Origin of the sequence: Burkholderia anthinoferrum (assembly GCF_002925705.1) — a bacterium.
Classification (GTDB): Bacteria; Pseudomonadota; Gammaproteobacteria; order Burkholderiales; family Burkholderiaceae; genus Burkholderia; species Burkholderia semiarida.
This window is the reverse complement of the sequence record NZ_LFZP01000051.1, coordinates 227941-284983: the sequence shown is the minus strand read 5'-3', so window position 1 is coordinate 284983 and position 57043 is coordinate 227941. Positions and strand designations below refer to the sequence as shown.

The window sequence follows — 57043 nt, the reverse complement described above, 5'->3', positions numbered from 1 at the left end:
AAACCGTGCGATCACGTCCGGCGCGATGTTCAGGTGCGCTTCGACGAGCTTCGGCGGCGTGTGCGCGAGCCAGTCGGACAGCGACACCTCCGCATAGCGGTCGGTCTTGAAGATCTCGAGGAATACGAGGTCGGTCTTGCCGGTGTTCTGCACGTAGTGCCCGAGGCTCTTCTTCACGTAGCCGACGTCGCCCGCGCGGAAGTCGGCCGTCTGCGCCTTCGGCCCCGTGTCGAACACGGTCATCCGCGCCTCGCCTTGCAGGTAGTACTGCCATTCGTCGGCGTTCGGGTGCCAGTGCAACTCGCGCATGCCGCCCGGGTGCACGGTGACGAGCGCCGCCGCGACGGTCGTGGATACGTTGAAGTTGGTGCTGTCCGCGATCCGCACCTCGCCGCCGCGCGTCTTCCTGACCGGTTTCATGTCGCCGAGCGAAAAGACGAACGGATGCGGCGGCGCGCCGGCCGACGCGGCCGACGCGCGCTGCGCGTCCGCAAGCGGGCCCGGTTCGTCGCCCTGGAAGATCCACAGGTTGTCGAGCGGCACGTTCCTGAACGCGTCGGACGGCACGCCGAAGTTCAGCGCAAGCACGTCGGGCGGCGTATGCGCGATCCAGTCGGTCAGCAACAGCGTGTTGAATTCCGATGCGCGGCCGTTATCGAATGCGAGCAGAAATTCGGCGCCGTCGCTGCCGATGCCCTGCAGCGAATGCGGCAGGCCGGGCGGGAAATACCAGAGGTCGCCGGTCTTGACGTCCTGCACCGACGGCCGCCCGAGTTCGTCCAGCACCGTGATCCGGCAGCGGCCGTCGAGCATGATCGCCCACTCGGCCTGCTGGTGCCAATGCATCTCGCGAATGCCGCCGCGCGTCAGGCGCATGTTGACGCCGGAAATGGTTTCGGAAATCGCGAAATCGTCCTGCGTGACTTCGCGCGCCCATCCGCCATTTTGAATGCGCTTATGCGCATTATTGAAAGACGCCCAGAATAACGGCATCCCGTTGATATCGGTGGCCGGCGGATCCTGAAAGGACGGGAATTGATTGGCGATGGCCGGATTTTTAGGCCCCGGATCGGTCAGGCTCTGGCGGTTGCGCGCATTCACCGCGCCTTCCGGCGGGCTGTCCGGATTACCGAACGAGGCGGCCTTGGCGGTTACCGCGATGCCCGCGGCGGCAATCGCGCCGGCCGTGCTCGTCAACATCTTGCGTCGAGAAAGATTCGTCATGATTTCCTCTTATTCGTGCAATCGAGAGAATTTCCATTACGGAATACTTGCCGCTTTTTCGAATTACCGAAAATCAAACATCCCGTGACGCAAGTTAAATACAAAACCATCTAAAAATTAAATGAATTATTAATCTTGATTGATGAGTTAAACTGATCGACTTTAATTTTGTAATTATTGCGATGCAGCAGACTGTAAATGGCGGCAAGCTGTGCTCGATATGCGCACCGCGCGATTGCCGCCCGATGCCATCGATTCGGGTTTCCTGGCGCGCAAACCGGAACGGAAAAATGCGGATGCGCCGGCTTTCACCGGCCCGGAGCGGAACCGGGGCGGGTCACTCCCGCGGCATGTCGGCGAGTCGTTGCGCGGCGAAGCGCAATCCGCCGAGAATGCGTTCGGCGATCCTCGCCGGAAATCCGGCCGGCAGCGCCGCGCCGACCGATTCGATCACCTGGGGCGTCATCGCGACGAGCCGGTCGACGATCGGTGTCGCGATATCGCCAAGCAGGCAATGCTCCGCCATCGCAGTGAAGTGCCGGCGCGTGATATCGCGCATCGCGTAGTGCTTGCGCTTGCCGTGCACCGCCATCGCGAGCTTCGCCTTGTGCCACGACCACTGGTTCGCGCCATCTCCCTCGACCGGCCAGATCGACATCACGTCGTAGAGCGGCGTCAGACGGAAGCGGCCGCCCGGCAGCAGGCGCAGACTGAAGTTCTTCGCATGCCCGTCCGGTGCGGCAAGCATCCAGAACGCCACCAACGCGGTGAACAACGTGTCGAGGTCGGCCTGCGCCGTTTCCGACCGGCGCAGGATGCCGGCCAGATCGGGCACCCCGGGGCCACCCTGCGATTCGTATTTCAGATGCGGCGGCACGCCGAGCGCCTGACAGAAATCTTCTTGCGGCAAGCGCAACAGCCAGCCGCCGTCACGATGCAGCGCGCGATCGAAGCGCGTGACCGACAGCACCTTGTGTGCGCCGAAACGCACGATGTCGGCCTCCGCCGTCGGCAGGCCGAACGCACGCAGGATCGCGAGGCACAGCCATTCGTTTTCGACGGATGTCGTCAGATCCGCACGCTTGTTGCCGACCAGCCCGAGCGGCAACTTCAGAATATGCGTCGTCGGGGTCGCGCCATGCGGACGCATCCATCGCCCGTCGTGAAACAGCAGCGCGGTCTTTTCCTGCGCGCCGGCCAGCGACAGGCGGAAATCGTCGTCGTCCTGCGCACCGCCCACCGCCCCGCTCGCCTGATCGAGCACGCGCGCCACCTCGTCGTCGGACAACGGCGTGCCGTCGATCCGGTCATGGCCTGCCGGGGTTTCATCCTCGCCGAGCAACTGCACCGCGCCGACGCAGTCCCGGCCGAGCGCGGCGAGCAGATCGAAAGGCTCGATCGTCGCCGTGCCGAACCGCGATGCAAGCCGCCGACGAATTGCATCGCTGTCCGGCAGCAGATTGTCGAAGTAGTGATTGACGCGCTCGCCGCGCAACGGCGCATCGCCGACGCCGAACGGCAGCGACAGCGACAACGGGCGGCCGGCGTCCGACTGTTTCCAGCCGGCGTCGTACAGCAGTTCCATGTCGCCGCGCGCGGGAATCCGCCAGATTCCCACCCGCACGCCGTTGGCCCAGATCGATAGCGCGCGGCCGTGCGATTTGCGTCCCATCGATTACCAGTCGACGTTGGCAGCGTCGCGCCCGTCCTTCGTGCAGATGCTGAGTTCGAGACCGTACAGCGCGGTCAATTCGAGCAACTGCCTGAGCGACAGGCTTTCGGTGCGAGTGGTTTCGAGCGACGACAGGCGCGACTGGCCGACGCCGATGCGCGCCGCCGCTTCGGCTTGCGTCAGCCCCTTGGCCTGACGTGCGGACGACAGGATTTCAGCCAGTTGCACGGGGGTATTGACGATGAGATTCACGGGGATGGGCTCGGTATACGATCCATGCAGTATATCTCTGTGAGAAATAAACGCAAATTATTCCCGTCAAACATAAACGCGCAATATGCCTGTCAGGAATAATCCGTCATGCGGGCCACCCGTCTCCGCTCATCGGGTGTTCCCCGCCCCTATCATCGTGAGCCAGCCATAGTTTTTATTCGCTGGCGCCAATGATTTTGGTTTTGTCAGATAGATGACATCGAATCATCAAATGACAACGATCTAACAGCCGATGACCTGCGCGTTCGCCCATACCGTCGAGTCCCGCTATGCCGAGCTGACGCCGACCGCCAAGCGCATCGCGAGCTACATGCTCGCGAACCTCGATCGGCTCGGCCTCGAGACCGCCGACCAGATCGCGCAGCAAGCCGGCACCAGCGGCATTTCGGTCGGGCGGTTCCTGCGCAGCGTCGGCTACCGCAATCTCGACGACCTGAAACGCGAACTGCGCGGCGGCGGCGATCGCCCGTGGATGATCACCGACCGGCTCGACGAGTACCGCCGCGCCAGCGCCACGCAAACGACCGCCGGCGAGCGCGACAGCAACAGCAATGGCAGCACGCTCGCGTCGTCGCTCGAGCGCGAGCTCGACGCGATCCGCCACGTGTACCGCCTGGCCGAAGGCCCGGTGTTCGCGCAGGTGGCAGACCGGATCGCGCATGCCGACGCCGTGTTCATCCTCGGCATCCAGTCGACGCGCGGCATCAGCAACGCATTCAGCAGCTACCTCGAATACCTGCGCCCGCGCGTGTTCTATTCCGACGGCCAGTCGGGTTCGTACGTCGATTCGCTGAATTCCGAGTTCGAACGGCCGTACTGCATCGTCACCGACACGCGCGCGTATTCGCGCAGCGCGCGCCGCTATTGCCAGGCGGCCGCCGAGCGCGGGCAGCCGTTCGCGCTGGTCACCGATCTGTATTGCCCGTGGGCGCGCGAATGGCCGGCGGATCTGCTGCAGGTGAAAACCGACGTCGGCCAGTTCTGGGATTCGCTCGCACCGCTCACCTGCCTGTTCAACCTGCTGATCACGGCCGTGGTCGACCGCCTCGGCCCCGCGATCGACCGGCGCGTCGCGCGCAACCGCGAACTGCAGCGCACGTTCGACCAATTCGAATCCTGAGCGAAGCCGCCCCGCCGATGAACGATCACCGCCTCGTCGAAATCACGCCCGCCACGCATCGCGTCGACATCGATCTCGTCTATGCGACCGACCGCAACCTGACCGGCAAGCCGATCTACCGCCGCGCGCACTGCCTGCTGCTGGCGCCGGCCGAAGCCGCATTGCGCCGCGCGGTCGACGTCGCCGCGCAGGCCGGCTTCACGCTGCGCATCTACGACGCCTACCGGCCGCCGCAGGCGCAGCAGGTGCTGTGGGACTTCCTGCCCGATCCGAATTTCATCGCCGATCTCGGGCGCGGCTCGAATCACAGCCGCGGCACCGCGCTCGACCTGACGCTCGTCGGCGCGAACGGCGAGCCGCTCGACATGGGCACGGGCTTCGACGAGATGGTCGCCGCGTCGGGTCATTTTCACGCGGGATTGCCCGAACACGTGCAATGCAACCGGCTGCTGCTGCTCGGCGTGATGCACGCGGCCGGCTTCGCGCACATCGACAGCGAATGGTGGCACTACGAACTGCCCGGCTCGCACGCGTTGCCGCAGATCGACAATGCGGCGAGCGGCCCGTGGCGCCTGATGTAGCGGCAGCGCACGCCCCCTTTTTCATGCACGTTCACGTTCAACGACTCAAACGACAGATGGAGAAGCGCCCATGAAATTCCCGACCTCCCGGCTCGTCGCGGCGCTGGCCGCCGCGTCCGTATTCGCCGCCGTTCCGCTTGCCGCCGCCCACGCGGAAACGCCGAAGGACATGTTCGTGATGGCCACGCTGCTCGACGAATTCACGACGCTCGACCCGGGCGAAATCTACGAACTGGTGCCGGAGGAATACGTCGCGAACACGTACGACCGGCTCGTGCGCGTCGACCTGCGCGATCCATCGAAATTCAACGGCGACGTCGCGCAATCGTGGACGGTGAGCCCCGACGGCCTGACCTACACGTTCAAGCTGCGTACCGGCCTGAAGTTCCACTCGGGCAACCCGCTGACGGCCGACGACGTCGCGTGGTCGATCCAGCGCGCGGTGCTGCTCGACAAGGGGCCGGCCGCCGTGCTGACCGGCATCGGCCTCACGAAGGCGAACGTCGTCGCGAACGTGAAGAAGCTCGACGACGCGACGGTGTCGGTCACGACCGACCGCAAGTACGCGCCGACCTTCGTGCTAAACGTGCTCGGCTCGTGGCCCGCGTCGGTGCTCGACAGGAAGCTGCTGCTGTCGCACCAGCAAGGCAACGACTTCGGCAACGCGTGGCTGAAGACCAACGAAGCCGGCTCCGGCGCATACAGGCTCGTCAAATGGACGGCCGGCGACAGCCTCGTGCTGCAACGCTTCGACGGCTACCGGCTGCCGCTCGCGATGAAGCGCATCGTGCTGCGCCACGTGCCCGAAGCGGCAAGCCAGCGCCTGCTGCTGGAAAACGGCGACGTCGACGCGGCGCGCGACCTGAGCCCCGACGATCTGGCGTCGGTCGTGAAGTCGGGCAAGGCGAAGGTGGCGGCATCGCCGCAGGCGACGCTGCTGTATCTCGGCCTGAACACGAAGAACCCGACGCTCGCGAAACCCGACGTGCAGGAAGCGCTGAAATGGCTCGTCGACTACGCGGGTATCCAGGGCAACGTCGTGAAGACGACCTACAAGGTGCACCAGACCTTCCTGCCCGAAGGCTTCCTCGGCACGCTGAACGCGAACCCGTACAAGCTCGACGTCGCGAAGGCGAAGGCGCTGCTCGCGAAGGCCGGCGTGCCGAACGGCTTTTCGGTGACGATGGACGTGCGCAACGACTATCCGTACACGGAGATCGCGCAGGCCGTGCAGGCGAATTTCGCGCAGGCCGGCATCAAGGTGCAACTGATCCCCGGCGACAACAAGCAGACGCTCGCGAAATACCGCGCGCGCCAGCACGACATCTACATCGGCGAATGGTCGGCCGACTACATCGATCCGCACAGCAACGCGCAGGGTTTCGCGTGGAATCCGGACAACGCCGACAAGTCGAGCTATAAAATGCTGGCCTGGCGCAACAGCTGGGACATCCCGCAACTGACGAAGCAAACCGACGCCGCGCTCGCCGAACCGGCCGCCGCGAAACGCGCGCAGCTTTACCAGACGATGCAGAAGGAAGTGCTCGCGCGCTCGCCGTTCGTGATCATGTTCGAGAAAGTCGCGCAGGTCGCGACGCGGCCCGGCGTGAGCGGGCTCGAAGTCGGGCCGATCAACGATCTCGTGTCGTACCGCAACCTGAAGAAGCAATAAGATTCGCCGCATGTCGACTCCCGCCTCCTCCCTCGAAGCGCTGCGCACGCTGCCCGCGCGGCGCCCGGCCGTACGCTGGGCGCTGCGCGTGCTGCGCTGGGCGATCACGCTCGCCGTCACGTTCGCGGGGCTGCTCGCGCTGACGTTCGTGATCGGCCGCAAGGTGCCGATCGACCCTGTGCTCGCGATCCTCGGCGATCGCGCGTCGGCCGAAGCGTACGCGGCCGAGCGCATCGCGCTCGGGCTCGACAAGCCGCTCGCCACGCAATTCCTGATCTACGCGCGCGACGTGCTGCACGGCAATCTCGGCGTGTCGCTGCTGACCGCGAACCCGGTGCTCGACGATATCCGGCGCGTGTTTCCGGCCACGCTCGAACTGGCGACGATCGCGACGCTGATCGGCATCGCGATCGGCGTGCCGCTCGGCGTCGCGGCCGCGGTGAAGCACAACCGGCCGATCGATCACGTCGCGCGCTTCGTCGGGCTGATCGGCAATTCCGTGCCGGTGTTCTGGCTCGGGTTGATGGGGCTGCTGCTGTTCTATGCGCGGCTGCACTGGGTCGGCGGCCCCGGCCGGCTCGACCCGGTGTACGACGGCATGGTCGATCCGCGCACCGGCAGCCTGCTGCTGGATGCGGCGCTCGCGGGCGAGTGGGACGTGTTCCGCAACGCGGTATCGCACATCGCGCTGCCGGCCGCGATCCTCGGCTACTACTCGGTCGCGTATCTGAGCCGCATGACGCGCTCGTTCATGCTCGACCAGCTGAGCCAGGAATACATCGTCACCGCGCGCGCGAAGGGCCTGTCCGAGCGCCGCGTGATCTGGCGGCATGCGTTCGGCAACATCATGGTGCCGTTGCTCACCGTGATCGCGCTCACGTACAGCAACCTGCTCGAAGGCTCGGTGCTGACCGAGATCGTGTTCGCGTGGCCGGGGCTCGGCTCGTACCTGACCGGCGCGCTGCTGAACGCCGACATGAACGCGGTGCTCGGCGCGACGCTCGTGATCGGCGCGATGTTCATCACCGTCAACCTGCTGACCGACGCGCTGTACCGCGTGTTCGATCCGCGTGCGCGCTAAAGGACTGCCCCGACATGACCGCTTCCCTCCTGCTTCTTTCATCGCCGATGCCGAAGGTCGTCCAACCATGAGCGCCGAGCGTCTGTCCCTGCGCGCGTGGCTGCTTTCCGATGCGCCCGCGTCGCGCTCGCAAGCCGCGTTCGGCCTCGCGTACCGGCGCTGGCGCCGGTTCGCCACGAATCCGCTCAACCTGTTCGGGCTGGCGATCCTGCTTGCGCTGATCGTCGTCGCGATCGTCGGCCCGCTGATCATGCCGCACGATCCGCTGCGCCAGGTGCTGTCCGACCGGCTGCTGCCGCCCGGCTCGCCGTCGCACTGGTTCGGCACCGACCAGCTCGGCCGCGACATCCTCTCGCGGCTGATCGCCGGGTCGCGCCTGACGCTCGGCATCGCGCTGCTCGTCGTCGCGATCGTCGTGCCGATCGGCCTCCTGATCGGCACGACGGCCGGCTATTGCGGCGGCTTCGTCGACAGCGTGCTGATGCGCATCACCGACATCGCGCTCGCGTTCCCGAAGATCGTGCTCGCGCTCGCGTTCGCGGCCGCGCTCGGCCCCGGCGTGATCAACGCCGTGGTCGCGATCTCGATCACCGCGTGGCCCGCGTATGCGCGGCTCGCGCGCGCGGAGACGATCCGCATCGCGCAAGCCGACTACATCCATGCCGCGCGGCTGCAAGGCGCGTCGGGCCCGCGCATCCTGCTGCGCTACATCATGCCGCTGTGCATGTCGTCGGTGATCGTGCGCGCGACGCTCGACATGGCCGGCATCATCCTGACCGTCGCGGGCCTCGGCTTTCTCGGCCTCGGCGCGCAGCCGCCGAGCCCCGAGTGGGGTTTCATGGTCGCGTCGGGCCGCAACGTGCTGCTCGACGCGTGGTGGGTCGCGACGCTGCCCGGCATCGCGATCCTGCTCGTGAGCCTCGCGTTCAACCTGCTCGGCGACGGGCTGCGCGACGTCTTCGATCCCCGTCATGGAGCGTGACATGCCGACGAATTCCACTACCGCGCCGGCGCCGCTCTGCGAGATCGACGGGCTGAAGATCGGCTTTCGCGGGCACGACGGCAGCGTGACCGACGCCGTGCGCGACCTGTCGCTGACCCTCGCGCCCGGCGAACGGCTCGGCATCGTCGGCGAATCGGGCTCCGGCAAGTCGCTGACGGGCCGCGCGCTGCTCGGCCTGCTGCCCGACGCCGCGCGCTTTTCGGCGCGCACGATGCGCTTCGCGGGGCACGACCTGCTCGCGATGTCGCCGCGCGAGCGCCGGCGGCTGTGCGGCAGCCAGATGGGGATGATCCTGCAGGACCCGAAATATTCGCTGAATCCGGTGATGACGGTCGCGAAGCAGATGGGCGAGGCGTTCCGCCTGCACGAGCCCGGCTTGCGCGGCCGCACGCTGCGCGAACGGATCGTCGAGGCGCTCGCGGCCGTGCAGATCCGCGACCCGGCGCGCGTCGCCGATGCGTATCCGCACGAGCTGTCGGGCGGCATGGGTCAGCGCGTGATGATCGCGATGATGGTGTCGACCGGCCCGCGCCTCTTGATCGCCGACGAGCCGACGTCCGCGCTCGACGTCGCGGTGTCGATGCAGGTGCTCGCGGTGCTCGACGCGATGATCGCGCGCCACGGCACGGGCCTGATGTTCATCAGTCACGACCTGCCGCTCGTGATGTCGTTCTGCGATCGCGTCGCGGTGATGTATGCGGGCCGCGTGGTCGAAACCTGCGCCGCGCGCGACCTGCGCGACGCTTCGCATCCCTATACGCGCGGCCTGCTCGCGGCCAACCCGCCGCTCGCGAACCCGCCCGACGAACTGCCGGTGCTGCGGCGCGATCCGGCATGGCTCGATTCCGCACCGCCCGCCTTCGCGCCCGCCAATCGACAGGAGCCCGCACGATGATCGACGTCGATCACGCATCGATCCGTTTCCCGACCCGCACGGGTCACGTCGACGCCGTGCGCGACGCGAGCTTCGCGGTGCGCGACGGCGAAGTGTTCGGGCTGGTCGGCGAATCGGGTTCCGGCAAGTCGACGCTGCTGCGTGCGCTGACGGGCCTCGTGCCGCTCGCGTCCGGCAGCCTGTCGATCGACGGCCGCCCGGTGGGCGGCACGCCCGATCGCGCGTTCCGCCGCCACGTGCAGATGGTGTTCCAGGATCCGTACGCGTCGCTGCATCCGCGCTTCACCGTCGATCAGACGCTGCGCGAGCCGCTGTCGATCCATGCGATCGACGACCCCGATGCGCGGATCGCCCGCGCGCTCGCCGAGGTCGGCCTCGGCCCCGCGTTCCGCTTCCGCTATCCGCACCAGTTGTCGGGCGGCCAGCGGCAGCGCGTGGCGATCGCGCGTGCGCTGATCGTCGAGCCGCGCGTGCTGCTGCTCGACGAGCCGACGTCCGCGCTCGACGTATCGGTGCAGGCCGAGATCCTCAACCTGCTGCGCCGCCTGCATCGCGAACGCAACCTGACGATGATCCTCGTCAGCCACAACCTCGCGGTGATCGGCTTCCTGTGCCAGCGCGTCGCGGTAATGCAGCACGGCGAGATCGTCGAGCAATTGCGGGTCGAGGACGTGCGCGCCGGGCAGGTCGCACGCGACTACACGCGCACGCTGCTGAACGCGACCGAAGGCTATCGACGGCTCGATCCGGCGGCCGGTGTGCCGACCGCCTGACATCCGCACGACGCGCCGGCATGCGATACTCGGCACGCCGCGCACGGGTTCGCCGTCGCAGGGAACCCCGGTGCGCCGGGCGAGTCCATTTCCTTTCGTCAACAACTCAACAGCAACAGGGGGCATCCATGCTGCAATTCATCGAAACCCTGGTCGTCGGGCTCATCGTCGGCCTCCTCGCCCGCGCGTTCAAGCCGGGCGACGACAAGATGGGTATCCTGATGACCATCGTGCTCGGCGTCGTGGGTTCGCTGGTCGCCGGCTACGTCGGCCGCGCGGCCGGCTGGTACGCGCCTGGCCAGGGCGCCGGCTGGATCGCGTCGATCATCGGCGCGATCGTGCTGCTCGTGGTCGTCGGCGCGATCCGCAAGCGCGCGGGCTGAACACCGCCCGCCGCGCGCCAGCGCAACACGGCCGCTCGCCCCGCGCGAGCGGCCGTTTTCTTTTGGCGAATCGCCATTCTCAGGATTGCCGATTCGTTGAGCCCTCAACGATTTACCTGCAAATCCCGCATCCATTGACGGGTATCCACCGAGCCTACGTCATCGGCAATACCCTGACTTGCGGCCGCACAATTTTGAGATAAATTGATTGAAGAAACACGGCGTCGTTTGCTCGTCGTCGTTATTTCCGGTTTCTCACTCAAGAGGTTCGATGAAATTGCCGTTTACGCATACAGCATCGCAGCGTTGACGGACTGCCATTCGAGCGGCCTCGCTGCGACGCGCTTCCTCTCTGGAGCCTGTCATGAAGCATCGCCTGTTCGCCGCCTCGTTCGCATTGGCTGCCTCGCTTCTGGCGCCTTCCTCGTCCTTTGCCGAAGGCGCATCCGGCATCATCCACTTCACCGGCATGATCGTCGAGCCGCCCTGCTCGTTCGCGCCCGACACGGCCAACGCCGCCCGCATACGCGCCGATTGCCCGCGGCCCGCGACCGGGCAGATCGCGTTCGTCGACGCGGCGAGCCAGCAGGCCGTCAAGACCACGACCTTTACCGAAGCTTCGGGCGCAATCGTTTTACCGAAGCGCGCGGGCAACAGTCGTGCACCGATGATCGCCGTCGTGACCTACCAGTAAAGCTCGCCGCGGCCGCGCGTCAGTCGCGATGGCGCGCGATCCAGTCGCTGAACGCGCGAATCTTCTGCTGGCCGCCGAGGTTCTCGGGATAGACGAAGAAGTAGCGCGCGCCCGTCTCGAGCACGATGTCGAACGGCCGTTCGAGCCGGCGCGCGCTGACGTCGTCGTCGACGAGCGTCACGTCGCCGATCGCGACGCCGAAGCCCTGCATCGCCGCGTTCGTCGCGAGATCGAGCGTGTCGAACGTCGGCCCGCGCGCGGGATCGACTCCACGCTCGCCCGCATGGTCGAGCCATGCGCGCCAGTCGCGGTGGTCGCGCGTCGGATGCAGCAGCGTATGGCGCGCGAGATCGCCGACCGCATCGAGCGGCGACGCTTGCCGCAACTCGGGCGCGCAAACGGGTGTCAGCCGCTCGTCGAACAGCGGCAGCGCGACGACGCCCGGGCCGGGCGAGGTCCCGTAGACGATCGCCGCATCGAACGGTTCGCTCGAGAAATCGACGACGTGCTGCCACGCGGTCGTGATCTGCACGTGGAGATCGGGATGTTCGCCCTGGAAACGCATGATGCGCGGCAGCATCCAGCGGATCACGCAGGTCGGCACCTTCAGCGCGAGATCGGTGCGCTGCCGCGTGAGCTTCATCGAGATGTCCTCGATCCGCGCGAAGCTCTCGTCGACCACCGGCAACAACTGCTCGCCCTCGGCCGTCAGCGTGAGGCCCTTCGCATGCCGCCTGAACAGCGGAAAACCGTAATGCGCCTCGAGCGTCTGGATCTGCCGGCTCACCGCGCCCTGCGTGATGCACAGCTGCTCGGCCGCGCGCGTGAAGCTGCGGTGGCGAGCCACCGTCGAGAAGATCTGCAGCGCGTGCAGGGGCGGAAGTCGGCGCATGGCGAACGGGAAACGGGAAACGGCGCGGATGGGCCGCGCGCCGACGCCGGCGCGCGCTGACCGACACGATAAGCCAAACGCCGGCTTTGCGCGAGACGCCGGATACTCAGGCCGTCGCGGTAAGCGCGCCCGCCGCGATGCGCGCCGCCGATGCGACGACGTCCGCGCGCGCCGCGGCAGTCGCCTCCGGCTGCGTGAACGACACGGCCATCACGATCGGCGCGTGCGACGGCGGCCACAGCACCGCGATGTCGGTCGTCGTGCCGTAGCCGCCGGTGCCGGCCTTGTCGGCGACGCGCCAGCCGGGCGGCACGCCAGCCGCGATGCCGGTCGCGCCGCGCGCGCCGCCGACCATCCATTCCGTCAGTTGCGCGCGCTGCGGTTCGCGCAGCGTGTCGCCGAGCAGCAGCCGCTGCAGCGTGTCGACCATCGCGACCGGCGTCGACGTGTCGCGCTCGTCGCCGGGCGCGGCCTTGTTCAGCTCGGGTTCCCAGTGATCGAGGCGGAAGGTGGTGTCGCCGCTTTCGCGCGCGAACGCCGTGACGGCCTGCGGGCCGCCGAGCACGCCCATCAGCAGGTTGCCCGCGCCCTTGTCGCCCGACTGCAGCATCGCCGCGCACAGCTGCGCGATCGTCATGCCGGTGTCGACGCGGCTTTCCGTAATCGGCGAGCCGGACACGATTTCATAGCGACGGTACAGGATGCGGCGCGGCAGCAGCGATGCGTCGAGCGCGCCGCGCGCGAGCATCGCGGCGGCCGCCATGACCGCATACGTGCCGCACAGCGGGAAGCGCTCGCGCGCGTGGTGCGCGATGCGCACGCCGTTCGACGTATCGAGCGCGGCGACGCCGAGCCGCCCGTTCGAGGCTTTTTCCAGCGCGGCGAGTTCGGCTTGTCCAGTATGGGCGCGCCCCTGGTCGGCGACCGGCGCCGACGTGCATGCGGCAACGAACGGCGCGGCAACGGCGGCAAGCAACAGCGAGCGGCGTGTCGGAGAATGTTCCATGGATGAGATCTGTTCTGTCGGAAACGGTGGCGCGAAGCAACGCGGCCGCGCATCGGCGACGCGCGACCGTTCACGCCGACGGCCGGCCCGCGACGGCATTCGCCGCGCATCCCCGAAAGACGCCCGTCGGCCCCGCGATGGCGGGATTCGCATGAACACCTAGCGTAGCAGCGACCGCCGCCGCGTTCCAGCGCGACGGCCGCGCTTCACCCTTGCGACGAAGGCAGGTACGGCATCGGGTTCACCGGCTTGCCGTCGCGTCGCACCTCGAACAGCAGCGCGACACGCGAGTTGTCGAGGTCGCCCATCTCGGCGATCGCATCGCCCTGATGCACGATGTCGCCCGTCTTCACGAGCAGCTTGCGGTTGTGTGCATAGGCGGTCAGGAAATCCGCGTTGTGCTGCACGATGATCAGGCTGCCGTAATCGTTCAGGCCGGTGCCCGCATACATCACCCGGCCGTCGGCCGCGGCGCGAACCGGGTCGCCCGGCCGGCCGGCGATCTGGATGCCGCGGTTCTGCCCGGGCCGGAACCCTTCGACGATCTTGCCGGTTGCGGGCCACTTCAGCGCGACGCCGCCCGCATGGCGCTTCGTTTCCTTGACGACCTGGCGGTCGCTCGCGGTCGACGCGGTGGCTTGCGGATTGGCCGGCGAAGCGGCCTGATTATCCGCCGCGCCATTGCCCGCCACAGCCTGCGTGCCAGCCGCGCCCGCGGGCGGCAGCGGCTGCTGCTTGACGATGCGCAGGACCTGCCCCAGGCGCAGCCTGCCGTTCGCGGCCAGCTTGTTCCAGGTGCGCAAGTCGGCCACGCTGCACTCGTTCGCGGATGCGATGCCCGTCAGCGTGTCGCCGCGCTTCACGACGTACTTTTTCGCGACGAGAATCGGCGCGGCCGGCTTAGGCGCGGCCGGCATAGGCGCGGCCGGCATCGGTCCGGCCGACGGCGCGGCAGGCCGGCTCGAATCGGAAGGCTGCCCCGCCAGCGTGTCGCTCGGCGCAACGGACTGCGTACTTGCACAACCGGCCATGACGAGCACGGCGGCCAGGCCCGACAGCCACGCCGCCTTGCGGTGAATCTCGCGCGTTTTCATGGACGATCCGACTCCGGTTTGACAATCCTTCAAGCATCTCAAAAACGGAACGGCCGACGTGTAACCGGATGCAAACAATGATGACAAACGATCACGGAGCGGATGCCGGCCGGCATGCGTTACCGGTAATACGGTCCGATCCGGAAAAACTTGATGGTCCTTTCGGAGAAAAACGGAAGAATTTTCGTCGCAAAAAACTATGGCAACTTCGTTTTCATAGACAAACGCGCGACGTTCATCTCAACCATGCGACGAATTGGGCCCCGGCCCACGCGACGCCGACGCACAGGAACAGCAGATGCAGCGCGATCTTGAACGACACGCCCCATGACGAATCGATCCGCATGACGGGCTCCCCGGTTGATGTGCGTTCATGATCGGCCATCGATCGCGCCCCGGGAATGCGGAAGCGGCGAACCGGGTCTCAGGCCAACCCTGAGACCGCCGCCGCGGTTCCTGCTAACTTATCGGCCATTCCCCCCATCGCCTTGCCATCATGCGCTTCGACCTGACCGACCTGCGGCTCTTCCTGAACATCTGCGAGGCCGGCACGATCACGAGCGGCGCCGAACGCACGCACATCACGCTGCAGGCGGCGAGCGAGCGCATTCGCGGGATGGAGGACGAACTGGGCGTGCCGCTGCTGCACCGGACCAAGTCGGGCGCGCAGGCGACCGATGCGGGCCGCGCGCTCGAACACCACGCGCGCACCGTGCTGCAGCAGATCGATCACATGCGCGGCGAACTGCAGCAATACGGCCAGGGGCTGCGCGGCCATATCCGGCTGCTGTGCAACACCGCATCGCTGAGCGAATACCTGCCCGACGCACTGGCCGATTACCTGCCGCGCCATCCGAAGCTGTCGATCAGCGTCGAGGAACGCTCGAGCCAGGAGATCGTGCATGCGATCCGCAACAAGACGGCCGAGATCGGCATCGTCGCCGATTCGGTCGGCCTCGGCGGGCTCGAACAAAAGCCGTTCCGCGAAGACTGGCTGATCGTCGTCGTGCCGGCCGCGCATCCGCTCGCGTCGCACGACAAGATCGCGTTCGACGACATCGCGGGCGAAGACTTCATCGGCCTCACCGACGGCAGCGCGCTGCAGGTGCATCTCGCCGACCAGGCGCGCGCGCTCGGCAAGCGGATCCGCTATCGCGTGCAATTGAAGAGCTTCGACGCGATCTGCCGCGTGATCGCGAGCGGCGTGGGCATCGGCATCGTGTCGCGGCATGCGGCCGAGCGCGCGATGCAGACGATGGACGTGCGGCTCGTCGAGCTGTCCGATCCGTGGAGCCATCGGAAACTGACGCTCTGCGCGCGGTCGTTCGACGCGCTGCCGAAGTACACGCGCGAGTTCGTCGCGTTTTTGTCGGGCGCCACGCCGCCGCGGTAACGCGCGCCACATTCGACTCACCCGATCGACATACGGAGACATGGCCATGACCGACACCGATCTCGCCACCCGCTATCGCGCGTATATCGACTGCCTGAACCGGCAGGACTGGCCGTCGCTCGGCGAATACGTATCCGACGACGTGATTCACAACGACCGGCCGCTCGGCCTCGCCGGTTATCGCGCGATGCTGGAACAGGACTTCCGCGACATCCCCGATCTGCGTTTCGAGATCCGGCTGCTCGCGTGCGAGCCGCCGCGCGTCGCGTGCCGCCTTCGCTTCACGTGTTCACCGAAAGGGACGTTCATGGGGCTCGCCATCGACGGCCGCAAGGTCACGTTCGCGGAGAACGTGTTCTACGAATTTCACGAAGGCAAGATCCGCCAGGTGTGGTCGGTGATCGACAAGGCGGCGATCGAAAAGCAGCTTTGACGTCGTCGGAACGGCAGGCCGTCGCGCGCGCCGGCCTGCGCTCGGCCTCGCACACCGATACGCCGAGCGGTGAACGGCACGACGAATCCGCTGTCGACGCTGCCGGTCGGGCAACTGCCTTCGAACGTCGCGTGCACGCCGAAGCCGGTCACACTCGGCGCGGGCGCGACTCGCACGGTCGGGTGGAAACTGAAGTAGCCGATCCGGCGTGAGGCGCGTGACCGGGATCCCGTGACGGCTCGCGAAACCGGCTTCGGGACCATTCGGCGCCCGGCTACACGTTCACCACCACCCTGCCCCCGCCATATACGCGCCCAGTACAACCAGCCCGACGAAGAAGCAACGCTTGAACATCTTCTCGCTCATCACGCGCCGCGCATATTGGCCGCCGGCCATTCCCGCCAGCGCGGGCACGAGCGCGAGCGCCGACACGCCGAGATCGACCGTCTGCAATGCGCCCGTCACACGCAACTGCAGGCCGAGCACGATCGTCGACGCGGTAAACGACAGCCCGAGCGCCTGGATCAGATCGTCCTTGGACAGCCGCAGCGCCTGCAGGTACGGCACGGCCGGTACGACGAACACGCCGGTCGCGGCCGTCACGACGCCCGTCAGGTAGCCGACCACGGCCGACAGCCATTTTTCGTGGCGCCCCGGCGCGGGCAACCGTGCGGCCGCCAGCCCCCATAGCCCGTAAAGCACCAGCACCACGCCGAGCGCCGCGTGCGTCCACGTGCTGCCGGCCGCAAGCGCCGGCAACCCGCCCGTCAGCGTGCCGACCGTCAGGCCGGCGAGCAGCGGCCACAGCCGGCGCAGCAGCGCGCCGAACGACGGGCCGAGCCACAGCTGCCACACGTTGGTGATGAACGACGGGACGAGCAGCAGACTTGCCGCGGCCGACGGCGGCATCGCGAGCGTCAGCAGCCCCATCGCGATCGTCGGCAGCCCGAGACCGATCATGCCCTTCACCGCGCCGGCCAGCAGGAAAACCAGCACGACGATCGTCAGCGTATGCATTTGCATGGAGGCATTCCGTCCGTTGAGTACGGCGCCGATGGTGCCCGCCTGCGATGCCGCCCGCCATCTGGTTTTGCCTGAGGCTGGCTCGGGCCCGCCGGACGGAGCGCTCAGGCGCGTCCATCCGGCCCCGTGAATCACCCCCGGCCCTGCTCGCTGTCGAGGTGCGCCATCTGCGCGGCCGGATAGCGCTCGCCGGCAGCCGCCCCGGCGGGGACCGCCGCTTCGATACGCGCGAGGTCGTTGACCGTTAGTTGCAATTCAGTCGCCAGCAAACCGTCCTGCAATTGCGTGCGTTTGCGGGCGCCGACCAGCGGCACGATGTCGGCGCCGCGCGACAGTACCCACGCGATCGCGACCTGCGCCGGATTGCTGCCCTTCTCGTCGGCGATCGCGCGCAGCGCGTCGACGAGCGCGAGGTTGTGCGCGAGATTCTCGCCCTGGAAGCGCGGGCTCGCCGCGCGGAAATCGCGCTCGCCCTGCCGCGCCGCCGTCCAGCGCCCGCCGAGCAGCCCGCGCGACAGCACGCCGTAGGCCGTCACGCCAATGCCGAGCGCGCGGCACACGGGCAGGATCTCGGCCTCGATCCCGCGCGACAGCAACGAGTACTCGATCTGCAGATCGGCGATCGGCGCGACGGCGGCCGCGCGGCGGATCGTGTCCGCGCCGGCTTCGGACAGCCCGATATGGCGCACGTACCCTGCCTTCACGAGATCGGCGATCGCGCCGACCGTTTCCTCGATCGGCACCGCCGGATCGACGCGGGCCGGGCGATAGATGTCGAGGTAATCGGTGCCGAGCCGCTTCAGCGAATACGCGACGAAGTTCCGGATCGCCGCGGGCCGCGCGTCGTAGCCGGCAAACCCGCCGGCCGGATCGCGCAGCGCGCCGAATTTCACGCTGATGCGCACCTGGTCGCGCGTACGGCCGCGCAGCGCGTCGCGAATCAGCATCTCGTTATCGCCCATCCCGTAGAAATCGCCGGTGTCGAGCATCGTGATGCCGTGGTCGAGCGCCGCGTGCAGCGTCGCGATGCTTTCGTCGCGATCGGCCGGCCCGTAGAAATCCGACATCCCCATGCAGCCGAGCGCGATCGCCGATACCTGCGGGCCCGTGCGGCCCAGTTGACGCATGTCCATGTCCGTTTCCTTCAAATGGTGAGTGGATGGAACGGATTCTGGCCGCGTGACGCCGCGCGATAAACGCGAAACGCTCCACCAAACCATTCGACGCTGATTAACAATGGAGCCTGTTCCTTTCCCGCCAAGGTTCTCGCCCGCATGGATCATCTGCAAGCAATGCGCATCTTCGCGCGCGTCGCCCATCTCGGCAGCTTCACGAAAGCGGCCGAGCAACTCCAGCTGCCGCGCCCGACGGTCAGCAACGCCGTCCAGTATCTGGAAAAGCACCTGAAGGTCCGGCTGCTGCAACGCACGACGCGGCGCGTCGCGCTGACCGCCGAGGGCGCGACCTACTACGAGCGCTGCGTGCGGTTGCTGGCCGATCTCGACGACGCGGAAACGCTGTTCGAGGACGCCGGCGCGTCGCCGCGCGGCGTGATCCGCGTCGACCTGCCCGAACGTTTCGCGCTGAATCACGTGATTCCGGCGCTGCCGGATTTCCACGCGCGCTACCCCGACCTGCGCATCGTGATCAGCACGACCGACCGCTTCGTCGATCTCGTCGCGGACGGCATCGACTGCGCGGTGCGGGTCGGCGTGCTGTCCGACACGTCGCTCGTCGCGCGGCGCGTCGGCGAGATGGCCCAGATCAACTGCGCGTCGCCCGCCTATCTCGCGCGCCACGGCACGCCGCGCTCGCCGGACGATCTGCCGGACCACGTCGCGGTCGGTTATTTTTCGAGCCGCACGGGCCGCGAACTGGACTGGGAATATGCGGACATGGATTCGGGCGAGATGCGCACCGTCAAAATGCACAGCGTCGTGTCGGTCAACAGCTCGCAGGCGTATCTCGCGTGCTGCGTCGCGGGCCTCGGGCTGATCCAGGCGCCGCGCGACGGGCTCGCGCCGCTGCTCGCCGACGGTTCGCTGGTCGAGGTGCTGCCGGAATGGAATGCGGCGCCGCTGCCCGTGGCGGTGGTGTTCCCGACCGGCCGGCACCTGGCGCCGCGCGTGCGGATCTTCGTCGACTGGCTCGCGGAAACGCTCGGCGGCACGCACCAAGCGGACTGACGGCGGCCGTGCCGGGGCATGCGCCCCGACGCCGGCGCACTCAGAACTTGTGGCGGATCGCGGCGCGCACCGAGAACTGGTTCGACGACGACGACGGGCCGTCCGTCCCGACGACGTAGCCGCCGTCGGCCGCCGTGCCCGTCTTGTCGCCAGCCACCTTCTGCCACGCGCCCTGCAGGTACACGTCGGTGCGCTTCGACAGGCTGTAGTCGGCCATCAGGCCGACCGTGTGGTACTTCGGCTTGAACGAGCCGGCCGCGGCGTCGTACTTGCCGTCCGTGTACACGTACTGCGCGCCGAGGTAGAAATCGGGCGTGAGCTGGTACTTGCCGTTGACTTCGAAGTTCTGGAACTTCGTCGCGGTCAGCCCGAGGCCGGCGAACGTCGACGCCGGCAGGTAGACCGTCGATACCGGGTTCTTCACGTCGGTCTTCGTATAGACGAAGCCGACCGTGGCCGGGCCGAACGTATAGTTGACGCCGCCGCCGAAGATGCGCAGCCGATCGGCGACGAAGTTCGCGTCGTCGGCCGCGATCGCGCCCGCGTTGCCGATGCCCGGATTGTTCGCCTGCAGGTACGCGGCGGCGACTTGCAGCCCGGCGAGCGAATACTGCGCGCCGATGCTGTACTGGCGGTTGTTCGAGAAGCCCGTGCTGTTGCTGAAGCTGTACGTGCCGCCCAGCGTCAGGCCGTTCCAGTCGGGGCTTGCGTACTTGACCGTGTTGTTGACGCGAAACGAGTTGTCCGTGTTGTCGTTGTCGAACGGGTGCGAGAACAGCGTGCCGCCCCAGTTGCCGTTCGCGGTCAGCGGCGCGAGATAGTCGACGACGGAATCGTACTGGCGGCCGAAAGTCAGCGTGCCGAAGCGCGACTCCGACAGCCCGACGAACGCCTGACGGCCGAACATGCGACCGCCCTGGCCGAGCCGGCCGTTATTCACGTCGAAACCGTTTTCCAGCGTGAAGATCGCCTTCAGCCCGCCGCCGAGATCCTCGCTGCCCTTCAGGCCCCACCGGCTGCCCTGCGCATAGCCGCTCGCGAGCTGGTAGTTGGTCTTTCCGACCCCATTGACGTTGACGTTGTTCGTGTAATTGAAGCCTTCGTCGATCAGGCCGTACAGCGTCACGCTGTTCTCGGCAAAGGCCGGCGCGGCGCAAGCGGCGAGCGCGGCGGCAAAAATGGCGTGCTTCTTCATGACGAATCTCCGGAGCCGGGGGCCGGGCGGGCCAAACGCCCGGCGCATGTTCGATCTGTTGTATGTGTGGCCCGCAGGGCGGACGACGCGGTGTGCGGCCGCGTGAGGACAAAATGGTGTCACGTCGGAAATCGTCCGTCCATCGGGTACCGGTCATCGCGCGCAAAGCGTTGCGCTCGTCCAACTGCCGGGTTGCGCGCACGGCCCGACCGCGCTTGTCGGCGGCGGCAGGCCGGCCCGCCATCCGCGTAAACCCGATGGGCGCCGCATCGGTGGCACAATGCGCATCCGTTCGCCATTTCTTCACGAAGTCATGCTTGACCCCGATTCATGCGCGGCGCGTGCCGGCCGTAACCGCGGCCCGCGCCGAAAGGCGCTCCGATGAGCGCGCCGGCCCGGGCCGGCCGCTACGCCGAGCTCGATTTCTTCCGCGGCCTCGTGCTGCTCGTCATCGTCGTCGACCACATCGGCGGCAGCATCCTGTCGCGCGTGACGCTGCACGCGTACGCGCTGTGCGACGCGGCCGAGGTGTTCGTGTTCCTCGGCGGCTTCGCGACCGCCATTGCGTACAACTCGCTCGCCGAGCGGCACGACGAAGCCGCCGCGCGCCAGCGCTTCATCCGGCGTGCGTTCGAGATCTACCGCGCGTTCCTCGTGACGGCCGGCCTGATGCTGCTGATCACCGCCGCGCTGAATGCGCTGGCGATCGACGGCCCGAACATGCCGACCAACGATCTCGACGGGCTGCTGCACAAGCCGCTCGCCGCGCTGCGCGACATCCTGCTGTTCCGCCGCCAGCCGTACCTCGCGTCGGTGCTGCCGATGTACGCGTTCTTTGCGCTGCTCGTCCCGCTCGCGCTGCCGCTCGCGCGCACGCAGCCGTGGCTGATGCTCGCGTTCAGCGGATCGCTGTGGTACGCGGCGCCGCACGTCGCGCGCTTCTTGCCGACCGTCGAAGGCGCACCGTGGGATTTCAACCCGTTCGCGTGGCAGTTCCTGTTCGTGCTCGGCGTGATCGCGCGCTGCCAGCCCGTCTACCAGACCCTCGCGCCCAGGCCGCAGGGCTGGCTGCTGACGGCCGCGTCGCTCGCGGTCGTCGCGGCGGGCGCATACTACCGGCTGCGCATCGAGCCGTTCCCGACCGATCCGTCGATCAAGCAGAACCTCGGCGCGCTGCGACTCGTGAACTTCCTCGCGATCGCGTGGCTCGCCGCCAAGCTCGTGCACCTCGGCTGGATGAAGAAGGTCGCGCACGCGATGCCGTGGATCGGCACGATCGGCCGGCAGGGACTGCTGTGCTTCGTCGCGGGCACCGGCATCTCGCTCGCGGTGGATTCGCTGCTCTACCAGGCGACCGAAGGCTATCTCGACGTGCCGCTCGGGCTGGCAGCCGACGCCGTCGCGATCGGGCTGCTGTATCTCGTCGCCAAGCTCTACGGGCCGCTCGTCGCGCGGCTGCCGTTCCGTTCGCGGCCATGACGCGCCGCGCCGTCATGCGCCGCTGCGACGATAGCCGGCGCCTCTCCTGAAACGATTCGCCATGCGCCGACTCGCCCTTCCGTTCGCCCTCGCCCTGATCGCCGGCGCCATCGCCACCGCCCATGCCACGCCGCCGGCGCCCGCGGCCGCGGTATCGCCCGCGCCGCCTGCCGTGCAGACCGCGACGACGCCGTCGGCCGCGCAGGAGCCGTCGGTCAATCCGGGCAGCAGCGTCGTGCTGCGCACGTTCCGCTCGGCGTCGCTGAAACGCGACTGGTCGTACACGGTCTACCTGCCGCCCGGCTACAACCCGGAAGGCGCGCGCTACCCGGTGATGTACCTGCTGCACGGCAACGCGGGCAACGCGAACGACTGGGTCACGCAGGGCCGGCTGCAGGCCACCGCCGACACGCTGATCGAACGCCACGACATCCCGCCCGTCGTGATCGTGATGCCGCAAGGCGGCACCGACTGGTACGTCGACCGCAAGGAGAAGATGCAGAGCGCGTTCCTCAACGACCTGCTGCCGGAAGTCGAAGCGCACTTCGCGGTGTCGAACCAGCGCGCGGGGCGCGCGATCGGCGGCGTGTCGATGGGCGGCTTCGGCGCGCTGCGCTTCTCGCTGCTAGAGCCGGGGCTGTTCTGCGGCGCGATGCTGCTGAGCCCCGCGATCTATGCGAACGAGCCGCCGCTCAATTCCGCCGCGCGCTACGTCGGCGTATTCGGCGACCGGCAGTTCGATCCGCGCGTGTGGCACGAGCTCAATTACCCGGCGCTGCTGCGCGGCTATTTCGCGCGCAACTGGCGCGTGCCGATGTTCATCGCGGCCGGCGACGACGACCTGACGATCCAGGCGGAATCGAGCGTGCTGTACACACAGCTGCGCCGGGCGCAGAACCCGGCCGAGCTGCGCATCGTCGACGGCGGGCATATGTGGGACGTGTGGCGCGGGTTGCTCGGGCCGGGGTTGAAGTATGCGCTGGAGTGTGTGAAGTGACGGCCGGCGGGGCGTTGCTCCGCCTTGCCGCTCGCTCGGCTCCGCGTTGAGCGAAAGCCACGGTATCCAGCGTGCGCTTCACGATGTCGCTTGAATCCGTACCCGCCGCATTTCGACTACATTGCCAAAGTGGCGATGCCATCGGTCGTCGCCTGCCTCCCCTACTCGACCCGCAGGAAATCAAGCCATGTCTGACTCGAAGAAATTCGCCGCCGTCACGGGCGCCGGCTCCGGCATCGGTCGCGCAGCGGCCGTCGCGCTCGCCCAGGCCGGTTTCACCGTCGCGCTGCTCGGGCGCACGGAGGCGTCGTTACGCGAAACCCGGGACGCCATCCGCACCGCCGGCGGCGACGCGCAGGTATTTCCCGCCGACGTGACCGACGAAGCATCGGTCGACCACGCGTTCGCGCAGATCGCACAGCAATTCGGCCGGCTCGACGTCCTGTTCAACAACGCCGGCCGCAACGCCCCGGTCGTTTCCCTCGGCGACTACGAACTCGACGTATGGAACAGCGTCGTCGCGACGAACCTGACCGGCGTCTTTCTGTGCGCGCGGGCCGCGTGGCGGCTGATGAAGGCGCAAACGCCGCAGGGTGGCCGAATCATCAACAACGGCTCGATCTCGGCGCACGCGCCGCGCCCCGACACGATCGCGTACACGGCGACCAAGCACGCGGTGACCGGGATCACCAGGTCGCTCGCGCTGGACGGTCGCCGGTACAACATCGCGTGCGGCCAGATCGACATCGGCAACGCGGCCACGTCGCTCACGGAACGGATGACGCAAGGCGTCCCGCAAGCGAACGGCAGCCTGGCGCCGGAAGCGCGGATGGACGTCGCGCATGTCGCGAACGCGATCGTCCAGATGGCGAATCTGCCGCTCGATACGAACATACTGAACATGACGATCATGGCGACCGCGATGCCGTTCGTCGGTCGCGGGTAACACGCGCCGCGGTCCGCGCCGGAAGGCAGCGTTCACGTACGGGCGGCGACCGCACCGCGCCGTCGCGACGGCGCTGAATGCGAGCCCGTCGCGACGCAGATTGGTTTCAGTGAGGCAGGCCGATCGCCTGCCGCTCGTCCTCGAGCAGTTGCGTCAACGAACCGTGCAACCGCTCAACGCTGTGCGGCGGTAGCGCGAAGCTTGCCCATCCGAGCCCGCTGTGACGCAGCAACAGCACCGCGCCGCCCTGCAGCGGATGGCGTTCGGCATACCAGCAGGGGTCCATTTCGGTCACGAATGGCTGCTCGTGCGGCGGACGTTCCGGCACGGCAGGCTGCATCGACGCGCGCAGCAGGCTCAAGTACTGGATGACTGCGTCCACGTCTTCCGGATCGAGCACTGCCGCGCCACGCTCGATCGACATCAGCACGACGAGCTTGCCATGCTCCTCGATCATCTTGATGCTCAACGGTTGTGCCATCTTCGTCGTCCTTGCCGCGGTTACGAGATCTCATTATCGACCTCGGTACAGGCTGGCCGCCTGAAGATTTGTGATCCATGCATGAATCTTTTTTTAGAAATCTTCAGAAAGCGCGTCGCGCTGTCGTCCATCCGACTCCACCGCTTTCTAAACGAAATTTCATCCGGCCAGCACCGTTTTTTTAGCGTCCCGCCCACGCGTGCCTTCCATAATGGATTCGCTGCCCGCCCCCGGCAGGCGCAGCGCGATGCGTCGACGCAGCCCGCCGAAGACGGACGCGCCGCCCCGTATTTCCGGCAAATCCACTCCTCGCCGATCATGAACCAACTGCAAGCGATGCGTGTCTTCACGCGTGTGGTCGAGTTGTCGAGCTTCAGTCTCGCCGCACGTCAGCTCGGCATGTCGGCCGCCGCGGTCACGCGCAGCGTCGGCATGCTCGAGGCCCATCTGAACATGCGCCTGTTGAACCGGACCACGCGCAGCCTGTCGCTCACCGAGCCGGGCCGCGAATACCTCGACGGCTGCCGCGCGATCATCGAGAAGCTCGACGAGATCGAATCGAACCTCGCGCAGGTCAATCGCGATCCGCACGGTACGCTGCGCATCGCCGCGTCGGCCACCTCGGTTGCGGCGGGGCTGTGCACGCTGCTGTCCACGTATCGCATCGCGCATCCGCGCGTGCGATTCGACGTGACGACGTTCGATATCCAGGTCGACATGGTGGAAGGCGGCTACGACGTGTGCTTCTGTGACGATCACCGCCTCGTCAACTCGACCTTCGTGTCGCGGACGTTGACGAGCGTGCGCGACGTGGTCGTCGCGTCCCCCAACTACCTCGCGCGGCACGGCACGCCTGTCGAGCCGGTCGAACTGAACACGCATAGCCTGCTGACCGTGTCGAACGGCGCCGCGCGCAACTGGGAGTTCTCGGCTACCGACGGCGCCTGCCGCATCTATACCGGCAATGCGCTGGCATCGACCAGCAACACGATGGTGCGGATCGCGGCACTCAATCACATGGGTATCGCGCAATTGCCGCATCCGCTCGTGGCCGACGATCTCGCACGCGGCACGTTGGTGCCGATTCTCGAACGCTACGAAGCGAACGGCGGCCCGCGCCGCCTCTCGATGCTCTACCCGAGCCGCAATTATCTGTCCACGAAAGTGCGCAGCTTCATCGACTACGTGGTCGACCACTATCGCACGCCCGGGCGCATCGCCATGCAGCTTGCCGCTGCGTGACTTCGCCGGGTCGCGCACGCCATGGCACATATCCTGACGATCGAAGACGATCCGCTGATCGCGGATCGCATCGCGCACACGCTGCGTGCCGAAGGCCACCAGATCGACGTCGCGCGCACCGGCCGCGACGGCATGGCCCGCGCGATGAGCGCGCACTACGACGTCGTGACGCTCGATCGCATGTTGCCCGACCTCGACGGGCTGACGATCCTCGCGACGATGCGCGGCGTCGGCCTCGATACGCCGGTGCTCGTGATGAGTGCGATGTCCGACGTCAATCAGCGTATCCAGGGGCTGCGCGCCGGCGGCGACGACTACCTCGTCAAGCCGTTCTCGCTCGAAGAAATGTGCGCGCGCATCGACGTGCTGATTCGCCGGCGGCCGCGCGGCACGCACGTCGACACGGTGCTGCGCGCCGGCGAGCTGGAGCTCGACCTGGTGCGGCGACGCGCGACGCTCGGCGCGCACGAGCTCGCGCTGCTGCCGACCGAGTCCCGCGTGCTCGAATTCATGATGCGCAACGCCGGCCGCGTGCTCACGCGCACGATGATCTTCGAAGCCGTGTGGGGGTGCCGTTTCGATCCCGGCACGAACCTGATCGACGTGCACGTCGGCCGCCTGCGCAAGAAGGTGAACCGGCCTGGCGCCGCGCCGCTGATCCGCACGATCCGCGGCTCGGGCTACCTGCTCGGTTGAGTCCGTCCGCCACTTAAAACTTGTTTCATCTTTTTAGCGACCCGCTGTTAGGGGCTGCTCCGCAGAATGCGGTCATCGGATGCGCATCGGTATTTTCCCGAAGACGCGCACGTCCGGCTCTTCTTCACGACGCTTTTGAACGGAGCAGCACCTCATGCTGAAAATTGTCCGGCTCGCGCTCACGCGGCCCTATACGTTCGTCGTACTGGCGCTGCTGATTCTGATCGCGGGCCCGCTCGCGGCGATCCGAACGCCCATCGACATCTTTCCGGACATCCGCATTCCGGTGATCAGCGTCGTGTGGAACTACGCCGGCCTGCAGCCGGACGACATGTCCGGACGCGTGATCACGTACTACGAGCGCACGCTCGGCACGACGGTGAACGACGTCCAGCATATCGAGTCGCAATCGTTCCGCGGCTACGGCATCGTGAAGATCTTCTTCCAGCCGACCGTCGATATCCGCACGGCGACCGCGCAGGTCACGTCGATCTCGCAGACCGTGCTCAAGCAGATGCCGCCCGGCACCACGCCGCCGCAGATCCTCAACTACAACGCATCGACCGTGCCCGTGCTGCAGATCGCGCTGACCAGCAACACGCTCGACGAACAGAAGCTGGGAGATTACGCGGTCAACTTCATTCGGCCGCAGTTGCTGTCGGTGCCCGGCGTCGCGATTCCGACGCCGTACGGCGGCAAGACACGCGAAGTACAGATCGACCTCGACCCGCAGGCGCTGCAGTCGAAAGGGCTGTCGGCGCAGGACGTCGCGCACGCGCTCGCGCAGCAGAATCAGATCATCCCGGCCGGCACGCAGAAGATCGGCCGCTTCGAATACAACATCAAGCTCAACAACAGCCCGCTCTCGCTCGACGCGTTGAACGACCTGCCGATCAAGTCGGTCGGCGGCACGACGATTTATATCCGCGACGTCGCCCATGTGCGCGACGGCTATCCGCCCCAAGGCAACATCGTGCGCGTGGACGGCCGCCGCGCGGTGCTGATGAGTATCCTGAAGAACGGCTCCGCATCGACGCTCGACATCATCGCCGGCGTGAAGGCGAAGCTGCCGCTGGTCGAACAGACGCTGCCGCCGGGCCTGAAGCTCGTCACGATGGGCGACCAGTCGACCTTCGTGAACGGCGCCGTGAGCGGCGTGGCGCGCGAAGGCATCATCGCCGCCGCGCTGACCTCGCTGATGATCCTGCTGTTCCTCGGCTCGTGGCGTTCGACGCTGATCATCGCCGCGTCGATCCCGCTGGCCGTGCTGTCGGCGATCGCGCTGCTCGCGGCCACCGGCGAGACGCTCAACGTGATGACGCTCGGCGGCCTTGCGCTCGCGGTCGGGATCCTCGTCGACGATGCGACGGTGACGATCGAGAACGTGAACTGGCACCTCGAACAGGGCAAGGACACGCGCACCGCGATCGTCGACGGCGCGAAACAGATCGTGATGCCGGCGCTCGTCTCGCTGCTGTGCATCTGCATCGTGTTCGTGCCGATGCTGATGCTCGACGGCATCTCGCGCTTTCTGTTCGTGCCGATGGCCAAGGCGGTGATCTTCTCGATGGTGTCGTCGTTCGTGCTGTCGCGCACCTTCGTGCCGATGCTCGCGCAATACCTGCTCAAGCCGCACGCATCGGCCGGCCACGCGTCGGGCGAACTGGCCGCGGTGATGGATCCGCACGCGGGCCATGCCGGCGCGCACGAGGTCCCGCCGTCGCGCAATCCGCTGGTGCGCTTCCAGCGCGCATTCGAGCGCCGCTTCGAAGCCGTGCGCGCGTCGTACCGGATCCTGCTGGGCCTCGCGCTCACGCGCCGCAAGCCGTTCGTCGTCGCCTTCCTCTGCATCGTGGCCGCGTCCTTCCTGCTCGCGCCGTCGCTCGGTCGCAACTTCTTCCCGACCATCGACTCCGGCGAGATCGCGCTGCACGTGCGCGCGCCGGTCGGCACGCGTGTCGAGGAAACCGCCGCCGAACTCGACCGCATCGAAAACACGATCCGCGGCGTGATTCCACCCGCGCAGTTGCGCGAAGTGATCGACAACATCGGCCTGCCGAACAGCGGGATCAACCTGACCTACAACAACAGCGGCACGCTCGGGCCGCAGGACGGCGACATCCTGATCTCGCTGTCGCGCGATCACGCGCCGACCGCCGACTACGTGCGCACGCTGCGCGAACGCCTGCCGCGCGCCTATCCGGGCACCACGTTCTCGTTCCTGCCCGCCGACATCGTCAGCCAGATCCTCAACTTCGGCGCACCGGCCCCGGTCGACCTGCAGGTGGCCGGCCCCAACCAGCAGGCCAACCTCGCCTATGCGCGCGAGCTGTACCGCAAGCTGCGCCTGATCGCGGGCGTCGCCGACCCGCGCATCCAGCAGGCCAGCACCTATCCGCAATTCACGGTGACGGTCGACCGCACGCGCGCCGACCAGCTCGGCATCACCGAGCAGGACGTGACGAACTCGGTGGTCGCGACGCTGGCCGGCACCAGCCAGGTCGACCCGACCTACTGGCTCAATCCGCGCAACGGCGTGTCCTATCCGATCGTCGCGCAAACGCCGCAGTACAGGATGACCACGCTGTCGGCGCTGCAGAACCTGCCGGTCACCAGCGCGAACGGCCAGTCCCAGCTGCTGGGCGGTCTGGCCACGATCACGCGCGGCGTCGGCAACGCGGTGGTGTCACACTACAACATCGAGCCGCTGTTCGACATCTACGCGACCACCCAGGGACGCGACCTCGGCGCGGTCGCGGCCGACATCGACGATATCGTCAAGGCCACCGCGAAGGACGTGCCCAAGGGCTCGACCGTCACGCTGCGCGGCCAGGTGCAGACCATGAACGGCGCGTTCGCCGGCCTGCTGCTCGGCCTCGTGGGCGCGATCGTGCTGATCTACCTGCTGATCGTCGTGAACTTCCACTCGTGGGCCGACGCATTCGTGATCGTCTCGGCGCTGCCGGCGGCGCTGGCCGGCATCGTCTGGATGCTGTTCACCACGCATACGCCGCTGTCGGTGCCGGCGCTGACCGGCGCGATCCTGTGCATGGGTGTCGCCACCGCCAACTCGATCCTCGTCGTCAGTTTCGCGCGCGAGCGCCTGGCCGAAACCGGCAACGCGCTGGCCTCCGCGCTCGAGGCCGGGTTCACGCGCTTCCGCCCGGTGCTGATGACCGCGCTCGCGATGATCATCGGCATGGCGCCGATGGCGCTCGGCCTCGGCGACGGCGGCGAGCAGAACGCGCCGCTCGGCCGCGCGGTGATCGGCGGCCTCGCATGCGCGACGATCGCGACGCTGTTCTTCGTTCCCGTCGTGTTCAGCCTCGTGCATCGGCGCGATGCGCTCAAGCACGACGGTTCCCGCGCTTCCTCCCCTTCCGCGTCCGGAGCTTCCCATGTCCACTGAGATCGATATCAAGTCGCCGAAACGGCTGCCCAACCTCAAGCTCGTCGCCACGCTCACCGCGCTGATCGCGGTCGGCATCGTGGCGACCGGCATCGTCGGCCGCGCGCACGCGAAACAGGAAATGACGACCTGGTCCGCCGAGCAAGCGGTGCCGACCGTGGTCGCGTACACGCCGTCGACCGGCGGCGACGGCGCCACGCTCGTGCTGCCCGGCCATTTGTCCGCATTCGAGAGCGCGCCGATCCATGCGCAGGTGTCGGGCTACCTGCATGCGTGGTACACCGATATCGGCGCGCACGTGAAGTCGGGGCAACTGCTCGGGCTGATCGATACGCCCGAGCTCGATCAGCAACTGCTGCAGGCGCGCGCCGATCTGCAGAGTTCGCTCGCCAACGAGAAGCTTGCCGCGTCCACGGCCGCGCGCTGGAAGAGGATGCTCGCGCAGGATTCGGTGTCGCAGCAGGAAACCGACGAGAAGACCAGCGACCTCGCGGCCAAGCAGGCGATCGTCGCCGCCAACGAGGCCAACGTGCGGCGCCTCGAGGCGCTGGAGGCGTTCAAGCGCATCGTCGCGCCGTTCGACGGCGTCGTCACCGCACGCAAGACCGACATCGGCCAGTTGATCTCGGCCGGCGGCGGCGCCGGCCCGGAGCTGTTTGCCGTGTCCGACGTGCACCGGATGCGCGTCTACGTGAGCGTGCCGCAGAACGAGGCCGCCGCGATCCGGCCCGGCATGACGGCCACACTGACCGTGCCGGAGCATCCGGGCGAGACCTTCCGGGCGACGCTCGCCGACACCGACGACTCGATCGCCGATTCGACCGGCACGCTGCTCGTGCAGTTGATGGTCGACAACCCCGACGGCAAGCTGATTCCCGGCGAATACACCGAGGTGCATTTCGCGCTGCCGGCCGGCAGCAGCCACGTGCTGACGATTCCGGCCAGTTCGTTGATCTTCCGGCAGGCCGGCCTGCAGGTCGCCGTGGTCGGCAAGGACGATCGCGCGGTATTCAAGCCCGTGACGATCGCGACCGACCTCGGCACGCACGTGCAGATCGCGACCGGCCTCGCGCCGGACGATCGCGTGATCGACAACCCGCCCGACTCGCTCGCTGCCGGCGATCCGGTCAGGCTCGCGGCGCCAGCTCGCACCGTCGCGTCGGCCGCGCGCGATACGGAGCGTGCGCATGGCTAACCGGCTTCGGCTTTGCGCGATGCTCGCCGGCGTCGCGTTCCTCTGCGCGTGCTCGTTCGCACCTGCCTATCATGCGCCGCACCCCGCGCTGCCGGCCAGCTTCAAGGAAGCGGGCGGCTGGCAGCCCGCGAAGCCGGCCGACCGCATCGCGCGCGACGGCTGGTGGAAGGCGTTCCGCGATCCCGTGCTCGACCGGCTCGAAGCACGGGTGGCCGCGGCCAACCCCGACGTGGCCGCGGCCGTGGCCCGACACGACGAGGCAACCGCGCTGTTCGATCAGGCGCGCTCGGGCCTGTTCCCGACCATCGGCCTCGGCGCGCAGGTCTCGAGCAACCGTCAGTCGGCCATGCGGCCGTTGCGCGGCTCGAACCAGCCGAACGTCTATGGCGACAACACGCTCGACGCCGGCTTCGACTACGACCTCGACCTGTGGGGCAAAGTCCGCAACGAAGTCGCGGCCGGGCGCGCCGACGCACAGGCCAGCGCCGACGATCTCGCGTCGGTCCGACTGAGCTTGCAGGCCAGCCTCGCGAGCGCGTACTTCAGCCTGCGCGGGCTCGATCAGCAGCAACAGTTGCTGGCCGATACGATCGACACGTATCAGCGCGCGCTGCGCCTGACGATGAGTCGGCACGCAGGCGGCATCGCGTCCGATCTCGACGTGTCGCGCGCGCGGACGCAGCTCGATTCGGCCCGTGCGTCGGCCGAGGACGTACGGGCGCGGCGCGCGCTCTACGAGCACGCGATCGCGACGCTCACGGGTGTACCGGCATCGTCGTTCTCGCTGGCGCCGGATTTGAACGCGGCTTATCTGCCGGCGATTCCGGCCGGCATTCCCGCGACGCTGCTGCAGCGGCGCCCCGACGTCGCGGCCGCCGAGCGCCGCATGGCTGCCGCCAACGCGAAGATCGGCGTGGTGCGCGCGGCGTTCTTCCCCGACGTCACGCTCGGGCTGGTCGGCGGGTATCAAAGCTCGGGCCTCGGCCATTGGCTCCGTGCGCCGAACGAGATCTGGTCGATCGGGCCGAGCCTCGCGCTGACGCTGTTCGACGGCGGCCGGCGCCAGGCGCTCACCGACCAGGCGCGCGCGCAGCTGGCCGAGAACGGCGCGAAATACCGCGCGGTGGTGCTCGACGCGTGCCAGCAGGTAGAAGACAACCTCGCCCTCACGCACCACCTGGGCGACGAAGCCGAGCGCGAGCAAGAAGCGCTCGACGCGGCCGAACGCACGTTGCAGCTGTCGATGTCGCGCTACCGGGACGGCGTCGTCAGCTATCTCGACGTGGTGACGGCGCAGACCACCGAACTCGATACGAAGGTTGCGATGCTGGAGCTGGACACGCGCCGGCAACTGGCGGCGGTGGGGTTGATCGCCGCGCTGGGCGGCGGTTGGTCGACCGATGAAGCCGCATCCGGCGCGCAAGTACCGGCCGCGACGTCGCCCCTTCAATGAACTGAATCCCTTGCGGCATGAACGAGGCGTGTCGCATTTCAAGGCACCCGTCGCGATGACGGGTGCCGTTTTTTACGTCGGCCCGACCGCTCAGAACTTGTGACGGATACCGGCCGCGACCACCGCCTGACGATCGTTGCCCGATGCCGCCAGGTTGAAGATCCCCGCGTGGCCGAGCACCGCGACGCCGTCCGCCCCCGCCACGCGCTGGTACACGCCTTCCAGATAAAGGTCGGTGCGGCGCGACAGCGCATAGTCGGCCTGCAGCATGAGCTGGTTCCACTTCGGCGCGATGCTGCGGCCCGCCTCGTCGAAGCGGCCTTGCGTGAACGTATAGGCGCCGCCCAGCGAGAAAGCCGGCGTGAGGCAATAGCGCGCATTCAGTTCGTAGTTGCTGAAGGTCAGCAACTGGCCGTTCACCGTGCCATACGAACCACCTTGCGACAGTTCTCGCGGGTCGTTCAGGATCGTTCTCGTATAGACCAGGCCGACCGTCGCATGGTCGAACGCATAGTGCGCACCAGCGCCGAACGTGCGCCAGCGGCCGCCGGCCAGCATCGCATCGCCATCCGCGCTGCTCAGCGAACCGCCGGTGTTCTGCGGCTTGTTCACGCCGCCCGGCTGGTCCGACTGCAGGTACGCGACGGCGACGGCGACCGGACCGTTCGCATACTGCGCGCCGACGCTGTACGCGTTGTCGTTGCTGAACCCGCCACCCTGATTGCTGAAGCCGTAAGCGCCGCCGAACGTGAAGCCGCCATAGTTCGCACTGCGGAACTTCACCGCGTTGTTCATGCGTGTGTCGTTGGCGAGGTTGTCGTTGTCGTACGGATGATCGGCGAGGTTGCCGCCGAATCCCGACCCGGTCGCCGACAGCGGCGCGACGAAGTCGACCAGGAAATCGTACTGGCGGCCGAGCGTCACCGTGCCCCACTGGCGGCTCGCGAGGCCGACCCACGCCTGGCGGCCGAACACGTCGCCGCCGTTGCCGAACTTGCCGTTCGCGACGTTGAAGCCGTTCTCGACGGTGAACACGGCCGCGAGGCCGCCGCCGAGATCCTCGTTGCCGCGCAGCCCCCAGCGCGACGTGCTGACGTTGCCGCTCTGCACGCCATAAGCGGGCCCCGCGCCCGCGGCCGATTTCTGGTTGCTGATGTAGTCCAGGCCCGCGTCGATCGTGCCGTACAGCGTCACGCTGCTCTGCGCATGCGCCGCGCTCGCAAGCAGGCATGCGACCGCCGCCGGAATTGCCAGATATGTCTTCATGATGGTTTCGTTGGAGTGGATCGGTCCGATCGCATCGCCGGCCCGGGCGGCGTGGCCGCTCGTGCGCGATGCGATGGCGCCCAATTTAGGCAGCGGGCATGACAGCGCCGTTATCGAAACCGCCCGCAAAATGAAACCCGCTTCATCTTCACGACATACCTGCTTCATGTCTGCGCGAATGCGCGCCGGTTCATGAATTTCTTTTCACGTTGTGCATGCCGATCCGCTAACGTCCCTCCTCTATGCTTGTCCTCAACCCGCGCGGCACCCGCACGCCGCGCCGGGGGATGAACCCAGTCAATCATCATGAGGACTCCCGACATGAAAACCGCCAACATCGTCGCCGCCGCCATGCTCGCCGCGATCGGCACGCTGTCCGCTCCCGCGTTTGCACTGACCGGCAGCCAGCCGATCCACATGTCCCCGGCCGCCACCAAGGACGGCGCGCCCGGCGCTCAGGCTGCCGGCCAGTGGGTGCCGCCTTACGGCCAGCCGATCCACGAGAAGACGCGCGCCGAAGTCCATGCCGAGCTCGTGCAGGCCGAACAGGACGGGCAGCTCAAGTACCTGAACTCCACGCTCTATGCGCATTGAGACGCGTGACGGTGCGGCCGGGCGCGGCGCCCCGCTCACGCGGCCCGCGTCACCAGCGGCGACGCCGCGCGTCCACCCGATTGCTCGCCATCCATGAAGCTTCGTTCGTTGTTCGCTCGTTCTGCCCGTCTCGCGCTCCTGGCGATGGCTGCCTGCGTCGTGTTGTCCGGCTGTGCGTCCGCGCGGCCCGACGGCCCCGGCGATTGCGTCGGCCCAGCCGATTTCTGCGTGCCGTTCTTCGGCTCGTAAACGAACGAGACGGGCGCGCTGCCGGTGGCAGGGCGCCCGTCACGTCATGTTCGTCGCGCGGCCGGAACCGCGCGCTCAGGCGTCCGGCAGCGTTACCTGATAGCCGTAGCGGCTTACCGTATCGATGCGGACGTCGGGCAGATGCCGCGCGAGCTTGCGGCGCAGCCGCGACACCACGAGATTGACGCTCGATGGATCGACATCCTCCTTGTCCTGCCAGACATACCGGATCAACTGGTCGCGTGGCACCGGCGCGTTCGGATGGCGCATCAGGCATTCGAGCAGCAGGAATTCCCGGCGCGTCACGGCGACGCGCAGCTTGCCGTTCTTGAGTTCGCGCGCCAGTGTCTCGACCGCGGACGCACGCGCGACCGGCCGGTCCGCATCGCGCGGCCCCGCGAGCCGCTGCAGCGCCTGCATGCGTTCGTGCAGCTCGATGAACGAATACGGTGCGCAGAAACACGCATCGGCGCCCGCGCGCAGCACATGAATGCGTTCGCGCGCCGACGCCTCGCCGATCAGCACCACGAGCGCGGCGCCGCCGCCGTCGGCAACGAAATGCGGCAGCATCGCGATCAGCGCGGCATCGCCGCCGGGCTCGAACGCGGTCGCGACGATCGCGTCGAACGCCTCCTGCGAGGCGAGGAACAGGCCGTCGCGCGGATCGTCGGCGCGCTGCACGCTGTGCCCGCTTTCCTGCAGCGCCTTGTGCAGCCACGACGCTTCCGGATGCGGCGAAGTCACGAGCAGGACACGCATCGTCAACCGGCCTCGCGGCGGAAATACGCAGGCACGTGCGGCCTCGTCCGGACGGCCGTCATCCCAGCGACCTCGGCCAGCATTCGATCGTCACGCGCGTGCCGGGCTCGGCATTGCCTATGCGCAACGTGAAATCGTGCACGTTGACGACCGTCGACACGATGCTCAGGCCGAGCCCGGCCCCGGCGAGATGCCCGGTACGGCGGCTGCGGTACCGATACCGCAGCACCGCCTCGCGCTCGTCGGCCGCGATGCCCGGGCCATTGTCGATCACGTCGATGCGCGGACCGCACGGCGTGTCGTGAAGTTCGAGGCGTACCGTATCGCCCGACGTCGTGTACTTGAGCGCGTTGTCGAGCAGATTGCTCAGTGCCTCGAACAAGAGGGCGCGATCGCCGTGTATCCGCACGACCGGTTCGACGGCCTGCACGAAGCGGATCGCGCGACTGTCCGCGAGCGGTTCGAACAACTGCCCGACGTCCAGCACCAGATCCTCCAGCGACAGCTCCGCGAACCCGCCTCGCCGCTGCAACGAGCCGATTTCGGCGATACGCAGCATCGCGCGGAAACGGCCGAGCAACACGTCGGTCTCGTTGCGCGCACGCGAAACGAGATTCGCCAGCACGGCATCGTCGAACCGCGCCGCACGCTGCGCCGCCTGCGCGAGCAGCGTGTGCACGTGCGCGAGCGGGGTTCGCAAGTCATGCGCGATGCCGTCGCAGACACCCTTGACCTCGTTCATCAGGCGCTCGATCTCCTCGAGCATGTGGTTGACGAGATGGGACAGCAGATCGATCTCGTCGTGTCCGCCGACCGGCAGCCGCTGGCCGAGGTCGCCCTGCGCAATGCCCTGCGTGATGCGCCGGACCTCCTTCAGACGCCGCATTTGCCGCACGCTGAGCATCAGGCCGCCCACGACGCCCGCGCCCAGGCAAAGCAGCCCGCCGCCGACCAGCGCCTGGATGATCGCCGCGCGGATCCGCAGGATATGCGTGAGGTCGCGACCGAGCACCAGCACGTCGCCGTTCGCACGCCGCTCGGCCATCGCGCGCACGACCGGCGGCACCTGGTCTCCCGAGATCGGCATCGTGTGATCGAGCGTCACGCCGTTGCGGGTCGGCCGCATGCCCGCGGGCAACGCCAGCACATCGCCGGCAATATGCCTGCCGTCCGCGGTAAAGAGTCCGTAGTAGTTGGTGTGCATTCGCTCGTGCTCGATCCGGTGCTGGATCGCGGCGGGAAGCTGGCCGTCCTGTATCGAATCGAAGTAGATCATCTGCCAGTCGATCACCGTATCGGTTTCCCGCTCCATGTCATGCGTGATCACCGATGCGATGAAACCGAGCAGCAGCATGACCGACACGGAGAACGTGACCGCATAGACCGACACGAGCCGAAACGTACTCGAATACCAGCGTCGCGCGGGTGCCGGGTGGACGTGATGCGCGACGGACGCCACGGGATCCGGCTCAGCCAAGGCGATACCCTGCACCGCGTACCGTCTGGATCATCTGCTTCGCATCGGGTGGATCGATCTTCCGGCGCAACCGGCCCATGTGCACTTCGATCAGGTTCGTGCCGGGATCGAAGTGATAGCCCCATACGGCCTCGAACAGCATCGTCCGCGTGATGGTTTGCCCGGCATTGCGCATCATGTATTCGAGCACGCGATATTCGGTCGGCAGCAACACGATTTCTTCGCCGTCGCGAAACACCTTGCGCGAGATCAGGTCGAGCTTGAGCGGACCGACGACCAGCGTCGTGTCGAGCGCGGCCGGCGCGGCGTGGCTGCGCCGCAGCAGCACCTCCAGGCGAGCGGCCATTTCCTCGGGATCGAACGGTTTGGTCAGGTAGTCGTCGCCGCCCGCGCGCAACCCGCGAACCCGCTCGTCGACATCGCCGAGCGCACTCAGCATCAGCACGGGGGTGCGCACGCCGACGCTGCGCATCGTGGTCAGGATCGTGAGGCCATCGACGACCGGGAGCATCCGATCGAGCGTGATCACGTCGAACTCGTTGCCGAGCGCGCGGACCATGCCGTCGCGCCCGTTCGCCACCCATTCGACCGTAAAGCCACGCCTCTCCAGCTCCCCGACTATTTCGTTCGCGGTGATTTCGTCGTCTTCGATCGCGAGTACGTGTGCGATGGCCGCTCGGCCCTCGGCCGGCTCGTCGGGCAGCGCGGGCTCGTTCACCGGGAAAGCTGATGATGCCATGTACGATTCTCGTCTTCGTCGAAAGGGAGTTGCGTGTCGATACCCAACGGTCGAACGCGCTCGAGTCGAGCTTATACGCGCACGCGTAAAGGATGCGCATCCGCTTCATGAAGAAAGTTTCATGTCCGGCAACATCGCGCGCCGGCCGTCGTGGACACGCGCCGTACGAAGCGCCGCAACGCGACATCAGCCCGGGTGCGATCGTGTGCCCGATTTGTCCGCGCGATGCGATGCGAGATCACGTGCGGCATCGCTCGCACGATCCCGCTGTTCGGCTTTCGCGTGCGCGAGCGTCACATCGGCGACCGCGAGCCCGGTGCCCTGCACCTTCGCGAACGCCGGTAGCGACGCACACGCCAGCGCGACGAGTCCAGCCATCATGACGATTGACTTCATTGCATTCCCTCCTTGTGCGCGGCATCGATCGATGGGTCGCTCGACGATACGCCGCTGTTCCTAACCATCCGGAAACACGCGCATGAAGGATTCTTTAACTTCCCGTGCATCCGGCAGCCCGTGCATGGCGCGATCCGGGCTTGCCTAAAACATGTTTCATCATCGCGCTGCGGTTTAGATAGCCCTGCCTCCGTAATCTTCGTCCTGCGGCCGACGCAGGCTCCCTGCCGTGCGGCCTCGACCCAACGCTATCCAGGAGCCGAAGATGAATCATCCCGTCCGTTACCTCGCTTGCGCCGCGATGCTCGCATTGAGCGTCTCCGCACATGCCGAGACGAAACTCACGTCGGCGCAATGCCACGACTATCCGTTCGTGCACGCGAAAGGCCCGGTCTCGCACCGGCAGCTCGTCAATGAACTGAACGAGCTGGAGTCGGTCGGCTACAACCCGTCGTCCGGCGACGAGAGCAGCTATCCCGACGATATCGATTCGGCACAGGCGCGCCTGATGCAGAAGTACCGGCAGGATTGCGTCGGGGCCGCCAATACCGTCGCATCGAGCGGTAACTGAATCCTCTCCGGCAACCGTTCTCCGAGTTTGCGCGCGAGCCTCGCGGCCGCGCGCTTTTTTTTGAATTGATCCGACTCGATCGTCGACGGTGATCGGCAGATCGCCACGTGGATCGACTTTTCCGACATGCCGACGTTTCACGCGAATAAAATCTCGATGTCAACCGGAGGAAAATTTAAAACAACACGTCGCCAAGCGTGTGAGCGCCATCGAGGCTTCAAGACACTCCATCTTTTCGCACGACATTTAGCGGTACATGACACTTTCGAATACTGAAAGATAGTCTTTCCGTGCACGTTGCGGCGACCGCTTTTCCTCTGCCTACACTGCCTCGTCCGCCGAAATCTCGGGACGACATCGACGTCAGCGCTATCCGGTGCCGACTATCCAACCACACCATCAGAGCAACTAAATGAAACGTCAATCGATGAAATTGCGCTGGCTCGCATTCGCGCCGGCACTCCTGCTCGCCGGTGCGGCGCACGCACAGCAGAGCGTCACGCTATACGGGCTGATAGACGAAGGCCTCAACTTCACGACCAACGCAGGCGGTCATCGCGCATGGCAGCTGTCGAGCGGAGACACCTTCGGCAGCCGCTGGGGCTTGAAAGGCAGTGAAGACCTCGGCGGCGGCGACAAGGCCATCTTTCAGCTCGAAAACGGCTTCAACGTGAACAGCGGCAAGCTGGGTCAGGATTCGAGCATGTTCGGCCGTCAGGCGTTCGTGGGCCTGTCGTCTTCACGCTATGGCACGCTCACACTCGGACGCCAGTACGACACCAGCGTCGACGCGCTCGGCTTCGGCGGTATCACGGCGGCCGGCAACTGGGCGGGCGACATCGCGACCCACCCGTTCGACAACGACAACACGGACTGGGATTTCCGCGTCGACAATGCCGTCAAGTATGTGACCCCGACATACCGTGGACTCACCGCGGAAGCGATGTACGGCTTCAGCAACCAGCCCGGCGGATTCTCGAACAATCGCGTGTGGGGCGCCACGCTGAACTACCAGAACGGCAACCTGACCGCGGCGGCGTCCTACCTGAAGCTCGACAATCCGGGGCTCGCGGCGGGTGGCGCGGTCACCGGTGGCGATCTCTTCAACGGGTCCTCGCAGCAGGACATCGGCGTAGCGGCTTCCTACCAGTTTACCCACCTACTCGTCGGCGCCGCTTGGTCCCATGTCGATGTCTACAACCCCGTCGGCAATGCATGGATCGACAATACCGCCCTGCGCAATGGCGCGACGTGGAATGCATGGAAATTCGACAACTTCGAACTCAACACGCAGTACTACTTCACGCATGCCATGTGGCTGGGAGCGGCCTACACGTTCACCATGGCGCATCTGTACACGTCCGACACGAAATATGTGCCCAAGTGGCACCAGATCGCCCTGATGCTCGACTATGACCTGAGCAAACGCACGTCGCTGTATCTGCAAGGTGCGTGGCAGCATGTCGTCAGCGCGCGTACCGGGACCAGCTTCGACGAGGCACAGATCGTGGATGCGTCGGCTGGCGCGTCGTCAGGGCCGAACCAGATGGTCTATCGCATGGGCATGTTGCATCGTTTCTAGCCGCCTGACGCCCGCATCGGAACTTGCGCAGCGCGGCGCCGGTGCGGGCGTCGGCGGGTCAATCGAAATTAATGCGAATCAGCATCCCGGCCAGGATATCAAGCAAGGTCGACCGGACTTGCCGCTGCCATGAAACACCGGCTTCCCGACTATCGCGTGGCACACGCATCGACGGGCGAACCCGAGACCGACACGCCCCATCGATGGCTTCATGATCGGCTTGTCAGTGCCGCCTTTCGACCGTCGATCGATTCGTACGCCATGGCGTCGTCAATCCGATCAAGGCTGAATTCCTGGCCGACGCGCGTCCTGAACACCGGGTCGCCGATCATGCCCTCGAGCGCACTCAGAGCAGCCACCAACCTGTCGTGCTCTCGCACCGTCCGGCTTTCGAAATTGCTGAAACGCCGCATCGACAGATCCTTCGTCATGAAAAGCGGCGCCGACACGGGAAACGGAACGGGGCCGGCCATCGTGCCGTAGAAATATATCGACGAGCGCATCGGCAAACAGGTTGCCATCTGGCCGGTCAGCACACCGCCCACGCCATCGAATACAGCCGTCGTTCCAAGCTCGGAGGACAGCTTTCCGAGCGTGTCGACAAAGTCTTCATCGGTGCGCACGACATGCTCGATACCGCGGCGTTGCAGCGCCTCCTGCGCCGCCCGCCCCCTCACCATGGAGATCGTCGGCATGTTCCTCCGACGGGCAAGTGCCGCGAGCGCCAGCCCGGTTGCCGAGTTCCCCGCCGTGGCGATCACGCCCCGGTGCCCGGCCTCGTCAATCGTTTCGAGAAACGCGTAGGCCGTCATCACGTTCACGAGCGACCCGCAGTAGTCGCGTGCGCTGACGTGTTCGGGCAAGATCAGGCAACTCGTGTACGGCACCTGCGCTTTTTCGCACCACAGCCCGATGTTGTACGCGCTACGGTTCAGCGAGCGATAGATGGCGACGCGTCTACCCATATAACGCGCGGGAACGCCGACACCCGTCGCCACCACCGTCCCGGCGCCGGAAGCGCCCCACACGCCGTACTGGCTCGCCGCGAGCGCGTTGCTACCCTCGGCACGCGCACGCAAAAACAACTTGTCGCCATGGTTGATCGCAGATGCCTCCATGTCGATCAGCAGATGGCCTGCTTCCGGCCGGCTCGGTGGCCGAATATCCTGTACTTCCAACGAGCGTTCAGCGGTAACGCAGATAGCTTTCATGACGCGTTTCTCCAGCGGCAAACAGTGATGGCGGTAACTGCACAGGCCGTAACTTAAACAAGTGCGCCTGTTGCCGAAACGCGGCCGCCCGGCATACCATCGATTCCAGTACAGAATGGATCGATACGAATACCCATGGATCGCCTGAATGCAATTCGCCTGTTCGTTCGACTGGTCGAATGCGGCAGTTTTTCCGCTGTAGGGCGAGAGGAAGGCATTGGACAACCGACCGTAAGCAAGCAGATTGCCGCGCTGGAGGAGTATCTCGGCGCTCAGTTGGTGTTGCGAACGTCGCGTCAGGTAGTGATCACCGCGGCAGGCCACGCGTTCTATGAATCGGCCAAGCCCTTGATGGAGGGCTTCGATTCGCTGGAATCATCGGTCGGGACGCGACAGCAATCTCCACAAGGCCTGGTTAAATTGACGACGGCGCCCGCCTACGGCCGCCTATGCGTGACGCCATTGCTTCCCGGTTTTTTTCGACAATATCCGCACGTTGCGCTCGAATTATCCGTATCCGAGCGACAGGTTGATCTGGTCGGCGAAGGATTGGACCTGGCGATCCGCCATGGGCCACTGATGGATTCCTCGCTGACAGCGAGAAAACTATCGGAGACGGAATCGCTGCTCGTCGCCAGTCCGGGCTATCTCGCGGCCAAAGGCAAGCCTACCCGGCTGGCCGATCTGGACGGACATACAGGCGTCGTCTTCGCTCGAAACCACGAGCGCCGCCCTTGGCGCTTCAAGGTCGGAAGGGAAACCGTTCATCGGGTTCCGCAGGGATCGTTTTTGACGGGCGACGCAGAGCAGGTGCGCGCAGCGGTCCTGCACGGGCTCGGCATTGCGCAGGCCCCACGATGGCTCTTCGGAGCCGAAATCGATGCCGGACAAGTCGAAGTCCTCCTGCCTGAATTTCAGCCGGAACGCATGGCAACCCACCTCGTCTATCCAGCCGGTCGACGCGTACCGGCGCGAGTCAGGGTGGTGATCGATTATTTGATGTCGACGCTCGGAACGTGACGGTGGTACTTGCAAGCGCAAGGCGTCAGCAATCGGGGACGACAAACCCCGCTTCATCCTCGTATCGAACCACGTCGGGCCGCACACGAAACGGCTTGTATACGATAGGGGTTACACGCCCTTGTACCGATCGCCGGAAACAAGACTACCCTTTCATACTTCGATCCCAAGGAGGCTCGTTGCCGAACGCTGCGGTCAGGTAGTCAACGAACCGTCGAACCTTGAGCGGTATGCGCCGCGCACTCGGGTAGACCGCCTGTATCGCCAACTCGGTCGCTCGGTAGTTCGGCAGCAGGGCGACGAGCTCGCCTCGCCGCAGATGCTCCCCGAAGACGAACGTGGGGCCGTACGCGACGCCAGCCCCCGCCAACGCGGCAGACATGAGCATTTGGGTGTTGTTGGCGGCGACTCGACAGGGCCCTTCGATCACATGCGCGCGGTTTTTCGCATCGAATAGCGTCCAATCTCCGGCCGAGACGGCTTCGCTGAAGACGAGCCGCTGTGCATGACGTAAATCACTTGGCCTACGCGGTGTTCCATGCCGCTCGATGTACGCGGGGGACGCGCACATAACCATTCGACATGGCGCGATGCGACTTGTAACGAGCCCGTTGCCCTGAAGCTTCCCGATCCGGATGGCGACGTCGATACCGGCCTCCAGGAGGTCGACATAACGGTCGCCGAGCAGCACTTCCACGTTGACCTGCGGGTGGTCCTCGAGATAGCGGGCAGTGACCTCGCCCAAGTGCATCGCACCGAACGTGACAGGCGCCGCGATTCGCAACACGCCGCGCGCCGTGCGTTGCGAATCGTGCGCTTCCCGGCCGGCGTATTCAAAGGCTTCCAGAATTTGCTTGCTGCGAACGTAGTATGTCTGACCGATATCGGTCAGACTCAAGCGCCGGGTGGTTCGTTGTAGAAGCCGCGCATTCAGTTGGGCTTCGATCGCACTCACATGTTTTCCCGCCATGGCCGGCGACAACCCGAAACGCCGCGCGGCCGCAGCCAGACTGCCCTCTTCGACCGCAGCGACGAACACGCCAAGGCTGGTCAATCGGTCCATTTTCGCATCAACCTGATTCGATCACGCCATTATCGACTGCCGCTATCCCGCGCGCAATTATCAAGTTGCAGGCTCGACGCTACGATTGCCTCACCCAACCGAGAAGAGGCAGCGCAAATGGAAATCGAAGTGAATGGCACGCGAATCCACGTCACCCAAGCCGGCCACGGCGATCCTGCCCTGGTGTTCCTGCATTACTACGGCGGCTCGTCGCGGACATGGCAACGTGTGACAGACCGGTTATCGAGCCGATATCGCACCGTTGCCACCGACCACCGGGGCTGGGGCAAATCCGCTGCACCAGCGGATGGCTATGGCATTGCCGATCTCGCGGCAGACGCCGAGGGCATCATCGAGACATTGGATTTGCAACGCTACGTACTCGTCGGTCATTCCATGGGCGGCAAGGTCGCGCAGTTCATCGCGTCGCGACGGCCGAACGGGCTTCAAGGCCTCGTGCTCGTCGCGCCATCCCCCCCGTCGCCGATGCTGCTTTCCGCTGACGAACGTGCGACGCTGACGGGCGCCTATCGATCGCGCGAGTCGGTCGAATTCGTCATCGACCACGTACTGACCGCCAAACCGCTCGACGCCGCCTGTCGTGAAATGATCATCGAGGATAGCCTGAACGCTGCGCCGCAAGCTAAAGCCGCTTGGCCGGAGGTGGCAATGCGCGAGGATATCCGTGCCGCGGTGGCTTTGATCGACGTTCCGACGATCGTCATCTCCGGCGAACTGGACCAGGTGGATCGCGTGGTCACGTTACGGACGGAACTGTTGCCGCGCATTCCGCAGGCGACCATGCACGTTCTTCCCGGTGTCGGCCATTTGGCGCCGCTAGAGGCACCGGCCGAAGTTGCGCGAATCATTGAAAACTTTCTTGCTGCATGATCTCGCCGCGATTGTCGATCAGCACGAGCGGGTTGTACGGTACCTCGCGTGGGGGCACTTCGTGGCGCTCGCCCGTGATCGAGAACACACCCGACACGTTGGCACGCCGCCGCGATCTCGGCATCGCCCCGCGCACGGTGAACAAGCATCTCGAACACCTGTTCCGCGAGTTGCATGTCGAGACCCGTGCGGGGGCGGCCGCCGCGGCGCTCAAGATGCTCGAGCGCACGTGAAAGGACCGGATCGCGGAATCGCCCCGTTCCCCAGCCCGGGCTGCTCGCCCAGACATGATTTTGTAGACTTGATCTTTTGCTCCGTTTCTGGATAATTGTTCATGCCTCGCGCGACATGCTCCTTTGCATCGCTCGCCACGAGACCCTAGCCCGCCAGCCCCTCCCGGCTGGCCTCCCCCGTTTCGGCGCCTGACCGACCGGTCCGCCGAAATACCGACACGATTCCATCCGGCAACGGCGGAATCGTTCGCCTGCAGCGCAGGCCGTGAAGCGCCAGAGGAGACACTGGCGCCTTGCTCCAAGTGCGGCTTCAGATCGTGCTCAACCAGAGGAATCGTCGCGCCCTCGACCCAAACCGGTTTGGATGGGCCGTGAGCGATTTCCCCACTCGGTGACCGACATGACCAGGCAATCACCCCCCGTACAAACCGGAAGTCCTTCTCATCGGCGCTTGCCATTTGCCCGACGCGGCGGCATGCCGTCCTGCGACGTCCACGCGCTCGCCTGAGCGTCCGTCCGCGCCGTCCCGCTGCGCGACTCGATCGAAGCGCCGCCGCACATGCGGTGGCGACTGTTGCCGCAGCGGACCCATGCCGTCACGTCACGCGTTCGTTCGCGCGTGCGACGAACCGCATCACAAGGAAAACCGTCATGGCTTCTGATTCCGCCCTTCCCGACACACCCGCGGCCCGCCCCCGGCCCACGCCGTCCGCCTACATGCGTACGGTCGCATCGATCGCGGCGATCGCCGGCGGGCTCTATGGATACGACACCGGCATCATTTCGGGCGCGCTGCCCCTCATCGCGCGAGACTTCGGCCTCGACTACCGCGCGCAGGAGCTCGTCGCCGCGGCGATCCTGCTCGGCGCGGTGATCGGCGCGCTGGCCGGCACCCGCATGTCGGCCGCGCTCGGACGCCGCAAGACCATCACGATCGTCTCGGCGATCTATGCGGCCGGCGTGCTGGCTGCCGCGCTCTCGCCCGACGTGTGGTCCCTTGCCGCTGCCCGGCTCGTGCTCGGATTCGCGGTCGGCGGCTCGACGCAGATCGTGCCGACCTACATCGCCGAACTCGCGGAGCCGGACAAGCGCGGCCGCCTGGTCACCTACTTCAACGTGTCGATCGGCATCGGCATCCTGCTCGCGGCATTGATCGGCGTCGCGGGTAACGACCTGTTTTCCTGGCGGGCGATGATCGGCATCGCGGTCGTCCCGTCAGTGATCCTGATGATCGGCATGACGCGGCTGCCGCGCAGCCCGCGCTGGCTCGTGGAGCAGGATCGCATCGCCGACGCGCATGGCGAGTTGTCGAAGGTACGGGAATCTCAAGCTGCCGTCCGGCACGAGATTGCCGATATTCGGGATGTGGTCGAGCGACAGCAGAACAGCGCGACATCGGGCTGGCGCACGATGCGCGAGCCCTGGGTGCGCCCCGCCCTCGTTGCGGGCCTCGGCGTCGCCGCGTTCACCCAGCTCAGCGGCATCGAGATGATGATCTATTACACGCCGACGTTCCTTCGCGACGCGGGGTTCGGCGCGTCGGCATCGCTCTGGGCCGCGCTCGGCGTCGCCATGACGTATCTCGTGATGACCTTCATCGGCAAGCTGATCGTCGACCATGTCGGCCGCCGCACGCTCAGCCTGGCGACGCTGCCCGTCGCGGCAGCCAGCCTCGTGCTGCTTGGCTGCCTGCTGCGCGGCGACGTCGCCTTGCCCATGCAGCAACTGTGGATCGTCATCTGCCTGATTGCGTTCATGGTGTTCAACGCCGGCGGTATCCAGGTCATCGGCTGGCTGACGGGCGCGGAAATCTACCCCGTCGCGATCCGCAACCAGGCCACCGGCGCGCACGCCGCGATGCTATGGGGCTCGAACCTGCTGCTGACCGGCACGGCGCTGACCGTGACCCAATGGCTCGGTGTCGGCGGGGCGATGTGGGCGTACGCGTGCCTCAACGCGCTCGCATGGGTGTTCATCTACTCGATGGTGCCGGAAACGCGCGGGCGCAGCCTCGAGGACATCGAACGCGCATTGAAGCGCGGAACGTTCGGGCCGCGCCATTCATGAGCGAACCGGTTCAAGCGAGCCGCGTCTTTCCCGCCTTCTCGTCACGGAAACCAACATGAACGAACGCATTGCCACGCGCCAACTTTCGGATCATGCGCTGATCAGCGATTGCGACGGCGTGCTCGTCGATAGCGAGGCCATCGCCGCACGCATCATCGTGACGCGCCTCGAGCATCTCTGGGGGCTCGCCGGCCTTCGCGACGTCGTGCGTCCCCTGCTCGGCATGCGAGCCGAGCAACTGCTGCGCACGGTCGCAACCATCGTCGATCGGCCGCTCGACGACGACACGGTCGACGCGATCCGCATGGACGTGCATGCAAACGCGGTGAATGCGCCGGCCATCGACGGCGTGCGCGACGCGTTCGCCGCCATCCCGCTCGTCAAGGCGTGCGCGAGCAACAGCGATCTTGCCTACGTGCGCAGCGTGGTTGACCGGATCGGCCTGGCCGACATGTTCGGCGAACGCCTGTTCACGGCCGACCAGGTGCCGTCGCCCAAGCCCGCACCCGACGTCTATCTGGCCGCCGCCCGTCGCATGCATGTCGCGCCCGAACGGTGCATCGTCGTCGAAGACAGCGCGACGGGGACGGCCGCCGCGATCGCCGCCGGCATGACCGTGCTCGGCTTCGTGGGCGCCGCGCACGCGGCACGAACGCAAACGGACAAGTTGCACGCCGCGGGTGCATACGTCGTCTTCGACGACATGGCCGCGCTGCCGTCGCTCGTCGAACGCTGGCTGCGGCGCATGCACGACACGACGCCCGCGTTGCGCGAACGCGCCTGACCTTCCTCATCGAGAAACACCTCGCGATCATGAACGACAACGCATCCCCTCCGGCGCGCGAAGACGGCCCGCTCCATCCGCTCTCCAACGCAACCCTCGGACGCGCGGCGCCGCACGTCGCCGTTCCTGCGTACGACCGTCGTCGCCTGACCGCAGGCATCGCGCATATCGGCGTCGGCAATTTCCATCGCGCCCATCAGGCGCGCTACATCGACCATGTGCTGCATCTGCCCGGTCACGCAAACTGGGCAATATGCGGAATCGGCCTCGGTAACGGCCCGGCCTCGGTCGCAAAGGCCGACGCGCTTCGCGCGCAGGATGGCCTCTATACGCTGACGGAATTCTCGAGCGACGGCGCGGCAGCCGTGCGCGTCATCGGTGCGATGATCGAGTATCTGCACGCACCGGCCGATCCGGAAGCCGTACTGACCCGGCTTGCCGATCCGGCGATCCGGATCGTATCGCTGACCATCACGGAAGGCGGTTACAACCTCGACGAGACGACCGGCGCATTTCGGTTCGATACGCCCGACGTCGCGCACGATCTTCTGGGAGGACCACCGCGTACCGCGTTCGGGTTCATCGTCGAAGCGCTCAGACGGCGCCGGGCCGCCAACGTGCTGCCGTTCACCGTGATGTCCTGCGACAATCTGCGCGGCAACGGCGATACCGCGCGACGCGCGGTGCTCGATTTCGCGCGGGCGGTCGACGTCGATCTCGCTGCCTGGATCGAGCGTTACGTCGCGTTCCCGAACAGCATGGTCGACCGGATCGCGCCGCAGGTGACGGACGCGGTCCGCCTGCACGTCAACCGGTTGTCAGGCATCGACGACACGGCGCCCGTCGTTGCCGAAGCATTCTCGCAATGGGTGGTCGAGGACAGTTTCAGCGCCGGACGCCCGGCCTTCGACGCGGCGGGCGTCGAATTGCGCGACGACGTCCATGCGTACGAAGCCATGAAGGGGCGCATGCTGAACGCTTCCCACATGTTGCTCGCTTACCCGGCGATTCTGCTGGGACATCGCTTCGTCCACGACGCCATGGCCGATCGCGATCTCGCCGCGCTGCTCGACACCTTCCTTGCCCGGGACGTCGCCCCGATCCTCACGCTGCCGCACGGCGTGTCCGCGGCCGCCTATGCGGGAAATACGCTCGCGCGCTTTCGCAACGCCGCACTGGGCGACCAGTTGCTGCGCGTCGCGCACGACGGCGCGTCGAAGATCCCGGTATTTCATGAAAAGACCATCGGGGCACTGCTCGCGCGCAACGGCGACATGCGCCGTGAAGCCCTGCTGCTGGCCTGCTTCCAGCATTACCTGCAGGGTGTCGACGATCTCGGCAACGCGTTCGTCGTCAGTGAACCGCAATTCGATGCAGCGGATCTCGAGCGCGTGCGAAGCGGCGACCCGCTCGCGATCCTCGACTCAAAGCCGTTCGCCGCACTCGGGCTCGATACCAACGCGGGATTCGTCGGGCTATTCCGCACGATGCAGACAGCCGTGGCAACACGCAGGACGCGCGATGCGATCCGGCTGGCGCTCGATTCTTCAGACGCCTGAACAACGTATCGCTTCCCGAACATCGGTGGCGCGAACGCTGCTGTCGGACCCATGCGGCCGTGCCTCTCCGGTATTTCGTCCGAACAGCGCGTCCTCGAATGCCCGGTTGAGTTCGCTCAACTTCGCGTCGAGCCGAGCCAGTTCCCGATGGGCCGGTAACGGAGGATCACCGGCTATCGCGCGCGTTGCGTGCCCGACGTTCGCATCCGCGTCGCGTCGCACCGGGCTGCTGCGATCCAGATCGCTCATCAACGTATCGATTCGCGTGGCGAGGGCGGCGCGCGCACGCCGCTCGACGGCGGCCACCGCGCCACCGGCTTCAACAGGCAGAAGCGTCGCCACGATTCGGCCATGAAGCCAGCAGACCAGCAGCGTGTCCGACAACCGTCGGGCATCGCCGGATACGCGGAGCATGCGCCACGCGGCCAGCGGCCTGATCGCCATGCGCACGTCGTGAAAACGGCGATCGGCCGCGCGCGTGTGCGCGGCCCCCGGCCGCGTGCCGTCGTCGTGTTCGTGCACGAGTTCGCGCAGCGCCGCCAACAGGCCGTGCGAGCGCGTCGCGATGTGGCGCGACGCCGCCAGCGGCATCACCAGCATCGCCGCCGCGAGCGAAACCGCGCAGCCGATCAACACCTCCCCGATCCGCAGTTCCGCCAGCGCGCCGATCTCGAACCCGAGTTGCGCATAGACGAGGCCGATCAGCACCGTGAGAAAGAAAACGCCGCGCCCATAGGCGTGCAGGATGTGGTACGCCCAGGCGAACACGCACACGCCCATGGCGACCGCCACGAGCGCATTCGCATGATGAACGGCGCCGACGACGAGTACGCTCGCGAGCGCGCCGGCGAGCGTGCCGGCGACGCGTTGCGCGCCGCGATAGATCGTGTCCGCGCACGAATACGTGCCAAAGAACACGACGAACGTGCTGAGCACCGCCCACATCCATCGCTCCGACGACAGCGTCTCGCCGATCAGCATGGCGGCACACGCAGCTGCAGCCGCGCGGAACGCCGGCAACCATGCAAGCGTGCGCCAGCCGGCGCTCCACCGCACCGCACGCGCGGGCCGCGGCATCGCGGGCGCAGGTGCGGCGGCCATGCGCGCCGCCACTGCGTCGGCGACGCAATCGAAGCGGACGATCGCGCCGCGTAGCGCCGCGGCGGCGGCATCGGTCCGATCGTGGTTCAGCACGCGCCGGGCCGACGCGATCTCCAATGCGACGAGCGCGGTGTGCAATGCATGCGCGTCGTGTTCATCGAGTGTCGATGCATGATGCTCGAGCGCGATGGCGGCTTCGTTCAGCGCCAGTAGATGGGCGATCGCATTCAGTGAGCCGGCGTGCGACACGTCGCTGCGTGCGATGCACGCCGCCTGCAGCGATACCGAGCGCGCGATGCGCCGGGGCGTGGGCGCCGCGTGCACCGGCAACAGCATCCGGCACACGAGCACGACGCTTGCGGGGCCCGCGATCGACATTGCCAGCATGCGGCTCGCCTGTAGCGTGGTCGGATGCAGATAAAGGCCGAGGTAGTACATCGCGATCGCGAGAAACGCACACCCGATCGCGCGCGGCCCGCGGGTCTGGCACAGCATCGAACAGAACAGCACGGTCACGAAACCCGCCTTGCCGACGGCGGGCCACGCGCTCACGACGGCGGCCGCGGCGAAACTCGTGCATGCGACGCCGTACTGCCACGCAAGCGATTCATACCAGTCCAGCCGATGAGCATCGCGCAGAAAGAGCGGCGCGATCATCGCGAAAAGTATGCCCACGGCGCCGGTGGTGATCGCCAAACCGAGGTGCAGCGCCGACGCAATGCCGAGCGCGCCGGCAAGCATGCTCGCCAGTGCGGCGCGCGCCCCGCCCAGCAGCCGATGAAGACCGGGATCGACGATAAGCAGGCGGTCAATGGCCCGCGACAACGAAACAACCGACATGATCGAAGCATTCCAGGAGGCAGCGCGGCGACTTCCGGCCGGGATACCGGCCGAGCTTTCATGGCGGCCATCGCGGGTCGCGCGGGCCGCCGTGCCGAATTCAAAACACGCGGTCCACCCAGCCGTGGCGATCGACTTCGCGCCCGTTCTGGATATCGAGCAGCGCCGCCTTCAGGCGCGATGTGACCGGTCCCGCGCCCCCTTCGCCGATCGTGAAGTCGTACGCGCGGCCCTTCACCCGGCCGATCGCCGTCACGACCGCCGCCGTGCCGCACGCGAACGCCTCGACCAGCCGACCGCTGCGCGCATCCGCCTGCCACTGCTCGATCGTGTAGCCTTCCTCCCGCACCGTGTAATTCAGTTCCCGGGCCAGCGTGATCAACGACGCGCGCGTGATGCCCGGCAGAATCGTCCCGTTCAGCGGCGGCGTCTGGATCGACCCGTCGTCGAACACGAAGAACACGTTCATCCCGCCCAGCTCCTCGATCCAGCGGCGTTCGACCGCATCGAGAAACACCACCTGCTCGCAGCCTTCGCGAATCGCCTCCGCCTGTGCGGCCAGGCTCGCCGCGTAGTTGCCGCCGCATTTCGCGTCGCCCGTTCCGCCCGGCGCCGCCCGCGTGTAGTGCTCGGACACCCACAGCGTCACGCCCGACGCGCCGCTCTTGAAGTACGCGCCGACCGGCGTCGCGATCACGCAGTACAGATACTCCGGCGACGGCTTCACGCCGAGCACCGCCTCCGTGGCGATCATGAACGGACGCAAATACAGCGCCGCGCCGTCGAACGCCGGAATCCAGTCGCGATCGGCCCGGACCAGCGCACGCACCGATTCGACGAACATCGCCTCCGGCAACGGCGTCATCGACAGCCGCTCGGCCGAATGGCGAAAGCGCCGTGCATTCGCATCGGGACGGAACAGCGCCGCGCCGCCGTCCGGCAGCCGATAGGCTTTCAAGCCCTCGAAGATTTCCTGCGCGTAGTGCAGCACGAGCGTCGCCGGATCGAATCGGAACGGTTCGCGCGGCCCGATTTTCGCTTGATGCCACCCTTGTTCCGCCGAATACCGGATCGTCACCATGTGATCCGTGAAGACCCGGCCGAAACCGGGATTGGCGAGCAGCGCGGCGCGCTCCGCCGCCGCGACAGGGTGAGGATTTTGTTCGAATTCGAAATGCTGGACGGAATCGGTGCTCATCGTTTGCCCCTTGATCGGCAGCGGGACCGTCCCGGCTGCTACGGGCAAAAATTTATCGCAGAAAAAATAATTTCAGGTTGCGTGTTCGACTTAAGATGGGCGCGATTTGGCAATTCCGTGCCTCAAGAAGCGAACATTCGGGCACCGCGTGCCTCAACCCAATCTGTCGGATCAATGGCGATGATCGAGCTGGACGAAATGGACCGCCGCATTCTGCGCGTGCTCCAGGAAGATGGGCGAATCCAGAACGTGGAACTGGCGCAGAAAGTGGGCTTGTCGCCGTCGCCGTGCCTGCGTCGCGTCAGGCAGCTGGAGCAGGCCGGCGTCATCGAGCGCTACGCGGCGCTGCTCGACGCATCGAAGATCGGCGCGGGGTTGACCGTCTTCGTCCGCATCTGGCTGACGAGCCAGGACGCGAAAACCGTCGACCGTTTCACGGAGGCGGTTCAACGTCTTCCGCAGGTTCTCGAGTGCCACCTGATGGCGGGCGATTGCGATTGCCTGCTGCGCGTCGTGACGGCCGACATCGACGCCTATCGGAAACTCCAGATCGACCACTTGACCCGGATCGACGGCGTGCAGAGCGTGAAGACCGAGATTCCGATGCAGAGGATCAAGCAGACTTCCGTGCTTCCGCTTTGATCGCGCATGCGGTGCAGCGCTCCGCGGATCGCGGGTATCGCCGACGACGGCGGGTCGGTCACCCGCCGCAGCGCGATCGATCGGTTCCTGTCGAACCGGAACGCGTGTCGGCGACCGAGCGGCATGTATCGAATCATCACGCGCGACCGGATGAATGCGCGTATCGTTCGCGAAGCCGCGCAGCTTACGCGAACGGCATGGGCGTCAGAAATGATGCAGCAGCGCGATACGCGCGACATATTGATTCGGGCCCGACGAAATGTCGGCCGCGCCCGGAATGTACGCGTAGTCGAAGTCGGTTCCCGTGTGCGCGTTCATCGCATGCTGATAGACGCCCTCCACGAATACCGACGTGCGTTTCGACAAGTCGTAATTCAACTTCGTGCTCAGTTGATGCCACTTCGGATTGAACGCGCCGACCGTCGACGCGACGCGGGCCTGGGTGTACGTGTATGCCGCGCCGACGTAAAACGCGGTCGTGAAATGATAGAGGCCGTTCACCTCGAAGTTGTCGAACTTCCACGATTTCCACGCACCGCCCGCTGGCTGCGTCGTACCGGTGAAATATGCGTTCGAAGTCGGGTCGTAGACGTCGACGTGCGAATACGTGAATCCCACCAGCGCCTTCGAGAACGCGTAATTCACGCCGATGCCGATGTTCTGCTGCGACGATGCGTCGAACGTGTTGTCGCCGGTGATCGCCCCGGTCGAATCGGCATTGCGTGCGTGATCGATCTTCAGATACGACGCGCCGACCGTCAGCCCGCCCTGCTGGTATTGCAGCGCGGCGCCATACAGGCGGTTGTTCGCGAAGCCGCCCGCCTGATTGCTGAATCCATACATCGCCTCCGCGGTCACGCCGTGCCACACCGGCGACACGTACTTGACCGCGTTATTCACGCGGAACGAGTAGTCGGTGTTGTCGTTGTCGTACGGATGCGAGAACAGGTAGCCGGTCCAGTTGCCGTTCGCGGTGAGCGGCGAGAAGAGGTCGACGCTCGGATCGTACTGGCGACCGAACGTCAGCGTGCCGTATCGATCCGACGCGATGCCGACGAAGGCCTGGCGGCCGAATTCCCGACCGCCCTGGTTCATTTTCCCGGTGTTGACGTCGAAACCGTTCTCGAGCGTGAAAATCGCCTGGTAGCCTGCGCCAAGGTCTTCCGTACCCTTGATACCCCAGCGGCTGCCGTAGTCATAGCCGCTTTGCAGTTGCACGGTTCCGTGGCCGCGTGCGTTGCTCGTGTAGTTGATACCGTCCTCGATCTTGCCGTACAGGGTCACGCTGCTCTGCGCATGCGCGGCTGCAGCAAGCAACGCGGCGGGCGCGATGATCCCCCAACGCTTGTTCATGATGATTTTCCCCCCCAGGGTTTTTGGTTTGCCGGTCGTAACGCTTGCGCGCTGCGTATGTGCCGCGTCGACACGCCTCGGCGATGCGACGGGCGCAGTGTAATGAGCCGATTTTCCGCTGTTAGCCCTTCGCCGCGGGAAGGTGCTCTTCAAAATGGGGGGTATGTGTCAGCGCGGAAAACGGCTAGCCGGCCGTTGAAATCGGCCCGCGGCCGCTCGGCGCACCCCGGATCGGGAAGGCAACGAATCGCGGACACGTTTCGATGAAAAACGTGAGCCCGGATCACGTCGCTTTCCGGATGACCCGAAAGACGACGAGCGGTACCAGAAAGAACGGCATCCGGTCTGCCCGCCGCGACAGCAAGAGAGAACCCGGAAAGGCCGGCCGATCTCCGTCCGGTTGCAAACCGCAACCGGACGATCGACAGGCCGATCAACCTCAATTGCTGAAGATCAGACCGCGAGCGGCGCCATTGACGTAAATCCGGCCGTATGTGTTCCAGTCGCCGGCCATCACGCCGGAGTCGCCGAACTGGTGCGCGTCATCGTTGAAGCGCGCCCACGTCGCGCCACCGTCGTCGGAATGGTAAATGCCCCAGACGCCGTTCAACGTGCCTTCCACATAGACCGCGGCCGAGTACGGCGAACCGGTCGGCGCCTTGCCCAACGCGATCACGGTGGCGCCCGGCGTGTCGTTGGTCGACGCGAAGGCGCCGAGCTTCGTCCACGTCGCCCCCGAGTCCACCGAGCGGTACACGGCCGTGCCGTCGGCCAGCCAGAGATCGCCCTCCGCGTTCGGATTGACCGCCATCGACGTATCCCGCCACGCATTCCAGGCCAGGTTCGCGTTCACCGAGCCCTGGCTCAACGTGAACGTGTGGCCGCCGTCGTTAGACACGTAGACCTTGCCGCGCTGCCAGCTCCACGGTGCGCCGCCGGAGTCGTAGGCATAGACCTTGTTCGGGTTCTTGCGGTCCGCGGCCAGGCGGTAGGCACGCGGGAAGCCGTTCCAGGTGGCACTGAACGCCGGCAGGTTGGTCGCCGTCCAGCTGGCGCCATTGTTTGTCGTGAACGACGGGACCGAGTCCGGCGGCGCCCAGGTCACGTTGTTGCGGGACGGGACGACCAGGTTGCCCACGTGGCTCTGGCTTGCCGCGGCACCGTTGGGCAGCGACGCGAACGTCGCCCAGCTATTGCCGCCGTCGCCCGACCAGAAGCCCCTGATCGCATGGCCGTTGGCGTTGTCGACGCCCGCGGCCGCGATGTACGTCGGATCGGACCACGACATGTCGGCCGAATTGCCGTTGCTCCACGTGTTCAACGGGCCTTTCGTCGGCCTCGTCGAGAGATCCGTATTGACCCACGTGCCGATGTCGCCGGCGCTGTTGATGAAGTTGTACGACGCACCGGGCGGCGCCGTGACGAGGGCCAGCGTCACGGTTTCCTCGAGGTTGTCGACCTTGGGGCTCCAGGTTGGCGTGGGCGACGAGGCGTTCATGGTTTCACAGATGCCGCCGCCGTGGACGTGCATGATGTGATCGCGATTGGCGGGGTCGATGGTGACGCTTTCCACCCAGCCGGCGCAGCCATCCGGGGCAATGCCGGTATGCGGCATGCCGGCCTCGATTTCGCGCCACGTGCTGCCGCCGTCATCGGATAGCTGAATGGTCTTGCTGGTGTCGCTCCAGCCCGTCATGCCCAGTGCGATGCGGGCGGACGCGCCCAGACCGGAAACGGACAGGCCGCCAAAGCCGTTGCCGGTGGAGCGGTTGAGCAGCGTCCAGTTGCCGTTGTTGCTGCCGCCGAACCTGTAGAGATAGCTCGGTCCGCCGATGCCCTGGCCGACGCTCGCGTTGAACACCACGTAAAAGTTGCCGTCGGAAGTGCGCACGACGTGCGGGATGTAGTAGCCGGACACCGTCGGCGGGGCGGGCACCGGCGTCCACGAGAACCCGCCGTTGGTGGACTTGTACAGGGTCGACGTCAGGCCCGCCGCGTTCGCGTAGTCGGGGGCGACGGTGGCCCACATGATCCAGGTCGGCTGGCCACTGCCCTTGCCCGACGTATCGAAGATCACCTGTTCGACGCCGAGCGGGGAACCGCCGCCGCTGATCGTGGCGGAGGACAGGCCCGAGACCTGCGCCCAGGTGCGGCCCGAATCGGCACTCTTCCACAGGCCGGCCGTGCGCGATCCGTAGAACAGCGTCGACGGATGGTTCGGATCGACCTGCAGGCGCTCGCCGGTGGCTCGGCCGTTGTCGTTGCCGCCTACCGGGAACGGCACGTCGTAGTGCGTCCAGGTGTTGCCACGATCGCTCGAGATGTAGATGCGGCCGTTATGACCCTGCGTCACGGTAATGCCGGTCATCATGTAGACGAGCTGGTCGTTGTTCGGATCGAGCGCGAGACTTTCGACGCCGTGGAAATCGCCCTCGCCTGCGCCGAAACCGATGCCGTCGGTGATGGGCGTCCACGTCGAGTTGGTCGCGTTCCAGCGGTACGCGCCGCCGACGTCGGTGCGTGCGTACAGCAGGCTCGCGTTGGCTGGATGGTAGATCAGACCGGTGACGTAGCCGCCCCCGCCCCACTTGACGCTGGTCCAGCTGGCCGCCGGCAGGTTGCTGCCGCCGCCATTTGCGCCGGTCTGGCTGCGATTGGCGGCAAAATTGGTCACGCCTGTCGTGCTATCGGCCCCGCCCCCGCAGCCCCATAGCGTACACGCCATCGCCGCGGCGGCAATCCATCGTTGTGAAAACACGGTCATCGAAGAAGTCCTGAAAGAAAGAGGTCCATCGCAGGGCCCGCCATCGGGCCCTGCACGATCAGTTCGCCATGAGCGATGCAATCTGCGCAGCGCTGAGCGCACCGCGATAGAGGCGGAAATCGTCGATCAAACCGTTGAACGTGGCGTCGGCACCGTATTGCGATTTGCCCAGCCAGTTCTGCGTGGTGCGGCC

Annotated in this window: 52 protein-coding genes and 2 pseudogenes (2 of these 54 running past the window's edge); 31 read left to right on the top strand and 23 right to left on the bottom strand. The window is 66.3% G+C overall.

Features of this window, described 5'->3' with window-relative positions:
* The 3 genes from C5F75_RS21755 to C5F75_RS21745 all read right to left on the bottom strand — a co-directional run.
* Nucleotides 1-1224, bottom strand: the 5' portion of a protein-coding gene (locus tag C5F75_RS21755; RefSeq protein WP_059584980.1) for an oxalate decarboxylase family bicupin. It extends 33 nt beyond the left edge of the window; the window shows 1224 of its 1257 coding nt (coding positions 1-1224); it begins with the start codon at nucleotides 1222-1224; its stop codon lies beyond the left edge, outside the window.
* Between the two features lie 337 nt (nucleotides 1225-1561).
* Complete coding sequence (locus tag C5F75_RS21750; RefSeq protein ID WP_089465599.1) at nucleotides 1562-2896, bottom strand: type II toxin-antitoxin system HipA family toxin; 1335 nt, start codon at nucleotides 2894-2896, stop codon at nucleotides 1562-1564.
* Nucleotides 2897-2899: 3 nt separating this feature from the next.
* Nucleotides 2900-3148 (bottom strand): XRE family transcriptional regulator, encoded by a 249-nt coding sequence (locus C5F75_RS21745; protein ID WP_089465600.1) that lies wholly within the window; start codon nucleotides 3146-3148, stop codon nucleotides 2900-2902.
* A gap of 253 nt (nucleotides 3149-3401) precedes the next feature.
* Here C5F75_RS21745 and sapR point away from each other — a divergent pair, with 253 nt between their 5' ends.
* From sapR to C5F75_RS21700, 9 genes are all read left to right on the top strand, one after another.
* Nucleotides 3402-4289 carry a sap1 transcriptional regulator SapR gene (gene sapR / locus C5F75_RS21740; RefSeq protein ID WP_059584977.1) on the top strand — a complete coding sequence of 296 codons (888 nt, stop codon included), beginning with the start codon at nucleotides 3402-3404 and terminating at the stop codon, nucleotides 4287-4289.
* A 17-nt stretch (nucleotides 4290-4306) separates the two neighbouring features.
* On the top strand, nucleotides 4307-4870 hold the full coding sequence (ddpX, locus tag C5F75_RS21735; RefSeq protein ID WP_089465601.1) for a D-alanyl-D-alanine dipeptidase: 564 nt from the start codon (nucleotides 4307-4309) through the stop codon (nucleotides 4868-4870).
* Nucleotides 4871-4940: 70 nt separating this feature from the next.
* Nucleotides 4941-6542, top strand: a complete 1602-nt coding sequence (locus C5F75_RS21730) for an ABC transporter substrate-binding protein (protein WP_060968811.1) — start codon at nucleotides 4941-4943, stop codon at nucleotides 6540-6542.
* 10 nt (nucleotides 6543-6552) lie between these two features.
* The gene (locus C5F75_RS21725; protein WP_059584974.1) at nucleotides 6553-7623 is read left to right on the top strand and encodes an ABC transporter permease; all 1071 of its coding nucleotides are present in this window, start codon (nucleotides 6553-6555) and stop codon (nucleotides 7621-7623) included.
* 67 nt (nucleotides 7624-7690) lie between these two features.
* Nucleotides 7691-8605 (top strand): nickel transporter permease, encoded by a 915-nt coding sequence (nikC, locus tag C5F75_RS21720; protein ID WP_089465602.1) that lies wholly within the window; start codon nucleotides 7691-7693, stop codon nucleotides 8603-8605.
* A 1-nt stretch (nucleotide 8606) separates the two neighbouring features.
* Complete coding sequence (locus C5F75_RS21715; RefSeq protein ID WP_104012737.1) at nucleotides 8607-9521, top strand: ABC transporter ATP-binding protein; 915 nt, start codon at nucleotides 8607-8609, stop codon at nucleotides 9519-9521.
* Nucleotides 9518-10294 carry an ABC transporter ATP-binding protein gene (locus C5F75_RS21710; RefSeq protein ID WP_060310822.1) on the top strand — a complete coding sequence of 259 codons (777 nt, stop codon included), beginning with the start codon at nucleotides 9518-9520 and terminating at the stop codon, nucleotides 10292-10294. Before C5F75_RS21715 ends, C5F75_RS21710 begins: the two co-directional genes overlap by 4 nt.
* A gap of 128 nt (nucleotides 10295-10422) precedes the next feature.
* Nucleotides 10423-10677 (top strand): GlsB/YeaQ/YmgE family stress response membrane protein, encoded by a 255-nt coding sequence (locus C5F75_RS21705; RefSeq protein ID WP_059584970.1) that lies wholly within the window; start codon nucleotides 10423-10425, stop codon nucleotides 10675-10677.
* 364 nt (nucleotides 10678-11041) lie between these two features.
* Nucleotides 11042-11371 (top strand): hypothetical protein, encoded by a 330-nt coding sequence (locus tag C5F75_RS21700; protein ID WP_059639607.1) that lies wholly within the window; start codon nucleotides 11042-11044, stop codon nucleotides 11369-11371.
* A 19-nt stretch (nucleotides 11372-11390) separates the two neighbouring features.
* Here C5F75_RS21700 and C5F75_RS21695 read toward each other — a convergent pair whose 3' ends face one another.
* From C5F75_RS21695 to C5F75_RS21685, 3 genes are all read right to left on the bottom strand, one after another.
* Entirely contained in the window at nucleotides 11391-12263 is an 873-nt protein-coding gene (locus C5F75_RS21695) for a LysR substrate-binding domain-containing protein (RefSeq protein WP_059584968.1), read from the bottom strand.
* A gap of 106 nt (nucleotides 12264-12369) precedes the next feature.
* Nucleotides 12370-13269: a class A beta-lactamase gene (bla, locus tag C5F75_RS21690; protein WP_089465604.1), complete on the bottom strand. Its 900-nt coding sequence runs from the start codon at nucleotides 13267-13269 to the stop codon at nucleotides 12370-12372.
* A gap of 206 nt (nucleotides 13270-13475) precedes the next feature.
* Nucleotides 13476-14363 (bottom strand): peptidoglycan DD-metalloendopeptidase family protein, encoded by an 888-nt coding sequence (locus C5F75_RS21685; RefSeq protein WP_089465605.1) that lies wholly within the window; start codon nucleotides 14361-14363, stop codon nucleotides 13476-13478.
* A gap of 496 nt (nucleotides 14364-14859) precedes the next feature.
* Between C5F75_RS21685 and C5F75_RS21680 the strand changes: the two genes are divergently transcribed.
* From C5F75_RS21680 to C5F75_RS37315, 3 genes are all read left to right on the top strand, one after another.
* A complete protein-coding gene (locus C5F75_RS21680) occupies nucleotides 14860-15756 on the top strand; it encodes a LysR substrate-binding domain-containing protein (RefSeq protein ID WP_059584965.1) in 897 nt (298 codons plus the stop codon).
* Nucleotides 15757-15802: 46 nt separating this feature from the next.
* A complete protein-coding gene (locus tag C5F75_RS21675) occupies nucleotides 15803-16189 on the top strand; it encodes an ester cyclase (protein ID WP_060311673.1) in 387 nt (128 codons plus the stop codon).
* Between the two features lie 69 nt (nucleotides 16190-16258).
* On the top strand, nucleotides 16259-16387 hold the full coding sequence (locus C5F75_RS37315; protein WP_256940235.1) for a hypothetical protein: 129 nt from the start codon (nucleotides 16259-16261) through the stop codon (nucleotides 16385-16387).
* 84 nt (nucleotides 16388-16471) lie between these two features.
* Here C5F75_RS37315 and C5F75_RS21670 read toward each other — a convergent pair whose 3' ends face one another.
* A complete protein-coding gene (locus C5F75_RS21670) occupies nucleotides 16472-17212 on the bottom strand; it encodes a sulfite exporter TauE/SafE family protein (RefSeq protein WP_104012736.1) in 741 nt (246 codons plus the stop codon).
* A 131-nt stretch (nucleotides 17213-17343) separates the two neighbouring features.
* Nucleotides 17344-18345: an aldo/keto reductase gene (locus tag C5F75_RS21665; protein ID WP_104012735.1), complete on the bottom strand. Its 1002-nt coding sequence runs from the start codon at nucleotides 18343-18345 to the stop codon at nucleotides 17344-17346.
* 141 nt (nucleotides 18346-18486) lie between these two features.
* On the opposite strand from C5F75_RS21665, the gene C5F75_RS21660 reads away from it, so the two are divergent.
* On the top strand, nucleotides 18487-19398 hold the full coding sequence (locus C5F75_RS21660; protein ID WP_104012734.1) for a LysR family transcriptional regulator: 912 nt from the start codon (nucleotides 18487-18489) through the stop codon (nucleotides 19396-19398).
* 40 nt (nucleotides 19399-19438) lie between these two features.
* Here the strand turns inward: C5F75_RS21660 and C5F75_RS21655 are convergent, their stop codons facing one another.
* Nucleotides 19439-20593 (bottom strand): porin, encoded by a 1155-nt coding sequence (locus C5F75_RS21655; RefSeq protein WP_060310814.1) that lies wholly within the window; start codon nucleotides 20591-20593, stop codon nucleotides 19439-19441.
* A 381-nt stretch (nucleotides 20594-20974) separates the two neighbouring features.
* Between C5F75_RS21655 and C5F75_RS21645 the strand changes: the two genes are divergently transcribed.
* The 3 genes from C5F75_RS21645 to C5F75_RS21635 all read left to right on the top strand — a co-directional run bounded on the left by C5F75_RS21645 (nucleotide 20975) and on the right by C5F75_RS21635 (nucleotide 24015).
* The gene (locus tag C5F75_RS21645) at nucleotides 20975-22072 is read left to right on the top strand and encodes an OpgC domain-containing protein (protein ID WP_060310813.1); all 1098 of its coding nucleotides are present in this window, start codon (nucleotides 20975-20977) and stop codon (nucleotides 22070-22072) included.
* Between the two features lie 61 nt (nucleotides 22073-22133).
* Nucleotides 22134-23069: an alpha/beta hydrolase gene (locus C5F75_RS21640; protein WP_059584959.1), complete on the top strand. Its 936-nt coding sequence runs from the start codon at nucleotides 22134-22136 to the stop codon at nucleotides 23067-23069.
* A gap of 187 nt (nucleotides 23070-23256) precedes the next feature.
* Nucleotides 23257-24015, top strand: a complete 759-nt coding sequence (locus tag C5F75_RS21635) for an SDR family oxidoreductase (RefSeq protein WP_104012733.1) — start codon at nucleotides 23257-23259, stop codon at nucleotides 24013-24015.
* Nucleotides 24016-24121: 106 nt separating this feature from the next.
* Here the strand turns inward: C5F75_RS21635 and C5F75_RS21630 are convergent, their stop codons facing one another.
* Nucleotides 24122-24496, bottom strand: a complete 375-nt coding sequence (locus tag C5F75_RS21630) for a hypothetical protein (protein WP_059639618.1) — start codon at nucleotides 24494-24496, stop codon at nucleotides 24122-24124.
* A gap of 81 nt (nucleotides 24497-24577) precedes the next feature.
* Here C5F75_RS21630 and C5F75_RS21625 point away from each other — a divergent pair, with 81 nt between their 5' ends.
* From C5F75_RS21625 to C5F75_RS21605, 5 genes are all read left to right on the top strand, one after another.
* Nucleotides 24578-25738: a LysR family transcriptional regulator gene (locus C5F75_RS21625; RefSeq protein WP_258048579.1), complete on the top strand. Its 1161-nt coding sequence runs from the start codon at nucleotides 24578-24580 to the stop codon at nucleotides 25736-25738.
* 21 nt (nucleotides 25739-25759) lie between these two features.
* On the top strand, nucleotides 25760-26434 hold the full coding sequence (locus tag C5F75_RS21620; protein WP_059584955.1) for a response regulator transcription factor: 675 nt from the start codon (nucleotides 25760-25762) through the stop codon (nucleotides 26432-26434).
* Nucleotides 26435-26588: 154 nt separating this feature from the next.
* Entirely contained in the window at nucleotides 26589-29843 is a 3255-nt protein-coding gene (locus C5F75_RS21615; protein WP_059584954.1) for an efflux RND transporter permease subunit, read from the top strand.
* Complete coding sequence (locus C5F75_RS21610) at nucleotides 29833-31038, top strand: efflux RND transporter periplasmic adaptor subunit (protein ID WP_059584953.1); 1206 nt, start codon at nucleotides 29833-29835, stop codon at nucleotides 31036-31038. Before C5F75_RS21615 ends, C5F75_RS21610 begins: the two co-directional genes overlap by 11 nt.
* Nucleotides 31031-32491 (top strand): efflux transporter outer membrane subunit, encoded by a 1461-nt coding sequence (locus C5F75_RS21605; RefSeq protein WP_059584952.1) that lies wholly within the window; start codon nucleotides 31031-31033, stop codon nucleotides 32489-32491. Before C5F75_RS21610 ends, C5F75_RS21605 begins: the two co-directional genes overlap by 8 nt.
* A 90-nt stretch (nucleotides 32492-32581) precedes the next feature.
* Here the strand turns inward: C5F75_RS21605 and C5F75_RS21600 are convergent, their stop codons facing one another.
* A complete protein-coding gene (locus C5F75_RS21600; RefSeq protein WP_059585127.1) occupies nucleotides 32582-33757 on the bottom strand; it encodes a porin in 1176 nt (391 codons plus the stop codon).
* Between the two features lie 321 nt (nucleotides 33758-34078).
* Between C5F75_RS21600 and C5F75_RS21595 the strand changes: the two genes are divergently transcribed.
* Nucleotides 34079-34351 (top strand): DUF4148 domain-containing protein, encoded by a 273-nt coding sequence (locus C5F75_RS21595; protein ID WP_059584951.1) that lies wholly within the window; start codon nucleotides 34079-34081, stop codon nucleotides 34349-34351.
* A 324-nt stretch (nucleotides 34352-34675) separates the two neighbouring features.
* Here the strand turns inward: C5F75_RS21595 and C5F75_RS21590 are convergent, their stop codons facing one another.
* From C5F75_RS21590 to C5F75_RS21575, 4 genes are all read right to left on the bottom strand, one after another.
* Nucleotides 34676-35359: a response regulator transcription factor gene (locus tag C5F75_RS21590; protein ID WP_059585126.1), complete on the bottom strand. Its 684-nt coding sequence runs from the start codon at nucleotides 35357-35359 to the stop codon at nucleotides 34676-34678.
* A gap of 58 nt (nucleotides 35360-35417) precedes the next feature.
* Complete coding sequence (locus C5F75_RS21585) at nucleotides 35418-36749, bottom strand: sensor histidine kinase (protein WP_226223165.1); 1332 nt, start codon at nucleotides 36747-36749, stop codon at nucleotides 35418-35420.
* A 79-nt stretch (nucleotides 36750-36828) separates the two neighbouring features.
* A complete protein-coding gene (locus C5F75_RS21580; protein ID WP_059585125.1) occupies nucleotides 36829-37506 on the bottom strand; it encodes a response regulator transcription factor in 678 nt (225 codons plus the stop codon).
* 255 nt (nucleotides 37507-37761) lie between these two features.
* Nucleotides 37762-37971, bottom strand: coding sequence for a hypothetical protein (locus C5F75_RS21575; RefSeq protein ID WP_059584949.1), 210 nt, complete (start codon nucleotides 37969-37971; stop codon nucleotides 37762-37764).
* A 265-nt stretch (nucleotides 37972-38236) separates the two neighbouring features.
* Here C5F75_RS21575 and C5F75_RS21570 point away from each other — a divergent pair, with 265 nt between their 5' ends.
* Nucleotides 38237-38542, top strand: coding sequence for a DUF4148 domain-containing protein (locus C5F75_RS21570; RefSeq protein ID WP_059584948.1), 306 nt, complete (start codon nucleotides 38237-38239; stop codon nucleotides 38540-38542).
* 412 nt (nucleotides 38543-38954) lie between these two features.
* Nucleotides 38955-40124 (top strand): porin, encoded by a 1170-nt coding sequence (locus C5F75_RS21565; protein WP_060009325.1) that lies wholly within the window; start codon nucleotides 38955-38957, stop codon nucleotides 40122-40124.
* 209 nt (nucleotides 40125-40333) lie between these two features.
* On the opposite strand, the gene C5F75_RS21560 is transcribed toward C5F75_RS21565, so the two are convergent.
* Complete coding sequence (locus C5F75_RS21560) at nucleotides 40334-41335, bottom strand: zinc-binding dehydrogenase (protein ID WP_060009322.1); 1002 nt, start codon at nucleotides 41333-41335, stop codon at nucleotides 40334-40336.
* 135 nt (nucleotides 41336-41470) lie between these two features.
* Between C5F75_RS21560 and C5F75_RS21555 the strand changes: the two genes are divergently transcribed.
* On the top strand, nucleotides 41471-42355 hold the full coding sequence (locus C5F75_RS21555) for a LysR family transcriptional regulator (RefSeq protein ID WP_059584945.1): 885 nt from the start codon (nucleotides 41471-41473) through the stop codon (nucleotides 42353-42355).
* A gap of 145 nt (nucleotides 42356-42500) precedes the next feature.
* On the opposite strand, the gene C5F75_RS21550 is transcribed toward C5F75_RS21555, so the two are convergent.
* Nucleotides 42501-43418 carry a LysR family transcriptional regulator gene (locus C5F75_RS21550; RefSeq protein WP_060009316.1) on the bottom strand — a complete coding sequence of 306 codons (918 nt, stop codon included), beginning with the start codon at nucleotides 43416-43418 and terminating at the stop codon, nucleotides 42501-42503.
* Nucleotides 43419-43535: 117 nt separating this feature from the next.
* Between C5F75_RS21550 and C5F75_RS21545 the strand changes: the two genes are divergently transcribed.
* Entirely contained in the window at nucleotides 43536-44309 is a 774-nt protein-coding gene (locus C5F75_RS21545) for an alpha/beta fold hydrolase (RefSeq protein WP_060009312.1), read from the top strand.
* On the opposite strand, the pseudogene amiE reads toward C5F75_RS21545, so the two are convergent.
* Nucleotides 44299-44418: pseudogene (amiE, locus tag C5F75_RS37310) on the bottom strand (aliphatic amidase); the annotation flags it as partial. The gene C5F75_RS21545 and the pseudogene amiE overlap by 11 nt on opposite strands.
* A gap of 7 nt (nucleotides 44419-44425) precedes the next feature.
* Here amiE and C5F75_RS21535 point away from each other — a divergent pair.
* The 4 genes and pseudogenes from C5F75_RS21535 to C5F75_RS21520 form a co-directional block, all read left to right on the top strand.
* Nucleotides 44426-44542, top strand: a pseudogene (locus C5F75_RS21535) (DNA-binding response regulator); the annotation flags it as partial.
* Between the two features lie 651 nt (nucleotides 44543-45193).
* Nucleotides 45194-46609 (top strand): sugar porter family MFS transporter, encoded by a 1416-nt coding sequence (locus C5F75_RS21530; protein WP_060009306.1) that lies wholly within the window; start codon nucleotides 45194-45196, stop codon nucleotides 46607-46609.
* A 55-nt stretch (nucleotides 46610-46664) separates the two neighbouring features.
* Entirely contained in the window at nucleotides 46665-47393 is a 729-nt protein-coding gene (locus C5F75_RS21525; protein ID WP_060009303.1) for an HAD family hydrolase, read from the top strand.
* Nucleotides 47394-47422: 29 nt separating this feature from the next.
* Nucleotides 47423-48952, top strand: coding sequence for a mannitol dehydrogenase family protein (locus C5F75_RS21520; protein ID WP_060009300.1), 1530 nt, complete (start codon nucleotides 47423-47425; stop codon nucleotides 48950-48952).
* On the opposite strand, the gene C5F75_RS21515 is transcribed toward C5F75_RS21520, so the two are convergent.
* Together C5F75_RS21515 and C5F75_RS21510 are read right to left on the bottom strand one after the other, a co-directional pair.
* Nucleotides 48941-50893 (bottom strand): FUSC family protein, encoded by a 1953-nt coding sequence (locus C5F75_RS21515; protein ID WP_104012732.1) that lies wholly within the window; start codon nucleotides 50891-50893, stop codon nucleotides 48941-48943. The two genes, C5F75_RS21520 and C5F75_RS21515, sit on opposite strands and share 12 nt — an antisense overlap.
* 100 nt (nucleotides 50894-50993) lie before the next feature.
* Nucleotides 50994-52091, bottom strand: coding sequence for a branched-chain amino acid aminotransferase (locus C5F75_RS21510; RefSeq protein ID WP_104012731.1), 1098 nt, complete (start codon nucleotides 52089-52091; stop codon nucleotides 50994-50996).
* A gap of 183 nt (nucleotides 52092-52274) precedes the next feature.
* Here C5F75_RS21510 and C5F75_RS21505 point away from each other — a divergent pair, with 183 nt between their 5' ends.
* On the top strand, nucleotides 52275-52733 hold the full coding sequence (locus C5F75_RS21505) for an Lrp/AsnC family transcriptional regulator (RefSeq protein WP_060311668.1): 459 nt from the start codon (nucleotides 52275-52277) through the stop codon (nucleotides 52731-52733).
* A gap of 204 nt (nucleotides 52734-52937) precedes the next feature.
* On the opposite strand, the gene C5F75_RS21500 is transcribed toward C5F75_RS21505, so the two are convergent.
* The 3 genes from C5F75_RS21500 to C5F75_RS21485 all read right to left on the bottom strand — a co-directional run.
* Entirely contained in the window at nucleotides 52938-54086 is a 1149-nt protein-coding gene (locus tag C5F75_RS21500; protein WP_059584936.1) for a porin, read from the bottom strand.
* Between the two features lie 439 nt (nucleotides 54087-54525).
* Complete coding sequence (locus C5F75_RS21490; protein WP_104012730.1) at nucleotides 54526-56850, bottom strand: dockerin; 2325 nt, start codon at nucleotides 56848-56850, stop codon at nucleotides 54526-54528.
* 58 nt (nucleotides 56851-56908) lie between these two features.
* Nucleotides 56909-57043, bottom strand: the 3' portion of a protein-coding gene (locus C5F75_RS21485) for a LamG-like jellyroll fold domain-containing protein (protein WP_181035452.1). 2163 nt of this gene lie beyond the right edge of the window; the window shows 135 of its 2298 coding nt (coding positions 2164-2298); its start codon lies off the right edge, out of view; its stop codon occupies nucleotides 56909-56911.

Bases quoted from the DNA above. Each gene is read 5' to 3' on its own strand.
- nikC (WP_089465602.1), top strand. From the start codon at position 7,691: ATGAGCGCCGAGCGTCTGTCCCTGCGCGCGTGGCTGCTTTCCGATGCG.
- C5F75_RS21520 (WP_060009300.1), top strand. From the start codon at position 47,423: ATGAACGACAACGCATCCCCTCCGGCGCGCGAAGACGGCCCGCTCCAT.
- C5F75_RS21640 (WP_059584959.1), top strand. From the start codon at position 22,134: ATGCGCCGACTCGCCCTTCCGTTCGCCCTCGCCCTGATCGCCGGCGCC.
- C5F75_RS21595 (WP_059584951.1), top strand. From the start codon at position 34,079: ATGAAAACCGCCAACATCGTCGCCGCCGCCATGCTCGCCGCGATCGGC.
- C5F75_RS21710 (WP_060310822.1), top strand. From the start codon at position 9,518: ATGATCGACGTCGATCACGCATCGATCCGTTTCCCGACCCGCACGGGT.
- C5F75_RS21730 (WP_060968811.1), top strand. From the start codon at position 4,941: ATGAAATTCCCGACCTCCCGGCTCGTCGCGGCGCTGGCCGCCGCGTCC.
- C5F75_RS21750 (WP_089465599.1), bottom strand. From the start codon at position 2,896: ATGGGACGCAAATCGCACGGCCGCGCGCTATCGATCTGGGCCAACGGC.
- C5F75_RS21525 (WP_060009303.1), top strand. From the start codon at position 46,665: ATGAACGAACGCATTGCCACGCGCCAACTTTCGGATCATGCGCTGATC.
- C5F75_RS21510 (WP_104012731.1), bottom strand. From the start codon at position 52,091: ATGAGCACCGATTCCGTCCAGCATTTCGAATTCGAACAAAATCCTCAC.
- C5F75_RS21705 (WP_059584970.1), top strand. From the start codon at position 10,423: ATGCTGCAATTCATCGAAACCCTGGTCGTCGGGCTCATCGTCGGCCTC.
- C5F75_RS21725 (WP_059584974.1), top strand. From the start codon at position 6,553: ATGTCGACTCCCGCCTCCTCCCTCGAAGCGCTGCGCACGCTGCCCGCG.
- C5F75_RS21630 (WP_059639618.1), bottom strand. From the start codon at position 24,496: ATGGCACAACCGTTGAGCATCAAGATGATCGAGGAGCATGGCAAGCTC.
- C5F75_RS21610 (WP_059584953.1), top strand. From the start codon at position 29,833: ATGTCCACTGAGATCGATATCAAGTCGCCGAAACGGCTGCCCAACCTC.
- C5F75_RS21625 (WP_258048579.1), top strand. From the start codon at position 24,578: ATGAATCTTTTTTTAGAAATCTTCAGAAAGCGCGTCGCGCTGTCGTCC.
- C5F75_RS21680 (WP_059584965.1), top strand. From the start codon at position 14,860: ATGCGCTTCGACCTGACCGACCTGCGGCTCTTCCTGAACATCTGCGAG.
- C5F75_RS21620 (WP_059584955.1), top strand. From the start codon at position 25,760: ATGGCACATATCCTGACGATCGAAGACGATCCGCTGATCGCGGATCGC.
- C5F75_RS21500 (WP_059584936.1), bottom strand. From the start codon at position 54,086: ATGAACAAGCGTTGGGGGATCATCGCGCCCGCCGCGTTGCTTGCTGCA.
- C5F75_RS21685 (WP_089465605.1), bottom strand. From the start codon at position 14,363: ATGAAAACGCGCGAGATTCACCGCAAGGCGGCGTGGCTGTCGGGCCTG.
- bla (WP_089465604.1), bottom strand. From the start codon at position 13,269: ATGGAACATTCTCCGACACGCCGCTCGCTGTTGCTTGCCGCCGTTGCC.
- ddpX (WP_089465601.1), top strand. From the start codon at position 4,307: ATGAACGATCACCGCCTCGTCGAAATCACGCCCGCCACGCATCGCGTC.
- C5F75_RS21635 (WP_104012733.1), top strand. From the start codon at position 23,257: ATGTCTGACTCGAAGAAATTCGCCGCCGTCACGGGCGCCGGCTCCGGC.
- C5F75_RS21555 (WP_059584945.1), top strand. From the start codon at position 41,471: ATGGATCGCCTGAATGCAATTCGCCTGTTCGTTCGACTGGTCGAATGC.
- C5F75_RS21545 (WP_060009312.1), top strand. From the start codon at position 43,536: ATGGAAATCGAAGTGAATGGCACGCGAATCCACGTCACCCAAGCCGGC.
- C5F75_RS21715 (WP_104012737.1), top strand. From the start codon at position 8,607: ATGCCGACGAATTCCACTACCGCGCCGGCGCCGCTCTGCGAGATCGAC.
- C5F75_RS21560 (WP_060009322.1), bottom strand. From the start codon at position 41,335: ATGAAAGCTATCTGCGTTACCGCTGAACGCTCGTTGGAAGTACAGGAT.
- C5F75_RS21615 (WP_059584954.1), top strand. From the start codon at position 26,589: ATGCTGAAAATTGTCCGGCTCGCGCTCACGCGGCCCTATACGTTCGTC.
- C5F75_RS21645 (WP_060310813.1), top strand. From the start codon at position 20,975: ATGAGCGCGCCGGCCCGGGCCGGCCGCTACGCCGAGCTCGATTTCTTC.
- C5F75_RS21570 (WP_059584948.1), top strand. From the start codon at position 38,237: ATGAATCATCCCGTCCGTTACCTCGCTTGCGCCGCGATGCTCGCATTG.
- C5F75_RS21565 (WP_060009325.1), top strand. From the start codon at position 38,955: ATGAAACGTCAATCGATGAAATTGCGCTGGCTCGCATTCGCGCCGGCA.
- C5F75_RS21530 (WP_060009306.1), top strand. From the start codon at position 45,194: ATGGCTTCTGATTCCGCCCTTCCCGACACACCCGCGGCCCGCCCCCGG.
- C5F75_RS21600 (WP_059585127.1), bottom strand. From the start codon at position 33,757: ATGAAGACATATCTGGCAATTCCGGCGGCGGTCGCATGCCTGCTTGCG.
- C5F75_RS21700 (WP_059639607.1), top strand. From the start codon at position 11,042: ATGAAGCATCGCCTGTTCGCCGCCTCGTTCGCATTGGCTGCCTCGCTT.
- C5F75_RS21515 (WP_104012732.1), bottom strand. From the start codon at position 50,893: ATGTCGGTTGTTTCGTTGTCGCGGGCCATTGACCGCCTGCTTATCGTC.
- C5F75_RS21665 (WP_104012735.1), bottom strand. From the start codon at position 18,345: ATGGACATGCGTCAACTGGGCCGCACGGGCCCGCAGGTATCGGCGATC.
- C5F75_RS21675 (WP_060311673.1), top strand. From the start codon at position 15,803: ATGACCGACACCGATCTCGCCACCCGCTATCGCGCGTATATCGACTGC.
- C5F75_RS21655 (WP_060310814.1), bottom strand. From the start codon at position 20,593: ATGAAGAAGCACGCCATTTTTGCCGCCGCGCTCGCCGCTTGCGCCGCG.
- C5F75_RS21490 (WP_104012730.1), bottom strand. From the start codon at position 56,850: ATGACCGTGTTTTCACAACGATGGATTGCCGCCGCGGCGATGGCGTGT.
- C5F75_RS21590 (WP_059585126.1), bottom strand. From the start codon at position 35,359: ATGCGTGTCCTGCTCGTGACTTCGCCGCATCCGGAAGCGTCGTGGCTG.
- C5F75_RS21575 (WP_059584949.1), bottom strand. From the start codon at position 37,971: ATGAAGTCAATCGTCATGATGGCTGGACTCGTCGCGCTGGCGTGTGCG.
- C5F75_RS21695 (WP_059584968.1), bottom strand. From the start codon at position 12,263: ATGCGCCGACTTCCGCCCCTGCACGCGCTGCAGATCTTCTCGACGGTG.
- C5F75_RS21660 (WP_104012734.1), top strand. From the start codon at position 18,487: ATGGATCATCTGCAAGCAATGCGCATCTTCGCGCGCGTCGCCCATCTC.
- C5F75_RS21550 (WP_060009316.1), bottom strand. From the start codon at position 43,418: ATGGACCGATTGACCAGCCTTGGCGTGTTCGTCGCTGCGGTCGAAGAG.
- C5F75_RS21670 (WP_104012736.1), bottom strand. From the start codon at position 17,212: ATGCAAATGCATACGCTGACGATCGTCGTGCTGGTTTTCCTGCTGGCC.
- C5F75_RS21605 (WP_059584952.1), top strand. From the start codon at position 31,031: ATGGCTAACCGGCTTCGGCTTTGCGCGATGCTCGCCGGCGTCGCGTTC.
- sapR (WP_059584977.1), top strand. From the start codon at position 3,402: ATGACCTGCGCGTTCGCCCATACCGTCGAGTCCCGCTATGCCGAGCTG.